The following is a 57,671-nucleotide window of genomic DNA, read 5'->3' as shown; positions in this document are numbered from 1 at the left end:
TTAGCACTCAAAATGAACATTATTCAGTCTAAATATATTGTACAAAACAAAAATAAAGTACACTCCTTAAAGAATGTACTTTATGCTTCTAATTCAGTTATATCAATGGTTTAGTTCATGTTAAGTCAATTGTACATAAACTTTTAGTTTTAGGTTTTTATAGATTTACCGGCCAGCCTATATAGAGACTCACTTAGTCAATCATAAAAGAAAAAACAACCTGGAGTTTTCCAGATTGTTCAAACAATGATTAAGCTACGATAGCTTTTGCAACCTCCTCGGTTGTCATACGTGAGAAATAATGTGTTGTGTCAATAGTTTTAAGTTTTGCCAAGACATCTTCGTACTCGTACGGTACACCAACCAACAAGTCTTCAATATCTGATACATCTCCGATACCAAAGAAATCTCCGTAAATCTTAACAGATTTAATGATTGAATTTTCAACGTTGGCATAGGTTGAGATCTTACCAGCTGGGTAACGAACATTACGTTCTACTGTGTATTCTGGTGACTGTCCATAAGTCCAATCCCATGTATTGAATTGTTTCTCATAAGAATCTTGAATCTTAGCCAATTCGCTTTCAGAAAGGACGTATTCTGTCATTTCTGGGTAGAATTCTTTCATTTTTTCCAAGATTTTATCTGAGAATTCATTTACAGTGATTTTTTTTGGCAATTCGTCGACGATGTTGGTCACACGAGCACGTACAGATTTAACGCCCTTTGATTCGATTTTGTCTTTGCTGACTTTAAGGGCTTGTCCAAGAACCGACATATCAACGTCAAAAAGCAAGCAACCATGGTGCATCATACGACCTTTATAGTAAGCTTGAGCATTTCCACAGAACTTTTTACCATCGATTTCAAGGTCATTACGGCCAGTAAATTCAGCCTTAACTCCCAAATCAGCAAGTGTAGCGATTACAGGTTGAGAGAAAGTCTTAAAGTCAAAAGCACCTTCATCTGCCTTATTAGAGATGATGGTATAGTTCAGGTTATTCAAATCATGATAAACAGCGCCACCACCAGACAAACGGCGAACGACCTTAATACCATGAGCATCTGTATATTCTTTGTTAATCTCTTGAATGGTATTTTGGTGTTTACCAACAATGATAGCTGGACGGTTAATCCAAAGAATGAACAATTCATCTTCATTCACCAATTCACGAAAAGCATAGGCTTCCAAAGCAATATTATAGGCAGGATCGTTTGATGTATTTACGATATATTTCATGAGGTCTCCTCTTGTAATGTGATACTTATATTATAAAGGAAAACGGGGACAAAGTACACGAAGACGCCTTAGGTATATGGATTTTCATGATATAATAGTATAAAATATGTGGGGAGTTTTGACATGATACAAAATCCTAGTAAATTGAGTCTCTTTTTCTCAAGGCTAACTAATAAAATAAATAAAAAGTTCAAAATAGCCTTAGCTCTGCTTCTTTTTGTAACCCTTGGAATTTTTCTCTATAATGCCTACCAAAGAGCTTATAAGCCTTACCTCTATGATAAGGAGAATTACTATTACAAGGCTTATCATTACAGTGTCAAGAAGATAATACCTCAAAGAAAAGTTGTCAAAGATATTGAGATTGAGGTTCTACACTTCGGAAAAGACGATTTTCCAGATGATTTGTCTGCCTATAAAGTCGGCCATTATATTGATAAAGGAATTGATCCCCGAAGACTTTTCTTACATATTACTTTTACAGATAATACCAATATGACTTTACCATTTGGACAGGTGACCTCTACTGAAAACCATTATGAAGAATATCAAAACTATTTCGATCATAAAGTATTTGAAGTCGGTCCAGGCTTTGATAAAGAATGGTTTTCTAATGCGGAGAATTACAGACAAATAATTCAGCGTTTCCCTGGATTACATGATAAAACAATGGATGCCAACTTCGAATTATATCTAAGAGATTTTCTTTTTTTGATAGTCCCTGGGGATACCCTATATCAAACTGGAGCTGTCAAAGAAGGCGTCAGTAAATACCACTTTCAGTTGAAAAATCCTAAATCAGGAAAAATGCAAAGTTATTTTATCTATGGAAATGAAGGCAAAATTCCATTATGGGATTGGCAAACTCCCTTTGTTACTTTTGATAAAGATTTTGCTAACAAAGAAAGAATTCAGGAATTTTTCGATGACTACGAAATTAGAGAGTATGGAAATTATTGGAATGGCATCTACCATATACAATTCCCTCACTTAAATTCATTTAGAGGTGACAGGTACAACTATTATAAAATGGCTTTTTACTCAGATGAATTTACAAATTTTCCACTAAGCCTTGATTTAACAGGTAAGAGCGAGAATTTTAAAATTACCATAACAGATTCATACCTACAAGAAGAATCCAGAACTGCAGAAGATCAAATCCATTATCTAAAATACTCAACATCTAAAACTTATGATTCATCAAATAAAGAAGCCTATATGAATGATATACTGAATTATCACTCATAGGTAACATAACATTATTTATGTAAATACAGCTAATTTATCTATTGGCTGTTTTTTTCATACAAAAAAACAAGACCATTTCTGATCTTGTTTTCCTTCTATGCAACTAGAATATTATTTTGTGTGCCAGATGTCTTTGTCATACTGTTCGATTGTACGGTCAGATGAGAAGAATCCTGCTTCAGCAATGTTGTAAACAACTTTTTTGTTCCATGCATCTTGATCTTCGTAAGCTGCGTATACTTCTTCTTTCTTGTCGATGTATTCAGCCAAGTCAATCAACGTCATGAACCAGTCTTTAGAGATAAGTTCTTTGTGGAGACGTTCCAAGCGTTCTTTATCTCCAACTTTAACGAGGTCTTCGCTTACGATAAAGTCAACAGCTGCTTTGATGTTAGCATCTTTTTCGTAGTAATCACGTGGTACATAACCTTCTTTTTCATAAAGGTCGATGATTGTATCAGAATCTTTACCAAATGTGAAGATGTTTTCTGGTCCTACCAATTCAGCAATCTCAACGTTGGCACCGTCCATTGTACCAAGTGTAAGGGCACCGTTAAGCATGAATTTCATGTTACCTGTACCTGAAGCTTCTTTAGAAGCCAATGAGATTTGTTCTGAGATATCTGTTGCTGGGATGAGGTGTTCAGCAACTGTTACGTTGTAGTTTTCAACCAAGTGAACGTTGAGGTATTTGCTTACTTCTGGATCATTGTTGATGAGTTCAGAAAGTGACAAGATCAAGTGGATGATGTCTTGAGCAATAACGTAGGCAGGAGCTGCTTTACCACCAAAGATGATAGTGATTTTACGTTTTGGAAGGTTTCCTTTTTTGATTTCCAAGTATTTGTGGATGACATACAAAGCGTTCATTTGTTGACGTTTGTATTCGTGGAAACGTTTGATTTGTGTATCAACGATTGAGTTTTCATCAAGCTCAATACCTTTGTTGGCTTTAAGATAACGTTTAAGTGACAACTTGTTATCATATTTGATTTCAGCCAAACGTTTGTGAACTGCTGGATCATCAGCAAAGGCAGCTAATTTTTCCAATTGAGTTGCGTCAGTAAGGTAACCATCACCAATCAATTCTTTGATGTAGTCAGCAAGTTCTTGGTTTGAGAATTCCAACCAACGACGGAATGTAATACCGTTTGTTTTGTTGTTGAAGCGTTCTGGGTAAAGGTCGTAGAATGGTTTCAACTCAGAAGCTTTAAGGATTTCTGTGTGAAGTGCTGCTACACCGTTAACGCTTGTAGAGAAGTGGATGTCCATGTGAGCCATGTGAACACGGTTGTGTTCGTCAATGATTTGAACACGTGGATCTTCGTATTTTTCACGAATGATAGCATCCAATTTCTTGATGATAACAACAAGGTGTGGAACGACTTCTTCAAGGTAGTCAAGAGGCCATTTTTCAAGGGCTTCAGCCAAGATAGTGTGGTTTGTGTAACCAACCATTTTGCTTACGATAGCTACTGCTTCATCAAATTCAAATCCATGTTTTTCTGTCAAAAGACGGATCAATTCTGGAATTACCATTGATGGGTGAGTATCGTTGATTTGTACATAAGCGTAATCTGGAAGGTCGTGAAGGTTAGAACCACGTTCGATAGCTTCGTCAATCAAAAGTTGAGCAGCGTTTGATACCATGAAGTATTGTTGGTAAATACGCAAGAGCTCACCTTTACGAGTTGAGTCGTCTGGGTAAAGGAAAAGTGTCAAGTTCTTTTGGATTTCGTCTTGATCAAAAGTGATTCCTTTTTCAATCAAATCGTAATCCAAACCGTTGATATCGAAGAGGTTAAGGTAGTTCTTAGTTTCTTTCTTGTAACCCAAGATATCCAAGCGGTCCAAACGTGATTTCAATGTGAAGTTTTTGAATGGAACATCATAAGAGATATCAGTTGGTACCAACCATGATTGATCTTCAATCCAGTAGTTTGGTTCTGCATCTTGTTTGTTATCTTTGAAAACTTGTTTGAAAAGACCACAGTGGTAGTTAAGACCAACACCTTCACCGTTGATGCCAAGTGTTGCCATAGAGTCGATGAAACATGAAGCCAAACGACCCAAACCACCGTTACCAAGAGATGGTTCTGGTTCAACGTCTTCAATTTCGCTGATTGATTTACCAGCAGCATCCAATTCAGCTTTAACATCCTTGTAGATGCCCAAGTTGATCAAGTTGTTAGACAAAAGTTTACCGATCAAGAATTCAGCTGAGATATAGTAAACTTTACGTTTGCTATCGTTTTTAGGTTTTGGAGCAGCTGCTTCTTTTACGAATTCCAACAAAAAATAGTAGATTTCTTCGTTTGAAAGGTCCTTAAGATTTTTGTTTTTTGCTTCAACATATTGTGTAAATGTAGCCATTTTAGTTATTACCTCGATTATATCTTTCTGTAATGTCTGTCAAAAATTCTTTCTTGTCGACAGTGATTTCACCTGGAAGCATACGCCATTTCCAGTTTTGACCAACTGTGTTAGGGAAGTTTGTACGGCTATTTTCAGGTTTATCAAGGATATCCTGCATAGTCGCAATAGCTGTGTTGCTTACAGTAGCAAAGAGGGTGCGAAGAAGAGCACGTGTGATTGGTTCACCTTGACGACGGTTGATGTATGCATCAGTATAATCACGTTGCTCTTGCGTCAAGTTGTCGTACCAACCGTTGATTACTTCGTTATCATGTGTACCTGTGTAGGCAACTGAATGTTGTGTGTATACGTGTGGAATGTCAATGCTGTTTCCAGTAGTGTCGTAGAATCCAAATTGAACAATCTTCATTCCAGGGTAACCACAGTCTGCAAGAAGTTTACGTGTCTTATCATCAATGTTACCAAGGTCTTCGGCAATGATTTTAAGATCACCCAATTCTTCTTTAACCACTTTGAAGAGGTCGTAACCAGGTCCAGGAACCCATTCACCATTTTCAGCAGTTTCATCTCCTCCAGGAATTTCCCAGAAGTCAGAGAACCCTTTGAAGTGGTCAATACGCAAGTAATCATAAAGTTTAAATGATTCTTGAATACGGAATACCCACCAAGCATAATTTTCTGCTTTGTGTTTATCCCAAGCATAGATTGGGTTACCCCAAAGTTGACCAGTTGCTGAGAAGTTATCTGGTGGAACTCCGGCAATGTAACGCGGTTTACATTCAGCGTCTAGTTTGAAGAGATGTGGTTGAGTCCAAACTTCAACACTATCAGCTGAAATGTAGATTGGCATGTCACCGATGATTTGAATACCATTTTTGTTAGCATAAGCTTTTAGTTCTGCCCATTGGCTAAAGAAGAGGTATTGTACCACTTGGTGATATGTGATAACATCAGCAAGTTCTTTGCGAAGTTTCTCAAGAGTTGCTTCATCGCGTTTAACTGCTTTTTTATCATCCCAATCTTGAAGTGCTTTGTTATCGAAGTGTTCTTTGATAGCCATGAAATCAGCATAATCAGCTAACCAGTTAGCATTTTTAGATTTGAAGGCTTCAAACTTCTTAGCTTCTTTTTTCTCAGCCAAGATTGCTTTTACAGCTTTTTCAAGGATTGGACGACGTGCTTCGTAAACTTTAGCATAGTCAATAAACTCAGGATCTGACCCAAAGTCAGCATCTTTAACATCAGCTTTAGTTAAAAATTTGTCACGAATAAGGAAATCCAAATCGATAAAGTGTGTATTTCCTGCCACCGCTGAGAATGATTGGTAAGGTGAATCCCCATAACTTGTTGTAGTAAGTGGCAAAATCTGCCAGTAAGTTTGTTTTGTTTCTTTTAAGAAATCAACAAAGTCATAGGCTGCTTGACCGAAAGATCCGATCCCGTAGTCACCTGGAAGTGATGTGATGTGCATCAAAACACCGCTTGCTCGTTTGTTCATAACGTTTACCTCAAATTATTTTTTACACTTATTATTATAATGCAAACGTTTGCATTAGTCAAGAATTTTTAACAAAAAAATAGAAATTTTTTTTATTTTTTCTTGAATAATTGTTCGCAAAACAAACGCTTACAATTTGAGAAAGTGTTTTTAAGCCGAGGCTTCTAGTGAATTCCGGAAAATAGTCATCTTACATAAAATAAAAAAGTAGCCGGCTAATTTACTAACCAACTACTTAGATTCTCCTTAAGATATTATGAATGCGTTAAGACGCTTTCTCTTTCTATAAGTTTAAATGGAATGATGACTTTCTGTGACTTGTTCTTAGTTGACTTAAGGAGTCCCATAAGACTTTGTACACTTTCTTTAGCAAGTTCTTGGATATTAATATCAAAAGTGGTCAAGAACGGATGCATGATTTCTGCAAAAGTAGAATTATTGAAGGAAATGATAGCATAATCTTCAGGTACTCTAATTCCTTGATTGTTTAGCCATTGAATGAGACGAAGGGCAATAAGGTCATCCTTGACAATCAAAGCTGTCGGAGAAAATCTATCTAATTCCTTCTTTAGCTTATCGATTGTTTTAGATGAAAATACAAGTTCAGGTAAGATTTCTAATTCTAGTTCATCTGCTGCTTCTTTATAACCTCGATAACGTTCCTGTCCTACTTGACCAAAAAGGTCATCCGTAATAAAACCTATTTTTTTATGACCATGAGATGATAAATAAGTCACTGCTTCCTTACCTAAGGCCTTATTGTCATTATCGATGTAGGTAACCTTATCTTTTGTATCACCTGCAGCTCCAATGACGACAAAAGGAACTTTTTCTTTTAGGAGATAGGATTTAACAGGATCATTCTTCTCAGAGTAGAGAATAATGAAACCATCAGCTCGTTTTTGGCGATGCATGAGTTCGACTTGTTTAACCAATTCATCCAAACTAGCACCTGTGGCAATACTGACGACCTGAGAATTGCGACTTGCTTCTTCATTGATAGCCGTTAGAATTTCCATATAGAAGGGTTGACTGATATTTTCTCTATTCGCCAAAGGAGGAAGAATCACACCTAAACTATGAGTTAAGCCAGTTGCCAACATCTGAGCTGCAAGATTGGGGACATAACCTAATTCATCCATAGCCGCCCGCACCTTGTTTTTTGTTTCTTCAGAAATGGCTGGATTATCTTTTAAGGTCCTACTAACCGTTGAAGGACTTACTCCTGCTTTTTGGGCAACATCCTTAATTGTAGCCATTATTTTCCTCTCATTCTCATAAATATTTATAGTCGTAAAATACAAGAACAATTATAACCGAAACAATTTAGTTTTGCAATCGTTTGCACAAAGTTAAAAATTTTTTTATAAAATACTTGACAGATTGTGGAAACGGTTGCATAATGTTTATCATAAACTAAATTTCTGGAGGAAATAGAAATGAAAAAATGGCAAAAGGTATTACTTGGTAGTGCTGGATTACTTGTGGCTGGATCACTCTTGGTAGCTTGTGGCTCAAATTCAAGCAAGAGCTCAAGTTCAGATAGCAAGACTTTGAAACTTTGGGTACCAACTGGCGCTAAGAAGTCTTACTCAGATACAGTAGCACAGTTTGAAAAGAAATCTGGTTACAAAGTTGATATGGTTGAAATGGAAGATCCAAATGCTCAAGAAAACTTGACTAAGGATGCTTCTACTGCTGCAGATGTCTTCTCGCTTCCACATGACCAACTCGGTAAATTGGTAGACGCTGGAGCTATCCAAGAAATCCCAGAGCAATACTCAAAAGAAATTGCTGATCAAGATACTGATCAAGCTACTGTAGGTGCTCAATACAAAGGTAAAACTTACGCCTTCCCATACGGTATCGAAACACAAGTTACATACTACAATAAATCTAAACTTAACGAAGAAGATGTTAAATCATATGAAACAATCACTTCTAAAGCTAAATTTGGTAGCAACTTGAAAGAAGTTAATGCTTATGTAACTGGTCCTCTCTTCCTTTCAGTTGGTGACACACTCTTTGGTCCTAACGGTGAAGATGTGAAAGGTACTAACTGGGGTAACGAAGCTGGTGTGAATGTTCTTAAATTCATCGCAGCTCAAAAAGACAATAAGGGATTTGTTAATGTCGATTCAGCTAATATGATGGCTAAATTCGAAGATGGTTCTGTTGATGCTTTCCAATCAGGACCATGGGACTACGCTGCAGCTGCTAAAGCTGTTGGTAAAGACAATCTTGGTGTTGCTGTTTACCCAACAGTTAATATCGGTGGTCAAGACGTTCAACAAAAAGCCTTCATGGGTGTTAAACTTTACGCAGTTAACCAAACACCATCTAAAGGTAACGCAGAACGTATCGCTGCTTCTTACCAATTGGCACAAGCTTTGACAAGCAAAGACAGTCAAAATAACCAATTCACTAATGAAGACCGTCACATCATCCCAGCTAACAAAGAAGTTCAATCTTCTGAAGCTGTTCAAAAGGATGCACTTGCACAAGCTGTAATCACTATGGGTTCATCTGATCAGTACACAACTGTTATGCCTAAACTTAGTCAAATGTCAGTCTTCTGGACTGAAAGTGCTGCTCTTATGAGTGATGCATATAACGGTAAAATCAAGGAAGACCAATTCCTTACTAAATTACAACAATTTGATAAAGATTTGGCAGCAGCTAAATAAGAATCCTAACTATGAGAAGGTAAAGAGGCAGGTCAGGTTCCTAGCCTCTTTATCTATCACTAATTAAACATTTATCTGAGGAGATATCTATGTCACAAACAATCTACGACACAACTCCTATGCGCCAGGTCTTCAAAGAAGGTACATGGGATGTCAAATTATCCTTTCTGGTAATGGGATTGGCAAACTTGGTCAACAAACAGTTCACCAAGGGCTTGCTCTTCCTCTTTTCTGAGATTGCCTTCTTAGTAGCCTTCGTTATCCAAATCATCCCTGCACTTAAAGGGATGATTACCTTGGGGACTCAAGAACAAGGTGAGGCTATTAAAGAAGTTAATGGGGTTAAGCTTACTGTTCAGGTCGCTGGAGATAACTCTATGCTCTTGTTGATTTTTGGACTTGCATCATTAATCTTCTGTGCAGTTTTCGCTTATATTTACTGGTGTAATCTTAAGAGTGCTCGTCATCTCATGGCTCTCAAACAGTCTGGACGTAAAGTTCCCAACTTTGTCGAAGACTTCAAGACCTTGGCTGATGGTCGTTTCCACATGGGACTTATGACTGTACCATTGATTGGAGTTTTGCTCTTCACAATCTTGCCTTTGATCTACATGATCTGTTTGGCCTTTACTAACTTTGACCACAATCACCCAGCACCTAAATCACTCTTTGACTGGGTTGGTTTCTCAAGTTTTGGTGAAGTTTTACAAGGTCGTATGGCTGGTACTTTCTTCCCACTTTTGACATGGACCTTAATTTGGGCAGTTGCTGCAACAGCAACTACTTTCTTCTTCGGTATCGTCCTTGCTCTCCTGCTCAACACTAAAGGACTTAAATTCAAGAAAGTTTGGCGTACACTCTTTGTTATCACTATCGCCGTTCCTCAGTTCGTATCCCTTCTTTTGATGCGTAACTTCCTTAATGACCATGGTCCTTTGAATGGTTTGCTTCAAACCTTGCATCTTACTAATGGACCAATTCCATTCTTGACTGATCCTCTCTGGGCTAAGTTCTCTATTATCTTTGTAAATATGTGGATTGGTATTCCGTTCACAATGTTGGTCGCAACTGGTATCATCATGAACTTGCCAACTGAGCAGATTGAAGCTGCTGAAATTGATGGAGCAAGCAAATTCCAAATCTTCAAGAGCATCACTTTCCCACAAATTCTCTTGATCATGGCACCATCGTTGATTCAACAATTCATCGGTAATATCAATAACTTCAACGTTATCTACTTCCTTACTGGTGGTGGACCTACTAACTCTGAATACTATCAAGCGGGTTCAACTGACCTCTTGGTAACTTGGCTCTACAAACTGACTGTTAGCGCTAAAGACTACAACTTGGCATCTGTTATCGGTATCTTGATTTTCGCCATCTCTGCAACATTCAGTCTCTTGGCCTACACAAGATCATCTTCATTCAAGGAAGGGGCTGCTAAATAATGAAACGTAAGAAAAATCTTTACCTAACTGGTACTTATATTCTATTGACAGTTCTAGCTGTTATCTGGTTGATTCCAATTATTTGGATCTTCCTTACAAGTTTCCGTGGTGAAGGAGCTAATGCGGTGCCTTACTTCTTCCCTAAGACTTACACTTTTAATAACTACATTAAACTGTTTACCAGCGATGCTTATCCATTTGGAAAATGGTTCATCAATACCTTCATCGTTGCCACATGTACATGTATCCTCTCAACTTTGATTACCGTAGGTATGGCCTACTCACTTAGCCGTATTAAATTCAAACACAGAAATGGCTTCTTGAAATTGGCACTTGTACTTAACATGTTCCCTGGATTCATGTCAATGATTGCGGTCTACTACATTTTGAAGGCCCTCAATTTGACACAAACCTTGACATCTTTGGTCTTGGTATATTCTGCTGGGGCAGCTCTTGGTTTCTACATTGCGAAAGGTTTCTTTGATACCATTCCTTACTCATTGGATGAATCAGCAATGATTGATGGCGCAACTCGTCTTCAAATCTTCACTAAGATTACCTTGCCACTTTCTAAACCAATCATCGTCTACACTGCCCTCATGGCCTTCATGGGACCTTGGGTAGACTTCATCTTTGCATCTGTTATCCTCGGTGACGTTAAAGATAAATATACGGTTGCCCTTGGACTCTATCAAATGCTTAACCAAGACGCTATCAATGAATGGTTCCTTCCATTTACCGCAGGTGCTATTATCATCGCCATCCCAATCACCCTTCTCTTTATCTTCATGCAGAAATACTATGTTGAAGGTGTAACCGGCGGATCAGTTAAATAATAAAGGATAAATGATATGACAACTCTTAAACTGGATAAAATTTATAAAAAATACCCAAATGCAACTCACTACTCTGTCGAAGATTTCAGTATCGACATCAAAGACAAGGAATTCATCGTTTTCGTAGGTCCTTCAGGATGTGGTAAATCAACAACTCTCCGTATGGTTGCTGGTCTCGAAGAAATCACAGAAGGTAAACTCTATATAGATGGTGAAGTGGTTAATGACAAATCACCAAAAGATCGTGACATTGCCATGGTATTCCAAAACTACGCACTTTACCCTCACATGACTGTTTATGAAAATATGGCCTTTGGTCTTAAACTTCGTAAATATAAAAAAGATGATATCGACAAACGTGTCCGTGAAGCTGCTGCTAGCCTTGGTTTGACTGAGTTCTTAGATCGTAAGCCTGCAGACCTCTCTGGTGGTCAACGTCAACGTGTAGCTATGGGACGTGCTATCGTTCGTGATGCTAAAGTCTTCCTCATGGACGAACCACTCTCAAACTTGGATGCTAAGCTTCGTGTGACCATGCGTGCTGAAATTGCTAAAATTACTCGCAATATTGGTGCAACTACTATCTACGTTACCCACGACCAAACAGAAGCTATGACTCTTGCTGACCGTATCGTTATCATGAGTTCTACTAAAAACCCTGATGGTTCTGGTACTATCGGTCGTATCGAACAAATTGGTACCCCTCAAGAACTTTATAATGAGCCAGCCAATAAATTTGTTGCTGGATTCATCGGAAGTCCTGCTATGAACTTCTTTAATGTTAAGGTTGATGGTAACCGCATTACTAACTCTGAAGGTTTGGATATTGCAATCTCTGAGGGTCAAGCTAAAATCTTGAAAGAGACAGGGTATCAAGGCAATGAAGTAATCTTTGGTATCCGTCCTGAAGATGTTTCAAGCCGTCCAATTGTTCAAGAAGTTTATCCAGATGCCAATGTAGATGCTGAAGTCGTCGTTTCAGAGCTTCTTGGTGCAGAAACAATGCTCTACCTAAAACTTGGAGAAACTGAGTTTGCTGCCCGTGTTGATGCGCGTGACTTCCATAATCCAGGTGAAAAAGTTAACCTTACTTTCAACGTTGCTAAAGGTCACTTCTTCGACGCTGAAACAGAAAAACGTATCAGTTTGTAAGATAAAAAAATCAGCCCTCTTGAGCTGATTTTTTGTTTGGCATGATTAAACCACATTCTAACTGATACTTCCTATCACTCACTAAACATATCTCTTTCAATCTATGATATAATATCCTTTGGCACCTCGACACCGCCTACGAAGGGAGGTGAGTTTGCCTATGATGGATTTACTATTCAAAACTATCATCGGACCTATTGTGGTCGGTGTTATCCTTCGTCTGATCGACAAGTGGTTAAACAAGGATAGATAGTGCTAAAAAAGACCCCGAGCTTATGTGGAAGTTAGCTTGGGGTCTTTTCTTGCCTATGATATAGACTTACTATTCAATACAAGTGTATTATGTCATAAAAGCTTAGAATTGTCAAGAAACTTGAAGATAACCTTTAGATAGAGATCTTAGTCTTTAGTCTTGTCTTCTTCGTCTTTTTTATCATCAGTCTTATTTACCGCTGCTTTAAATTCTGCTAACATTTTACCGATAGATTGTCCAAGTTCTGGCAAGCGTTTAGGACCAAAGATGAGGAGGGCTCCTAGGACGATAATGATAAGTCCTGGAGCTCCGATATCACGTAGAATTCCCATGAAATCTCCTTTCTATTTATCTTTATATTTTCTTTGTTTACGTTTATAAATGAGCTTACTAAGAGCTACGCTAACTTCATAGAGTAAGATTAAGGGAGCAGTCATGGCCAAGTCACTAATAAAGTCGGCTGGTGTCAGAACGACTGCCAATACCAAGAGAATGAAGTAAGCATAGCGTCTATAGCGTGTCAGAAATACTGGTGTCAATATACCTATAGAGGTTAGGAAACTAACAACTACGGGAAGTTCAAAGAGAACAGCCAAAGGCACTGTCGTATGCAGTAAAAAACTAAGGTAGTTTTGTGCTGTAATTTGTGTATCAAAGAGTCCTTCACCTAGCTTTAAAAGCACTTCTAAGATAGCTGGACTCACAAAATAATAACCAAAGGCCAAACCCAATACAAAACAGACAAAAGTTGCTGGAATATAAGCAAAGATAGCACGCGCTTCATTGTCCCTCAAACCTGGTTTCACAAACTGCCAAATCTGGTAGGTGGTGAAAGGCAAAGTGACCGTAAAAGCCATGAGACTAGCCAAGTTAATGTAAATCCAAAGAATATCGTTAGGCCCTAGAACTAATAAAGGCTTGTCAAATCCTCTGGTTAGATAAGCATAGAGTTGCCCAGCAAACAACAGAGTAATACAAAAAACTAGGAAAAAGCACAACACTACTGCAATGAAACGTCTCCGAAATTCCACCAGATGCTCAACAATAGTCATCTCATCTTTATTTCTTGCCATGCTGTTTCACCGTCACAAAGACAACAATAGCAATAAAGATAAGTTGTGGAATCAAGACTTCCCAGCTTGGATAGATACCAGCCCAATCAATGGTTGGGAAACCACTAATCAAATGATTAGACATCATATTAGTCAACTGAAGGGCATGAAGACTGACACCGAGCATCTTGAAGGCCAAGGCATAAATCAACCAAGTCAAAATAAAGAAAATGCGGTGTGGTTTAATATAGTGACTCGCTTTAGTCATAGCCACAGCAATGATAACAAGAACTGCAATGGCTGAAGCAATACCAATCAAGAAATTAGCTGTCGTGATACGTGGGACAATACCGACATAGAAAAGTATAGTCTCGGCACCCTCACGAAAGACAGCCAAGAAACTGAGTGCAAACATGGACACAAAGCTTCCAGTAGCCGTCACCGTCTTCATCTGGCGGTCCATAAAGTCATTCCACTGTTTGACTGAAGACTTGCGATGGAGCCAAATTCCAATCAGAATCATCATCGCAACTGCAAAGATACCAACGCCACCTTCAATAATTTCACGGTTAGCCCCCGAGGTCACAGCTGGAAAGACAACTTGTAAGATAACAGCTATAACTGCGCTGGCAAGAACACCAGCAATGGCTCCGCCATAAACCCATTTGAGTCCCTTACGCATCTTGGCTGCCTTAAGAGTTGTCACAAGGGCCATAACAATGAGGAGGGCTTCAACCCCTTCACGTAAGAGAATCAACATGGCATCAAAGGCATTATAAGAAGCACTGGTATCAATAGCAGATAGGTCTGTGATCAAGGCTTGCAGTTTGTCCTGATAAGCTTTTTCTTTTCCCTTAACCATGATAACAGGTGTTTCACTTTCCACGCGCGTATAAAGGCTTGGATTAGTTGTGCTTACATCGCCTTCAATGGTTGGCCAGATAGTGATGAACTTCTTCATAGTTGCCGCAGCCGTTTTGTCATCACCTGCTTGGAATTGACCTAGAGCCTTTTCCAAGAGCTTAATACCATCTTTTAGGGTTAAACTTGAGCTTGTGCTATCAAGAGGGACACCCTTGATAAAGTCATCAATCCCACCCTTGAGATCATCATAAGATGACTGGATGCTGGTGAAATCAGTAGGCTCCGTCTCAATGCTACTTCGCAAAAGTGAAATGGCCGTCTCAATCTTGCCGTAGTAGGCAGTACTGTGGTCACGGACAACAGCTTCATTTCGCGTCCAAGCATTATTTAATTCACTGTAAGTTTTGCGTGTTGCAGTCAGGTCTTTGGCCGTAATGGCATCCTGTAAGTTTTTGAAATAAGGCTCTAAGCGTGTTTCAAGTTTTTCCTTTTCGGCATCTAAATCAACAGGATTTTGCTCTTTCTCAAATTTAAGAAGGGCTGACGAAATGGAGGTTAGGTCCTCTTCTGTCACGTCACCTTTAATATCAAGAGCCTTGCTAACTTTTTTACCAGCCTTGGAATCGTGATTTTCTTTTGTTTCGAAATCAGTCTTAATCTCAGCAACCAATTCCTTAGCTTTTGTTTGATCTTTATTTTGAACAGCTGTTGTGGCATCTGTAATTTTGATATAGAGGTCACTATATGATTCAGCAGCTACTGGATAGGTCCAGAATAAGGCTAAAAGCCCAAGTAAAACGAGGAGTTTATTCAAAGAGTGCTTGACCAAGGTAGCCTCCTTTCTCCACGCCAGCAAAGCAAGCAAAGAGCCCACTTCCGATATGGGTGATGTACTCGTTCATCTTGTCTACAGCACCAAGATTAGTCTGAATTTTAACAAAACGGTCTGGATCCTTCTGGTAGGCAATGAAAATCAAACCTGAATCAAACTGGCCAGTTCTCTCATCAATGCCATCTGAATAAGAATATGAACGACGTAAGATAGGAAGGTCTACTTCTTTAGCCAAACGGACATGCGAATCTACAGGAAGTTTAGATAAATCTACTTCATCAAACTCATCTTTCTTACCAAAGGGAGCGCCTGATTCCTTGTAACGACCAAAGGTGTTTTCCTGCTCTTGCAAATTAGTACGATCCCAAGTTTCAAGGTGCATCTGTACCAGACGAAGAGCCATATAAGAACCACCCTTCATCCAATCTTTACTATCAGTCCAGACAACCTTATCGAATTCCTTTTCTGTCGTAACATTGGCAGTACCGTCCTTGAAACCAAAAAGATTTCGAGGCGTTTCCTTGCGGTCTCCGATAGCTGCAAACCCTGATTTGCTCCACTTCATGGTGATTTTATTACGACCTTTACGAATCAGATTGCGGACAGCGTGGAAAGCTACTTGTTCATCGTCCGCACAGGCTTGAATCACGATATCACCACCCGTATACTTGTCCTGCAACTGCTCCTTAGGAAATGGAGGCAAATCGCGGAAGAGCTTAGGACGTTTGGATTCTAAACCAAGTTTTTTAAGAAAATCAGCCGAAACTCCAAAAGTCAGACTCAGGCGATAGGGGTTGAGTCCCACCGTTTCGCCTGTATCCGTAGGAGGCAAGAGGGCATTAGAACCGTCTTTTTTGACTAACTCTCCTTCGACCAATTTACTACTATAATCGGTCCAGTCTTTAAAAAGCTGGATGACTTCTTTTTTATCGGTTGTATGAAGATCTAGCACCACCAAGTAGCAAGCCTTCTGCATAGGAGTCGTAATCCCAGCCTGGTGCTTGCCAAAGAAGCTAATATCTTCATCACCATCATAAGCCTTTTTACTTGAACTATCCTGATTAGCGAAAAAAGCAGATGCACCAGAAAGACCAAGCGCAAGCCCTGCCCCTCCAATACCTGCTTTTTTAAGAAATTCACGACGGTCCATTTTTTGATCTAAAAATTTTTCGTCAGTCATTTTTCTTATTTCCCATCTAGGATAACACCCATTTGTGATAATGGTTCACCAAGTTTAGTTACAGCTTCGGCCAATTCCTTAGTATCTGCCTCACTCAAATCTGTATAAGACTTATAGTTTTTCTCATCAGTCATGTGTTTGTCCAAAAGACCATTCACATTCTTGAATTCAGTTTCCAGAGTCTTAACAAGTTTAGCATCTTTCTTTTGGATCAACGGCTTGAAAAGTTCAAAGATTTTTTCTGCCCCTTCAATATTGGCACGGAAGTCGTAAAGATCAGTGTGTGAGAAGACCTCTTCTTCACCTGTAATCTTTTGAGTGGCTACTTCGTTCAAAAGGTCAACAGCACCCGTCAGCATGATATCTGGAGTAACTTTAACAGTTGCAATTTTAGCTTTGAGTTCCTTAATATCGTTAACCAATTGATCTACATAGGCAGCCGTACCCTCTGTCGTGTTATCTTGCCACATGATACATTCGATACGGTGGAACCCTGACCAACCGTCTTCTGATTTATTTTCGTCCATGTAATCAACCAAACGGTAGTCGATTTTCACGTCAGACTCACCAAAGCTTTCTGCAATCGGTTCTGAACGCTCGTAAGCCATACGAATCAATGGGTATTGTTTCTTAGCTTCTTCAAGATTTCCTGACTTGAGGGTTTCACTGAATCCTTCAGTATCTTTCAAAAGCTGATCAATTTCGCCTTCTACGAAAGTCTTATAATCACTTGTGGCCTGCTTCAATTGCTTTTGCTCACTGGCTGTGAGTTTTGAGCTAGTTGAACTTGAATGACTTGAATTACCAGATTTGGCACAAGCCGTCAATAAAAGTCCTGATGCCAAAAGAACAACACCAAGTTTGCTAAGTTTTTTCATGAATGTCTCCTATTTTCAAGATAGTGTTCGACATTTGTCGTTATATATGTGAATCGTCGTTTTAACATTAATAAAGAACGAACGATGATAAGTCAATAATGATCTCTCGTATGTAAGAGAACATATCTAAACTAACAGAAGAAACCAGCACTGTCAACGGTTTTAGGCTATTTAAGAACTATTCTAAAGAGCAGATAAGAATGATTCTAAATAAGAAAACAACAGGAAATAACCTGTTGCTACTTATTATTTTGTACGACGTTTTCGAAGGAATCCTAGGCTAAGAATGCTTAGAAGACCTGCTAAAAAGAGTCCACGATTTGTCTTTTCACCAGTGGATGGCAGTTGTTTATCAGTCTGACGACTAGCTTCAGTCTTAGCCTTAGCCTGACCATTGTCACGATTAACAAGTTCAGCATCTCCAACAAGGTCCTCTTTACCTGAAGCCTTGACATTTGCTTTAGTTGCCTCAGTATCTTTACCACCAAATGACCCGGTCTTTTCAGAAGGCTGATCTACTGCCTCAGTTGGCGTCTGAGCATTAGTCAAACGAATAATAGTCGCTGTTAGTGGATCCAAGGTCAAGATATGATTGTTGATTGCAACACCTGATAACTCACTAATTCCAGATAAATTGACTTGACTGCCATCTGCCAAAACCAGATAAGATAGGCCATTTGTAATCTTGCTCAAATCAAACTGACGAGCCTTGCTATCAGCATTGACATAGACAAGGTAACGGTCTCCATTCGAAGCAACAGTTTGGTATCCCAATACCAAATCTTCTTGAGCGACATTGTCCTGACCAGGAACTGTCAATAGCGTTAGACGTGCATCTACATCTGCTTTTGATTTGAAATTGAAGGCATCTGTCGACTTACGTAAGGCGATCAAACCTTTGGTAAAGGCGCGAGTTTTCGTATTTTCTGGGAAGGCCTGGCTATCAGTTGCTTTAGTCCAATCAAAATGATTGACGGCATCACTAGAATCATAAGAATCATGGATAAAGTAAGGATAGTCAAATGGATTGCCCTTTTCATCCACTAAGAGATGTGACTTATTCGGCACCTTGTCCTCAGACACAGGATAACGGTAGGCAGGATCACGGAACTGTTTGGTGCGGCCGTATTCCTGACCAGAGTGAATAAATGGTGTTCCCTGAGCAGTCAATACCATGAGGTTTCCTAGACGCAAGCGACGATGAATTTCAGCATTATTCTCAGGCTTGCTTGGATCCTTCTTGATTGATTGGGCGATGATATCAAAAAGGGTCAAATTATCGTGAGCAGCAATATATTGAATCACATCACCTGGAGAATCAGCCTCGAAGTTAGTTGGTTGTGCCTTGATATTGTCAAAGACCTTATTAATATCACGTTTGCCACCTGTGATAAAGGCAGGTGTCCCCTCGTTTGGATAACCTGATTTGAGGGTGTTTCGAATATCGTCTGAAAATACAGCTACGGTATCTGTGTCTTTCATCCAAGACTGATCGGCAGGCTGAACAGGGCTATTTTCATCGCCAGTATAAGTCACCCAGCCCTCACCAAGCATAATAAGGTTTGGATTAAGGGCACGTGCAGCATGGTAAGCTTGCTCGATACTTTCAGCATCATGGTCACCCATCATATCAAAACGGAAACCATCCACCTTGTACTCCTTAGTAAGATAAGCAATCGAATCAACCAAGACACGACGACTCATATAGTGAGTCGTGCCTAGACGACCCCCTCCAAAACTCGAACGAGGAGTACCATCAGCATCCATAAAGTGATAATAATTTGGCTCAAGGTCTTCAAAAATAGCTGTCTTGGCTGTATGATTATAGACTACATCCAAGATAACGCCCATACCGTGGGCATGAATAGCAGCAACTAAATTCTTGAATTCTTCGATACGTTTAGCTGGTTCATTTGGGTTTTCAGAATACATGCCCGTCAAAGAGAAATAGTTTTGTGGATCATAGCCCCAGTTGTAGTTACTATCACTTGATGCATAGGCATCCAAACGCTTCCCATTTTGCATTTCATTGACAAAATAGTAGCTTAATACTGGTAAAAGCTGAATATGAGTAACACCGAGATCCTTAAGATAATCCAAACGCTCTGCAAAGGCTGCGAAAGTCCCAAACTGGTGTTTCAATTCAGCTGAGATAGCCTTATCAGAGGTGAAATCTCGTACATGAGCCTCATAAATGATGGCATCTTCTCGAGATTTAAAGTTTGGAATCTTAGCGTAGTCAAGATCTTTTGGTCCATAATTAGTAGGATCTATAAAGGCAGCCTTGGCAATCTTGTGCTCAGGTCCCTTGCTGGCATCGTCACTATTCCAAGCAGCCAAAGACTTAGCATAAGGATCCAAAACGATTACAGACTGATCACCACGTTTAATGCGGTACTGATAGAAATAACCTGTTAAGTTTTCCAAACCAAGATCAGTCGCAAGCAAGTCAGCTTGCCAAGTCCCTCGAGGTCCTTTGCTTAGGGCATGTTCAGCAAGAACCATGTCTTGATTATTCTTATCATAGACAATGATATCTACTTGATCAGCACTTGGTGACCAAAGTGTCACATGTGCCTTAGTACCATTCTCTTGAAGACGGGCACCCAATTCACCATCGTAACTGTAGAGCGCATCCTTCAATTGCCAACTCTCAGACGTTTTAAAACTATCATTGCCCAAAGTGACCTTGTAAGGCAGATTTTCCGCAGCAAAATCACCTGTTAATGTAGCTTTTTTGAGTTTAGCATCCAACTCAAGCTGTTTAAGAGTTGCACTGTTACCATCCTTGTCTGTCACCTTTAGGTCTTTGAGAATATCCTCAGATGAAACATCTTCTAAATTGGTGAAGCTAAGTTCGATTTGGCTTGGACTAAGCTGCTGAGCTCCAGTCAAACGCACATCCTTAACAAAATAAGGGTTGGTGTAGACTGTCGTATCAGTATCTCGTACGAAAAGCTGACGAGTTTTTTTCAAGTCACTAAATTTATAATCATTTGGTTGAATTTTCACATCATCTCCTGTTTTGCTCTCATCTAAGAGTAAAAATCCGATAGATTTAGCAGCCTCGGTTAGCGGAATGTCTAAATAGGCACCATACTTACCATTTGGTTGGAAATTGACACCATCAGGCCAATTACTTGGAGCATCCTTAACATCACCCCAATACCAGACAGACTTATTACTATAGTCGCCATCCGTACGGAAATAATTGATACGAACGTGATCTTGAGGGATAGGTTGATAACTGTAAACTTGAAAATCTTTGTCAATCCAAGCCTCATTCATTTGAGGGCTAAGAATTTCGACTGCTTTATCACCTGAAAGGTTCGTTCCAGCGGCATTATTAATCAAGAAACTAAGCTTTTTAGGTGTTGAAGACAGCTTTACATCCAAGTAAACACCATAATTATCCTGTTTGGCTTCTGCAAATGAGGTTGCTCCTGTTGGCCAAGCACCTTTCTGAGATGATGGCGTCTCCACATCATCCCAAGTCCAAAGCCCAAGTGATGCCTTATCCTGACTTGGCAACTCTTGGAAATGCAAGCGAATAGTCCCCTCAGCAATAGGTTCCTCAGATGTATTAGTGAGAGCTTGACTATTATTAGTACTTACTGTTTTTGGCGTGTTTTCGCTAGTTTCAGTTAGCTTGGTAGGCTCAGTACGGCTAGTATTTTCTGCTGGAAGAGAAACTGGCTCATTTTCCTTGGACACTGTGGCATTCTCGGCTGTTAGAGGAGCTGTTGGCATTTCAGTTACTAGACCACTGGTGGTAAGACTAGAATCAGCTGATTCTACCTGTGTACTTGAGGCAGGTGTTGACACTACTTCTTCTGCCTTGACTCCATGAGTAGCAGCAAAGCTCAAAAAAACAGCTCCAATGGTTACAGAAGCCAACCCTAACTTGTACTTGCGAAGGCTATAACGAAGAACTTTTTCATCATTAGCTTGAGTATTTCTTTTCATACTAACTCCTTTTGTTAACGTTTTCATGTTTTTTAATATACCATTTAGATTAGATTTATGCAAGCGTTTTCTCTGCGAGATTATTAAAAAGAGAGAACCATCAGATTCCCTCGATTTATTAATTATATATCAGATTAAGCAAAGATTGAGAAGAATGGTGCACCAAGTTTAGTATCCATTACATCTCGACTCTGAACACCGTGAATGTAATCCAAAGAATACCAACCATTGTTATTGGCGTTAGTTAAATTGAATAAATTTGTATTTTAGTATAAGAAAGCTAATATGTAAATTAGTTTCCTTCATATCTATAGAGGACATGACTTGAAGAAGACAACTTGATAAATTCATTTTTTAGCACCATATCACTTATAAATCCATCGAAGTTTATGTTTTGAATAAAAAGCGGTTCAGGCTTATAAACGACGATTACGTGGAGCAAGAGCTGTCTCACCAAGGTTAAATCCGTCTACAGTATTGTCTACATAGTCCACATAAACGTGAGTCGTATAGTTACCAATTAGATTCTTATGATTAACAGTCGATACATTGATTTCAGTATGTGTTCCAGTAGGTGCTGTATTGTACCAAGAAAGGTTTCCTTGGTTACTTTCTGACCATACAGCTACACGAATATTCTTAATCTGACGTCCTTGTGGCGCTTGATCAACTACAACTGTAAAACTACCTGCTTCTGAATTAACATTAGTGATATAGGTTTGCGTTTTAGTCTTAGCATTACGGAATTCAACTGTTGTCGTTGTCCCTCCTACACCAACTTGTGACCCATCATTTAAAATGTAGTACAAATGAATATTGTACAAACCTGTTGAATTTTTGTGGTCAGTAGCTTGAACATTTACCGTATAAGTGCCATTAGCTTGACGTGTGGCTTCATACCAACGAATGTCATCTTGTCCATCTTTTTCAGACCAAATAGGTACTTGAACAGTACGAACACCTTTAGAACTATAGACATCACTGATAATGACATCAAAAGTACCAGTATCATTATTGTTATTAACAACTGAAATAGTACCGACTGGCTTATTATGTTTTACGTCTACAATGGTTTCAGTGACATAATGACGTTGGTTGGCATTATCTACGATGTAAACATCAGCACGGTAATTTCCTAGTGAATTTTTATGCTCACTAGCCTTAATAGTGACACGGTAGCTACCATCAGATTGGCGACTAGCCTTGTGCCAAACGAGATCATCTTGTCCATTAACGAGACTCCATGAAGGAACTAAAACTTCCTTAACCCCATTTGGTGCTACGATATTGCGGATAACAGCATCAAAAGTACCTAAATCAGCATTGTTATTTTCAATAAAGAGGCTTGCACTAGGACGAGTTTGAGAAACTTCTACCACTTTTTCAGTAAGGTAGAAACGTTTGTTAGAGTCATCTACAAGGTAGGCATCGGCACGGTACTTACCAGTTGAATTCTTATGATCCGTTGCTTTGATAGTCACTCGGTAAGAACCATCGGCTTGACGAGTTGCCTTATGCCAGATAAGGTCGTCTTGACCACCAGCTAAACTCCATGAAGGAACAAGAACTTCTTTCAAACCTGTAGGAGCAACAATGTTACGAACAACTGCATCAAAAGTACCTGCTGCAGTATTGTTGTTTTCAATCGTAAGGACACCACTTGGTCGAGCATAATCAACAGCCACTACTTTTTCAGCAATATAATGGCGATTGTTAGAGGTATCCACGATATAAGCATCGGCACGGTAATTTCCTTTAGTGCCCTTATGCTCACTTGCCTTAATGGTTACACGGTAGCTGCCATCAGTTTGCTTAGTCGCCTTATGCCAAATAAGGTCGTCTTGACCATTTTCAAGACTCCATGATGGCACTAAAACTTCTTTAACACCTAGTGGTGCTGAGATATTAGTGATAACGGCGTCAAAAGTTCCAGCCTTATCATTGTTGTTTTCAATAGCAAAACTTGCTTTAGGTTTCAACTGCTCAGGTGTCTTACCAATGAAGACTTGCGTAGTTGTTCCACCAACACCCGTCAATTGACCATCTTTTTGAACATAATAAAGGTGGATATTATAAAGCCCTGTCGAGTTTTTATGAGCTGAAGCCTTAACGTTTACTGTATAAGTTCCATTATTTTGACGGTTAGCCGTATACCAGATAATGTCATCTTGACCATTAATTTCTGACCAAATTGGAACAGAGACTGTTTCAACACCATTTGGTGCTTTGACATTAGAGATGACTACATCAAAGCTACCAACAGTTGGATTATTGTTGACAATAGAAATGGTTCCACTCAAATTGCCTTGAGTTGCATCAACCTCAGCACTAGCATTAGCTGTGAAACGTCCTGTATAATCCACGCTGTGGTCAAAGACATGTTTACTTGGCAAGAGATTAGCCGTAGCTGAAAACTGCCATGCACCAGTTTTGGCATTATAGCGCATGTTTTTGGCGCTTGTTGCTGTAAGAGTTGTTGATGGGTACTGGGCAACCCAGAAATTCTCAATCCCAAATTGAGAGGTTGAGACAGGTCCACGGTAGCCTAGATTGTTCTCATCCAACCAGCTGGCACTTGTGTAGAACATCAAGTTGTTGTAACCATGCTTACGCATTTCATTAACCCATGCTTGAGTATTACGGTTGATATTTGGAAGCATCTTAGAGTCTTCGAAATCATTAACCATAACAGTACTCATTGGAAGGTTTAGTTTTTGTGCAGCTTGGATGTAGAATCGAGCTTCTGCACGTGCTTCTTCCTCAGTTGTGTATCGAGAAAAATGATAGGTTGATACTTGAAGACCAGCAATTTGAGCATTGCGAACTTGTGATGGTGCTTTAGGGTTGTTGTACCAAGTGTCCTCAGTCAACTTGACAACGACACCACCCACACCTTGGCGTGCAAGAGCACGATAGTCATCTACACTGATCTCACCATTATGGCTGCTGACATCGATAAAAGTCTTTGGTTGCACCTTAAGCGTTGGCGAAGGAACATCCGTAGAATTCGTCAATTTAGCAGGTGTTGCTACAGCGCTGTTTGACGTTTCCGAATTCGTCGCACTTGTAGAAGCTGTTGCACTTTCTGAACTAACAACTGAAGATGTTACTGAAGTTGACGCTACAGCAACAGTAGAGTTAGCTACTGAAGTTGATGCCGCAGGTGTTACAGCCTCTGAACTTTCTGGTGCAAGTGACGTAGATACCGCAGGAGCACTAGGTTTTGCCACCTCACTCGTAGCAACGGGTGCTGAAACAGTTGAACTAGGAGTTGCAGGCAAGGCTGCTTCTCCACCAAAAATCTCAGCCGCTGTCGCAGGTTGATACTGATTTCCTTCAGTAACAGAAGGTGTTTGTGTCGCCACTTCATCTGCATGAGCAACCTGAGTTGTCACAGCCAAGAGAACAGCCGCACTAGCATAGTAGATAAAATCTTTCGTTCGCATTTAACTTTCCTTTTGCATTTTTAATACGTCAACCATTTTACCATAGAAAAACTCTAATGGAAAGGTCATTATTAAAAGTTTTCTAAATAAAGCAGAAATATTATAAAATTCTAAACGCTACAAAATTGCGATTTATCTTATTTGAAAACCCTTTAACTACCTATTCGTATTTAACACTAAAAATCCAAAGAAATTTGCAAGATATAGCTAAAGATGAAAATGTGTGACAAAAGAAAAATCCCCGAACATCTGTCCGAGAATTTTATCAACTTTATTTACGTTTTGGTGGGTTATGGATAGCTTCTCCAAGTACGTCAGCAAAGGCTTCATACATGTTTTCAGAGAAGGTTGGGTGACCGTGGATAGATTGCAAGAGTTCATCTACAGTCAATTCATTTTCCATAATTGTTGATGCTTCGTTAATCAATTCAGCTGCGGCTGGACCGATAATATGAACACCAAGGATTTCATGGTACTTCGCATCTGCAACGACTTTAACAAAACCGTGTGCTTCGTTTGAAGCGATGGCACGTCCGTTACCAGCGAAGCTTGATTTACCAACGAGAACATCACCGTATTTCGCACGTGCATCTTCTTCAGTAAGACCACACATTGCAACTTCTGGGTGTGTATAGACAGCTGCTGGTGTGTAGTCAAGGTGAGCCTTACGGACATTGCCACGCATAGCATTTTCAGCTGCAACTTCACCCATACGGTAAGCCGCGTGAGCAAGCATCTTAGTTCCGTTAACATCACCTGGTGCGTAAATTCCTGGGATTGATGTTTCTTGATAAGCATTAACCTTGATACGACCGCGGTCAAGTTCAAGGTTAAGATTTTCAAGACCATCCAACTGAGGAACACGACCGATTGAAAGAAGGGCGCGATCAGCTACAATCTCTTCACCATTATTAAGTTTAAGGGTCAATTGGTTGTTGGCTTCAACAATTTCAGAAACACCAACAGAAGTCATGATCTTCATGCCCTTCTTAGCAAGGATTTTTTGAAGTTCAAGTGATACTTCTTTATCCATAGCAGGGATAATGCGGTCAGCCATCTCAACAACAGTTACTTCTACACCGTATGAAGCATAAACAAGACCAAGTTCGATACCAACGACACCACCACCCATAACAGCAAGTGATTTAGGCAATTCACGCAAGTCAAGGATATCATCTGATGTCATCACAAGTTGTGACTCAATTCCAGGGATATTGATACGTGAAACTTTTGATCCAGTCGCAAGGATAATATTACGTCCCTTGATTGTTTCTGAACCAATAGTAACTGTCTTATCTGGGTTAACTTGACCAAGACCATTGAAAATAGTAACCTTGTTAGCCTTCAAAAGACCTTGAACACCACCCGTAAGTGTCTTAACAACAGAGTTCTTAAAGTCAACAGTCTTATCCATATCGATAGTGTAGTTTGTTGACGCTAGGTTGATACCACGACCTGCAGCAATCTTAAGCCCATCAAGGATTTCTGCATTTTTAAGGTAGGTCTTAGTTGGAATACATCCTTTATTCAAACATGTTCCACCAAATTCAGATTTTTCAATGATAGCAACCTTACCACCAAGTTGTGCCCCACGAATGGCAGAATAGTAACCAGCAGGACCACCACCGACAACAATAATATCGTACTCATTATCAGCAAGTGGTGCTTTTTCTGCAGGAGCTGCTGGAGCAGCTGTGGCAGGAGCTTTAGGAACTTCAAGACCAGCAGATTCTAATTGAGCAGTTGCTTCTGCAACAGGTGCACTGGCTGCATTATCAGCCACAACTTCACCCTCTGCTCCAATATAACCAATAACCTCAGTAACTGGTACAGTTTCACCAGCCTGACGGGTAATCTTCAAAAGAACACCAGAATCTTCTGCTTCAAGTTCCATGTTCGTTTTATCTGACATGATTTCAAGAAGGATATCTCCCTCATTAACCACATCACCCTCTTGTTTCTTCCACTCGATGATTTCGCCTTCCTGCATGTCCACACCAAGCTTAGGCATAATAATCTCAAAAGCCATATTTTATGATACTAAGAACGCTAAAATGCGACAGAATTTTAGGAGTTTTACGTTAGTGTGCTTGCACACAAGTAAAACTATCTAAATTCCGAAGCATTTCGTTCGAGTTCAAATCGACTCAAACGCTTTAACGCCCTCTCCTTTCTATTTTAAAACTTCAGTTTTCAGATATTTTTTTCTTAAATCAACAATTCCATTGGATTTTCAATCAAATGTTTTAAATCAACCATGAATTTAGCACCATTCATACCATCTACAATACGGTGGTCAATAGTCAAGCATAGACCCATGATTGGACGTACGACAACTTCACCATCAACAACAACCGGTGTCTGAATAGTTGCTGAAACACCAAGGATAGCTGAGTTTGGTTGGTTGATGATTGGGTTAAATGATTTGGTTCCAAACATTCCCAAGTTAGTAATAGAGAAGGTTGAACCTGACATTTCTGCAGCCTTCAATTTACCAGCCTGAGCTTTCTTGATGACATCCTTAGAGGCCACCACAAAGTCAGACAAACTCATCTTATCTGCACCATGAACGACCGGTACAATCAAGCCATCATCGAGACCAACGGCAATACCGAGATTAACAAATTTGTGTAATTCGATATTTTGCGCATCATCAATCAAGGATGCATTGAGGTAACGGTGTTCCTCTTTCATAAGGGTACGCACAACTGCCAAACCAATCAAATCAGTGAAGGTCACCTTCATGCCAGTCTTATTCATGATTGGATCAAGGACTTGCTTACGAAGAGCCATAAGGTTAGTCATGTCCACATCGTAGTTAAGGGTAAAGGTTGGCGCAGTTAAGTAAGAGTGCGTCATTCCCTTAGAGATAGCCTTACGCATAGCAGACATTGGGATAACTTCCACACCTTCTGGCAAGACTTTTTCTGGCTTAGCTTCAACCACAGGTGCAGCTGCAGCTTCCTTAACTTGGGCTGGGGCACTGATTGCAAGGACATCTTCCTTGGTAATTTTACCACCAAAGCCTGTTCCAGATACGGTAGCTAAATCAATACCAAGGTCCGCTGCAATCTTACGTGCCAACGGAGTTGCCTTAGGTTGAGCACCCTTAAAGTTCTCAACGTCATCAGCATGAACACGACCTTTTGCTCCAGTTCCTGGAACTTGAGCGAGGTCAATCCCCAACTCACGCGCTACTTTACGTGCTTTAGGTGTTGCACGTACTTTGCCACCTTCGTGTACGACAGGGGCTTGGGCTTGTGCTGCCACTACAGGTGCTTCCACAGTAGCAACTTCTTCAACTTGCGGAGCAGCTTCTGCAGCCGGTGCGCTCGCAGCATTATCAGCCACAACTTCACCCTCTGCTCCAATATAACCGATAACTTCAGTAACTGGTACTGTTTCACCAGCTTGACGGGTAATCTTCAAAAGAACACCAGAATCTTCTGCTTCAAGTTCCATGTTCGTTTTATCTGACATGATTTCAAGAAGGATATCCCCCTCATTAACCACATCACCCTCTTGTTTCTTCCACTCGATGATTTCGCCTTCCTGCATGTCCACACCAAGCTTTGGCATAATAATCTCAAAAGCCATATTTTATGATACTAAGAACGCTAAAATGCGACAGAGTTTTAGGAGTTTTACATTTAGTGTGCTTGCACACAAATAAAACTATCTAAATTCCGAAGCATTTCGTTTGAGTTCAAATCAACTCAAACGCTTTAACGCCCCCTCCTTTCTACTTTAAATTATATTTTCCGATACTCTCACAGTTAAATCAAGAAACACATTTTACTAGCGAGACATATCACTTAACCGTCGCTAGAAAGTTAGTTTCCTTTATTGGCCATCTTGATAATAGCAGCCTTAATCTTTTCAACATCTGGAAGAACCGCTTGTTCCAAGACACGCGCATAAGGTACAGGCACATCTTCACTTGCTAAACGTACAATTGGGTGGTCAAGGTAATCAAATGCTTCACTTTCAGTAACCATAGCAGCAATCTCACCGATGAACCCACCAGTCTTATATGCATCATTGACCAGCATCAGTTTACCAGTCTTCTTAACTGACTCGAAAATCAATTCCTTATCAAGTGGGATAAGCGTACGTGGGTCAACGACCTCAACGTTAATACCTTGTTCAGCCACTTCTTCAGCAGCCTTAAGAACACGTTCCAACATACGACCATATGTGACAATAGTAAGGTCAGTCCCTTCACGCTTGATTTCACCTTTTCCAAGTGGAATGTAGAAATCAGGATCTTGAGTCACTTCCTCTTTCTTACCGTAAAGTGCTTTTGGTTCCATGAAGATAACAATGTTATTGTCTTGAATAGCAGATTTCAAAAGACCTTTTGCATCGTTAGCATTACCTGGAGCAACCACTTTAATCCCTGGAATGTGAGTCAACCATGACTCAAGAGATTGTGAGTGCTGTGCCGCAGAACCAATCCCTGAACCAGATGCCACACGGAAGGTTACAGGAGTCTTCAAACCACCACCAAACATGTAGTTGTTTTTTGCACCATTATTAACGATAGCATCAAGGGCAATCGTGATGAAGTCCATGAAAGTCAAGTCAACGATTGGACGAAGACCTGTGATGGCAGATCCAACAGCTGCACCAGCGATAGCTGCCTCTGAAATTGGTGTATCTTTAACACGTTTTTCACCAAATTCTGCCAACATCCCAACTGATGTACCGAAGTCACCACCATAGATACCAACATCTTCACCCATAAGGAAGATGTTTTCGTCTTTACGCATCTCCTCGCTCATAGCAAGGTTTACTGCCTCACGCAAGGCCATCAATTTTGTTTCACTCATACTTGTATTCCTCAACCTTTCTCTTTAGTCTACCCATACATCTTCAAAGGCAACTGAAAGTTCTGGATCTGGGCTATTTTGGGCGAACTCATAAGCTGCATCAACCTCTGCCTTAACTTGGCTTTGGATAGCATCTAACTCTTCAGCGCTTGCGATATTTTCAGAAACGAGATAGTCACGGTATTTAATAATTGGGTCGTTATTGTTCTTCCACTCGTCAACTTCTTCCTTAGTACGGTAAACACCCGCATCGGCAGTTGAGTGACCGAACCAACGGTAAGATTCTACCTCAACAATAGCAGGACCGTTGCCACCACGGACATGCTCAACAGCCTTGCCCATTGTTTCATAGACTGCCAAAACATCGTTACCATCTTCACAGTAGAAACCAGGAATACCATAAGCTTCCGCACGTGTATAAAGGTGAGGTGTGTTTGTAGCTTTATGAATATCCATTGAGATACCATAACGGTTATTGATGATAAAGAAGATAACCGGCAATTTCCAAGTAGCTGCCATATTGACTGACTCATGGAATGAGCCTTCATTAGTTGCACCATCTCCTGAAAAGGCCACAACAATATTTCCTGTTTCTTTGTATTGCTGAGTGAGAGCTGCACCTACGGCAAGAGCATAACCACCACCAACAATACCGTTAGTTCCGTAGTTACCTTTTTCAAAGTCAGCCAAGTGCATAGAACCACCACGGCCCTTAGAAACACCTGTCGCCTTACCTGCAAGCTCCGCCATCATTTTATTCAAATCCATGTCTTGGGCAATAGATTGTCCGTGACCACGGTGATTTGAAAAGAAGATATCGTCATAGCTCAAGTGTTGAACAGCCCCAACGTTGGCTGCTTCCTCACCAACTGAAAAGTGAGTCATTCCTTGAACAAAACCACGACGAACCAATTTATTAATACGTGAATCAAATTCACGAATACGTTCCATTTTAGTGAACATCTCAAGATGTGTCTCTTTAGAAAGTTTTACCATATCGATCTCCTCTATCGAAATTTTTCTATACATCTAGGATAGGTTAAAAAAACTTAATGGGCAAGAAATATGCTTGAAAAATGAAAAGCCTTACATCCTTATCACTTATAGGCAATTCGTATGCTCTTTTTGTTTGCGATATGGTATAATAGCATGATTATATAGATTTTACCCGAATAGGAGAATATTTGATATTGAGTGATGTCATAATTCACGGGCTTACGGCATGTATAGCTTTTATTTTACAAATTATTATCTTCAAGGTGACCACGCAAAGGCCTCTTAGGTACTGGATTATTATTTTAGCTGGTATAGCAATTTTTGCCTCTAGTTATTTGGGCATTTTGTATCCAAAATCCGGTTTTATTGCACTTGTACTCTTTCTAGCTGCCAAATCCTACAAAAATCTAAGACATACCATTTTGGAGACTTTCTTCATACCTTTCACCTTTGCCTTAACGGTAAGATTGGTCATTTTCCTGATTATTCCAATTTTTTTCCCTGCAGTCTTGGATTACTATTTTGCTGGTCCCTTTATTCTCTTTCTTGCTTTTTTACTTTGGTTTGCACAAAGTGCCCTTCTTCAGGTGGACTACTCTCGAATGATGCAAATTGATAAAGCAAGACCATGGTACAGGTCAACGTCTGTCGCTCTTTGTAGCTTAGCCTTTATTTACTTTGCTTCTGAACTCGTTTCAACAGACATTCACTTTACCATTGCCTTTCTTATCATTACGGCTCTGATTCTATCTAAGCAGGTTAATCTCTATAGAAAAGACCTCAATGCTCAAACACAAGCAGCCCAAGAGGAACATTCTCACCTTCTTCAAAAATCAAGTCAGAACATCAATACCTGGTACCAGAAAAAGACTAGCCAAGAGCTCTTCATCAAAGACGAAGCTGAAAACCTCTACGATATCATCCGTTTTCAACAAAATGAGGAAGCTCAGGAGTTAATTGACTACTTGCTGACACCGAATCCGCTAGATAAGAAGATTGATCATTTTTATCGAGACAAACTAGAAAATATTAAACTGCCAGATTTACAGGTACTCTTTGAAGCTAAATTTCTAAAGGCAAAAGAACTGGATGTTTGGGTTAGTATGGAGGTCCCAGAACCTATTACCGTCTATCCTATTTATCCTTTAGACTGGGTATATGTCCTATCAACTATCTTGGATCATGTCATTGACCAAGCACAAGATAGTGAACAGAAATACCTTAGCTATGCTTATTTTAAGGATGAGGATAGTCAACACTTTGTCGTTGAAAGTTCAAGCACTAAAGAAGATTCAGCTATTACATCTGATTTCTCTGATCCTGAACTAAAACGCGTCAATACTATTCTATCTACTTATCCAAACGTTAACATTGTTTCAAATACACGTGCTGGGATTTATCGCTTACAAATTGAAATTGACATGACTAAAGGAGGTTACAATGATTACTAATATTATCAATCCTCTCTTACAGGCCATTAGTTTCATTTCTATTTGGTACCTCTACCAGACTATGTCTAAGATTAAGCCACTACGAGGACACCTTTTACTTCTATTTTTGTCCTATTTAGCTGCAGCGTCCTATTTTAGTCTCGTAAAAATCGTTGTGGACCCGCTTTTCTTCCTTGTTGCCGATTTGGCCCTTGTCAAAGAGCGTTCTTTCTATCATCGATTGCTTTACGCTTTTTATCCAACTATCCTTTTTGATATGGCAACACGACTACTTTCAATTGTCATTATCCCTCACGTCTTACATATCAAAGGTGATGTTACCCTCAACACTAACTTACATATCTTGACCTACATCTTAGCACCATTAATCATTTACCTAATGCTTAAAATCTTCGCTGTAGACCTAAATCAGATGAGTAGTCTTGACGAAGCTTGGGCTAGACGTAACTGGTTGCGAAGCACTGCCTTCCTAGCTGTCTATTATGTCTTCTTTACTGTTATCCATGGTCTTAACAGTATTCTTCCAACAGCAAATGACCCTAAAAATTTATTTGAAATAGTTTTCAAGGTCAGTCCTAATAGTTCTGTTATCTTAGTTCTCTATATTGCCCTACTACTATGGGATTTTTACAATTGGAACCAGGCTGTCCACCAACAATCTATCGATAGACTGAACAAAGAACGTCATAAATTGTTGGGTACTATGACTAACTATAGCAAATCCTTTATCCAGATTATTATGCAAAAGCAAACGTCTTTCGACTTATTCAAGAAAAATCTCAAGGACGTTTCTCTTGCCTTGGAAAATGAAGATACTGCCAAAGCTACTAGTCTACTTGAGATTTATAAAACGGACAATGCTAGCATTGGTAATCCAGAGACTCAAGAAAACTTGGATAGGCTTAGCAATCCAATAATATCTAGTTTCCTCTCTAACCGCATTTTAGAAATGCGAGCTGCTCATATTGATATTGCTATAAACATCAGTCCTCAGTTTGGTGAGATTCCTTTATCTGACCTCGATTTATATCAACTGCTCCAAGCTTCGGAAAGAGCGATATTTAAACTACTTCGTCCTGATGTCAAGGTCAATAGTAGTTACCTTCAACTAGATTACTCACAACTCCTTGTTGTTGAATTACCAGTTTTGGCTGATAAGGTTAGCAAAGATAAAGAACTGAATGATTTAGTAAAGAGTTTGCCAAATGTTGACTATCGTATCGGTTTACATGCAGGTTATCTGACTCAAATTATTGAAATCTTTGAACCTGGTTATTAAGATCATATTTAAAAAGAGCCAGTGGCTCTTTTTTTGTTACTTTATATCTCTTCTCACTAAAAATTCCTAACAGTTTAGAATGAAAGGAATTATTCGCCAAACAAAAAGACACCCAAGATCATATAGACTGAGTGTCTCTATTGATAGTAAACTCCAACTAGCGTAGCTTAGAAGGCGCCACCACCGCCTCCTCCGCCACCACCAGAGAAGCCACCGCCTCCAAAGCCGCCACTACCACTATTTGAATTGATAGAAAAGCTACTTACGGTATCTGAGGCAGAAACATAAGATTCTAGATAATTGACATTATTCAGCATAATAAATGGTGTCGCAGAATAAGTAAACTCATCTAGAGATGGATTACTGAGGTGAATGTTGTATCGTTTTAGCACATCACTAACTTTTTTCGCCTGTCCATAGAGTGTCGCATAAACCAAGATACGATTCCATAGGATAACAGATTCTAATTCTGACTCTTTAAAGCTAGGAATACTCTGAATCATATTTTTAAAGCTATGCCACTGGTAATAGGTTGAAATTTGAGTTGCATCAAGACATCTCTGACGACGTCTTTTCACCAAGAACCAGAATAAAACGGTAAGTCCTGCTATAGGTAGGAGACCAAGAATATAGTAAAAACCTAGTCCTGATCCAAAGGCAGCAAATAAGAACAAAGTTGAAAGTATACAAAGCATCATTGAAAGTGCCAAAGCTGCTACTCCCAATATGTTAAATGTCTTTTCTTTCGCACTAAAATCTCTATAAATTTTAGGAAGTCCTAGCGCAAACTCCTCTTTTTCAACGCCTTTGGCTACTTGATAGCCGTCATTAGAGAATTGATATTTGACACGTTTTCCCTGAGAACGAATAGTTTCTCGCTCATAGCTTGTTCTAGCACTCTTGAATTGTTTTTCTAGAGCATCTTTATCAAGATAATAGCGCGAGAACATTTCACTATCTCTAATTTCCATGCGACCATCAAACAACATATCTAAGAATGCCCCTTCAAACGAAGAGAGACCTTCCTTTTCAATACGTGTCAGAATATTACTATCACCTTCTCGCCTAAAAGTGAGATAACCTCTATCAATCAAATCGAGGATGGTAGCTTGCACCATATATTTGAACTTCAAAGGACCCGTTTCTTCTTTTAGCCCCGTTTTATCGAAAGACTGATTATAAACATTCTTAGCTAAGATCAAAGGTGCTAAATCTTGAGGGGCTTCATAAAGACGTGCATCTCGAGGGAAAGAAGGTGTCCTCGTACTATAAAGAACAATAAGGTAACAGAAAATACCAATAAGAACAAAGCTTAAAATTACAAGTGGCACAATGACATAAAAAATGCGTCGGTAGTTTTCTTTAGACTTTTTGATATCTCTTTCTTTTTTAAAAAACTCTGCCTCATTTGTCTTATGTAATAAATAAGCCTGATTATTTTCCCGTAAAGTACTGGTCATCGGCCAGTAGGCATGTAATTCCAATTTACCTGATGATGGTAAATTGTCTACATGAACCTGATAACCTGTAGCAGTACGTTTAACCTGTGGGTCTTTTCCAAAATAGCCAGTGTGGGCGTAAAGCTCTCCTTGACTTGCATCTAGACCATCAACTGTGAAATCAACCTGTCCAAATCCTTTATCCCAATCAGAGATTGGAAACCAATTTAAAACTGCAATATCTGAATATAGATTCAACAACTGTTGGATTTGCCAAGTAACTTTGAGGACAACCCTATCACCATCTGAACCTGAATTATAAACTTTGAGTTTAACACCATCATAAGAGTCTGTTTTTTCAACTGTAATATCTGTTTTTTCTTTCCCATTTACGGTTGCTGAAACCTTGGGATCATCCATAATAGAATAACCACCAATTTTCCCCAAGGTTACATACTGACCTTTATAGTCACTATCAAAATCATAAGTCACTTCCTGAGTAAACGTCGCATTACCATCATCATGTATAGAAAGGTGACCAACATAGGAAGGTAGACTATACTCTACCTCATCCTCGTCAGCTTGAACGTGTTGCAAAGAAAGTGGCAGAAAACAGGCTAACAAAACAGTTAAAGCAAGGTATTTAACAAGACCTTTCAGTATCTTTTTCATCATTTTGCTCCTTTAAGGACTAAAAAAGCAGGTGCAACACCAAGTGTCTCGATGTGCCCTGCTCTGATCTGCTATTTAGGCTTGATAAACAATCTCACCGTCACAGATAGTGTATTTAACACTGCCCGTAAGTTCTTCGCCTACAAATGGTGAATTGGCTGCTTTAGACTTAAAGTCTGCTGTGACCTGACGTTTTTCCTTGTCTGCAAAAATCACAAGGTCAGCGGGTCCATTTTCAGCCAAATAACCAGCATCGAAGCCATAAAGATCAGATGGGTTGCTAGTCATTACTTTCAAGAGTTCCGTCAAGCTTAAGTGTCCTGCTTCAACCAAGTAGGTCAATCCAAGAGATAGAGAGGTTTCAAGACCAGTCATTCCTGATGGTGCTTTAGTCACATCATCGACATTCTTTTCATCGGCATGGTGTGGCGCGTGGTCTGTGGCAATGACTGAGATGACTCCAGATTTCAACCCTTCGATGACGGCCTGACGGTCAGATTCCAAACGAAGTGGTGGGTTCATCTTGGCATTAGCACCTTTTGAGAGCAAGAGGTCTTCTGTCTTAGAGAAATGTTGTGGTGCCACTTCGGCTGTAACTTGTGCTCCAAGTTTTTGAGCAAATTCAACCACTTTTACAGATTCAGCTTTTGACAAGTGTTGAATATGAACATGGGCTTGTGTATCATAAGAAATCATGACATCACGCGCAATCATACTGTACTCAGCTACACCTGTTGCCCCACAAATATGGAATTCTTTTTTAGCAATATTTTCATTGAAACCGAGAATACCATTTAAATCAGGATCCTCCTCGTGAAGGCTGATAAAGGTATTATTCTCCTTAGCTAGCTCCATGGCTTTTTTGACAATACCAGCATTGGTCAATGGAATACCATCATCTGAGAATCCGACAGCACCGGCTTCAAGCAAACCCTTGAAATCAGTGATGTTTTCACCATCAAAATTCTTAGTAATAGTCGCAACAGACTTAACATGGATATTTTCCTTAGCTGCCGAAGTCAAGACCTCCTCCAAGGTTTCCTTATCTGAAATCGTTGGATTAGTGTTAGCCATCATTACAACTGTTGTAAAACCACCCGCAGCCGCTGCCAAGGCACCAGTATGAATGTCTTCCTTATGAGTTTGACCTGGCTCACGGAAGTGAACATGGATATCCACCAAGCCAGGAGCAACCACAAGACCAGTCGCATCAATGACTTGAGCATCTCCAGCTTCGATATTTTCAGCAATCTTAACGACTTTTTTACCATCAACAAGAACATCAGCTTGCGTATCCAAACCAGACTTAGGGTCTACAACACGACCATTTTTAATCAGTAACATAATCTTCCAACTTTCTATTTTACTTCAACCAATCAATTGGGGATTGGCCTTGGGATACAAGGTAGGCATTGGCTTTTGAAAATGGCTTGCTGCCAAAAAAACCACGATAGGCCGACAAGGGACTCGGATGGGCACTCTCAATAATGGCATGTTTAGAATTAGTCACTAGCGCCTTCTTCTTACGAGCATAGCCACCCCAAAGTATAAAGACAACAGGAGTATCCTTTTGATTGAGAACCTTAATCACAGCATCTGTAAAAGGTTCCCAAACCTGACCAGCATGCCCATTTGCTTGACCTGCTGGAACTGTTAGACAGGCATTAAGCAAAAGCACCCCCTGCTCTGCCCACGACGTTAAATCATGAAAGGATCTAGGACCTAAATCTTCCTCTAATTCCTTGAGAATATTTTTCAAAGACGGGGGAGCTGGAAGGCTATCAGGTACCGAGAAGGAAAGTCCCTGTGCTTGATGAGGCCCATGATAAGGGTCCTGACCAAGGATTACCACCCGCACTTCTTCAAACGGAGTCTCCAACAAGGCATTAAAAACCTTGTCACGCGGCGGATAAACCGTCCCCTGGCTATAAACCTGGTCCATAAACTGATTTATCTTTGAAAAATAATGGTCAGGCAGCTCCTCTTTCAGAAGCTTGTGCCATGTCGAATGTTCCATAAAAACCTCTTTTTAGACTGTTTTACACCCTAAATTATACCATAATTTGTAGGGAATATTCGGAAAATACTGAAAAAGCACCATGATTACGAAGCATTTCCTATCAAGTTTTAAAAATACATTACTCCACAAGTTTAAAGGGCTTACAACCTTTAACTCGTTATAGTTTTATGCTATAATTTAAACTTGTATTTTAACAGAAAAGGTAACCCTATGACTACGTATGAAAATTTAAGAGCAGCCAGACGAGGTCCCATTGTCAGCATCGCTGCCTACCTTCTTCTTACCATTGCAAAACTTCTAGCTGGACACTTTTTAAATTCTAGCTCTTTGATTGCCGATGGTTTCAATAACTTGTCAGATATTTTAGGGAACGTGGCCCTACTCATTGGATTGCACCTAGCTAGTCAACCAGCTGATGCAGATCATAGGTTTGGTCATTGGAAGATTGAAGACTTATCAAGCCTAGTCACTTCCTTTATCATGTTCGTGGTAGGTTTCCAGGTCCTCATTCAAACAGTCCGAAAGATTTTTCTAAGAGAGGAAACAGTGGTTGATCCACTTGGTGCCACTGTTGGTATCCTATCTGCTATGGTCATGTGTGGCGTTTACTTTTACAATAAAAGACTTGCTAAAAAGCTGAAATCCAGTGCTCTGATTGCTGCGGCCAAGGACAATCTCTCCGATGCTGTAACTTCTATTGGTACCTCAGTCGCTATCGTTGCAGCATCCTTCAACCTGACGATTATCGACTATATTACTGCCATTATCATTACCTTCTTCATTCTAAAGACAGCCTATGATATTTTCATGGAAGCAACCTTTAGTTTGTCAGACGGTTTCGATGAGAGAAACCTCAAGGCCTATGAAAAAGCCATTCTTGAGATTCCAAAAGTCACTAAGGTTAAAAAGCAACGTGGCCGTTCCTATGGTAGCAACGTCTATCTTGATATGGTGGTTGAAATGAATCCTGACCTCTCTGTTTACGAGAGTCATGCCATTACTGAACAAATTGAAGAGGTTCTCAGCAAGCGTTTCTCTGTCTATGACACTGATGTCCATGTAGAACCAGCTGCTATTCCCGAAGATGAAATTTATGGCAATGTCCTTCACAAACTCTCTCGCAATGAAAAGATTATTCTGTCAAAAATTCCTGACTATGAAAATCTCTTAGCACCAGATTTCTACTTAATCGATGAAAATGGTCACCACTACAATCGTGAAGAAGTCATTGCCAATCACCAACCACTTCTCAATAATTTTGACAGCTTCAAGATGACATCTGTTAGTCAAAAAACGAAATTAATTAGTTATGAGTTGGGAGGAAATTTCCACACTAGTATCTGGCGTCGAAATGAAACCTGGTTCATGATTTACCACCAAGTCACAAGGATAAAAGATGAAAAGTAACGAGCAAGCAAGCTCGTTTTTTTCTGCTTTCAAATAGATTTTGTGTAACATTCAATCGATTCTAAAAATTACATTAAAATGCCGAATGTTAGGAAAACTCTAACTTTTATATGTTATAATGAAGGTGTTTGTCACTACTGAATTTAGGGTTTTGACAGGCAAATGTTATTAATAGATAGAAATAGGTTCTGCCAGATACAGAACCCCATAGATATTAAAGGAGACACATTGTGAAAAAGAAAATTGTTGCCGTCCTTTTAGCAGCTTGTCTAGCCCTAGCACCGAGTTTGTCTAGTGCAGACGAATTGATGGATATCACACGCGCTGCTGGTTATACTGAAGCCACTGAGGCCTATCGCCCCAAATCAACCCTCTTAATTGATGGCAATACCGGAGATGTCCTCTGGGAAGAAAATGCTGACGAGGTGCGTGACCCTGCTTCTATGTCTAAGGCCATGACACTTTATTTGGTCTTTGAAGCTATGTCTAAAGGAGAGATTTCTGAAGATACTGTTATCACAGCTACTCCAACCGACCAAGCTATTGCCGATATTTACGAAATTTCCAACAACAAGATTGTTGCGGGTGTTGATTATACCGTTTCAGAACTCATCACTATGACGGCGGTTCCATCCTCTAACGTTACAACCGTGATGCTGGCCAACTACTTGACCAATAATGATCCTGATAAATGGCTAGACATGATGAATGAAAAGTCTAAAGAGCTAGGGATGACCAATACCAAATGGTTCAACGCTTCTGGTGCCGTTGCTGTTGCCTTCAAAGGTTACTACAGTCCTCAACGTTATGATAACAACCAAACCAACCAAACAACTGCGCGTGATTTGGCTATCATGACCTATAACTTCATCAAGAAATACCCAGAAATTCTCAAGTACACTAGCAAACCTGTTGTCACAGTTAAAAAGGGAACACCTTACGAGGAAACCTTCGAAACTTATAACTACTCTATTCCAGGAGCTAAATACGGAATTGATGGGGTTGATGGGTTGAAGACAGGATCAAGCCCAGAAGGTGCCTTCAACTATATTGATACTATCAAGCGTGGTGATCAACGTATGATTGCTGTCATCATGGGTTCTGGTGATTGGTCTGACCAAACAGGTGAAGAAATCCGTCATACCTTTGGTAATGCCCTCGTTGAGAAAATGTATAAAGACTTCTCTTACAAGAAAGTTCTTAGCAAGGGTGAACAAGAAATCGACGGTAAAAAGTACACTGTCGAAAAAGATGTCTACGCCACAGTCAAAAAAGGCAAAGACCCTAAAATCTCTGTTAAAGATGATCACATTGTCATTGATAATGGTCTGAAGACAGTATCACCTAATATCAAGGCTACTTCTGTTAAGGCTACAAAAGTTAAGGGATGGTTCGATTTTGGAAGTAACCAAAAAGATAAAAAGGCTACTAAAGCAACGAATAATGGCCAACTCCCAGTTTATTTCTGGTTGATATGCCTTATCCCAGTTGGTCTCCTCTACTTGATTTACCTTAATGAAAAAGGACGTCGTCAAAGAGTCAAAGAACGTCGACAAGCAAGACAAATCAATAAATAAAAGAAAGCGTGTCCATGACACGTTTTTTTATACTCTATTCAAGGAAGTCCCCCAAGAATACTGATAAAACCACCCAAAACTATGCGATAATAGTCAAGTATGACTTTTTTTACAAACAAATAACAAAAATAGATTAAAGGATGCTTTTTGAAAGAGCATAAAAACGTTGTTACTAAGGAGATTATTTTGAAAAAGAAATTGTTAGGACTCTTCCTGGTAGCTAGTCTGGCTTTAGCTCCCAGTCTGTCGTCCGCTGACCAACTGGTAGATATTGCACAAAAAGCGGGCTACAAGGAAGCCACCGAGACCTATCGACCTAAATCATCACTTTTGATTGATGCCAATACTGGTGATATCCTTTGGCAAGATAACATTGATGAAGTACGTGACCCCGCTTCCATGAGTAAGGCCATGTCTCTCTACTTGGTTTTTGATGCTTTGTCAAAGGGAGAAATCAAAGAAGACACCGTGATTACAGCCAAACCAACCGATGAGGCTATTGCTAATATCTACGAAATCTCAAACAACAAGATTGTTTCTGGAGTTAAATACACGGTTTCAGAACTTATCACTATGACAGCTGTTCCCTCTTCAAATGCGGCGACAGTCATGCTTGCCAACTATCTCAGTGATAATGACCCTGACAAGTGGATTGATCGTATGAACGAGAAGTCTAAAGAGCTCGGCATGACAAATACCAAATGGTACAATGCCTCTGGAGCTGGTGCGGCATCTTACAAAGGCTACTACACGCCTAAACGTTATGACAATAACCACTCTAACCAGACGACAGCCCGTGATTTGTCTATCATGGCCTATAACCTTATCAAACATCACCCTGAAATCCTTAAATACACTAGCCAACAGACAGTAACTGTCAAAAAAGGAACACCGTACGAGGAAACCTTTGAAAATTACAACTACTCCTTGCCTGGTGCTGATTATGGCCTCAAAGGAGTCGATGGCTTAAAAACAGGCTCAAGTCCTCGAGGAGATTACAACTACATCTCTACATGTAAGCGTGGTAATCAGCGTGTCATTTCAGTTATCTTAGGCGTTGGAAATTGGGAAGATGAAAGTAGCGAAAAAATCCGCCATGCCTTCGGTAACTCCCTTATTGAGAAAATGTTTAAAGACTATTCCTACAAGAAAGTACTAAGTAAGGGCAAACAAAAGATTGATGGTAAAAAATACGATGTCCAAAAAGATGTTTATGCCACAGTCAAAAAAGGACAAGAACCTAAGATTAGTGTTAAAGATGATTATGTCCTTGTTGATAATGGCTTAAAAACAGTGTCACCTAAAATTAAAGCAAGTACTGTCAAGGCGAATAAAACTGGCTTCTTTCTCTTTTCAGGAGGTCAAAAAGAGAAACAAACGAACAGTAAGCATAACTTTATCAAACATTTTGCCTTGTTCTGCTTCCTCCTATTACCACTTTACGTAATCTACTTGATTTTTATCAATGAGAAAAAGCGTCGTCAAAAAGTCAAAGAACGCCGTCAAGCTCGACAAATGAATAACTAAAAGAACGTGCTCAACCGAGCACGTTTTTAGTTGTCTCCAAGAAATGTTTTGAGATTAGACATATCATTACGCATTTGATCCAATCCTTCTTGATAAATGGCTTCAAACTTTTCAGGATCCTTCTCCAAACGACTAACTTCAAGTGCGTGTTCTGGACGGATAGCATAAAGATTTCCAGTTTTTTCCAAAGCCTCTATCTTTTCAATACTCTTATTGTAGTGGATGTGGCGATTCGAAGCCACTTGGACAAATTCAGGATACTTGCGGTAAAAGAGCTTGTAGATTCGCTTACTCGTTTTAGATGGCTGTTTACGGTAGCCTTTAGGACGTGTCAAAACTACAATGAGTTTGTCAAAACCCAAATTTTCCATAAAATCAATAGGGAGACTATCAGACAGACCACCATCCATGTAGCGTTTACTCTTGTACTCGACAATTTCAGAAACCAGAGGTAGGGCGGAACTTGCACGAAGGGCTTCCATTTGCTCAAAGACATGGTCAATCTTGATATAGTCTGGTTTTCCGGTCTCAATATCTGTAGTGACCACATAGAAGGGAACACCTGAATCAGCAAAGGCCTCCTGATCAAAAACATCCAACTCCATGGGAACCTTATAATAGGAGAATTCCTTATTAACGAAGTTACCTGTTGTCAGCCATGACCAGAAACTCATATAACGACGGTCTCCCATAAAACGCTTGTTGTAGCGAAGGGCTCTTTGGGGCTGGTTAGAAAGGTAATTAACACCAAAAAGTGCTCCAGCCGATACCGAAACAACGCCATCCACCTTAATTCCAGCTTCTAAAAAGGCATCTAATACACCAGCCGTATATAAGCCACGCATCCCCCCGCCTTCGAGGACTAAGCCAACTTTCATTCTAAAATCTCCTTTATGATTGGTTCCGCAAGGACTTGATAACCTTGTGGACTCAAGTGCAAACCATCCGTTGTATAGTTGTCATTTAACTGTCCCATGTTATCAGTAAGGTAATCAAAAAGATCGACATAGGTCACACCGGGGAGGACAGCTAATTGTTGATTTAGCTCACGTACAGTCGTATTATTTCGAATCTTAACCTTAGAAGCATACTGTGATTCTTCACTAACTGGAAAGACACTCAGCAAATAGACCTCAGTAAAGAGGGATTCCTGACGAACTGTCATGATAATATCGGAAATACGAGTGACAATATCTCGAATAGGGTAACCTCTTCCGATGTCGTTAATGCCAATCAAGAGCACCAATTTACTTGGTTCCAAATCTAAGACCTGCTCTTTAAGGTGTTCTAAAAGCCAAACCGAGTCTGTTCCTGCAATCCCACGGTTAACAAGGGGAAACTCTCGACCCAAATATTTTTTCAATGCAAAAAACTCCGTGATGGAGTCCCCTGCAAAAACGATTTGGCTTTTGTCTAACTTTTGATTTTCATTCACAAATTTGGCTAAACGCTCTTCTTGATAAGCCACAAGCTCAGGCCTAGTTGTTTCAATCATACTTTATCCTTTTTTCTTAAATATTATACGCACTACTGTGATTAAAGCTAGAAAAGTTCCAAGTCCAAGAAATAGCCAGGCAAGATTTTCAAAACCTGATTTATTAGCCAAAAGGGCACCGGAAAGTAGAAATCCCAATGACAATAAGGCTAAAACCAGATTATTTAATACTTTCTCAAAAACTTTAATTCGACCCGAAAAGTTAATAAAATCATGGTTCACCACAATTCGTCCGTTTAAAATTTGCTCCAAGAGCTGATGCAGACGACGTGGAATGTTCTTCCCATTGCGAATCAGATAAAAGAGTTCAATCAGGATACTCTCTTTATTCAGGGCCTGCTTAAGCATATCAGGTCCCATATTTTCTAGGAAGTAATCCTTGGCCAGGGTCATAAGATCCATATTTGGCGCTAACTCTCGGAAAATCCCCTCAATTTGAAGCGAAGCCTTCTCCAAAATGGTAATTTGAGAAGAGGCTTTAAGATGATTTTTCTGGAAAATAGCCATCAAATCCTGCAGCAAATCTGTTATAGAGAGACTTCCCAAGTCAATACCAGAATAACGACCTAACATTTGCTCTACATCTTGACTTAGAACTGCACGATTAAAACCATTATCAAATTGTGTAACGGACAAGATGGCCTTGGTCATACCATCAACATCTTGTGCGGTAAAACTGTACAGGATGTCATTTAAGGACGCACGCATCCCCACTTCCAACTCCCCCATAATTCCAAAATCAATGAAATAAATCTTGCCATCACGTACCAACAGATTTCCAGGATGGGGGTCACCATGAAAATAGCCATCTTTGAAGACTTGCTTGATAAATGACAGCATAAGTTTCTTGCCCACATCTTCTAAGTCATAGCCAGCCTCAATCAGTTGGCTGTAGTGATTAAGCGGAATCCCATTGATATACTCTTCAACTATGAGGTGAGGTGTCGTGAAGGTATCATAGACCTCGGGGACACCTAGACAAGCAACAGCCCTGTTATTGGCCTTAAAGCACTTCATGGCCTCTGCTTCATTCCTGAAATCTAGTTCCTTAATTAAGGTTTCACGCAGATTTTCCAAAACCTCCTGAACATCGACCATGGGGATAAAATGCTTTGGTATGTGCCGTGCAAGCTTAATGAGAAGCTGAATATCTTCCTTAACGACCTCATCAATACCAGGTCTCTGGATTTTTACAATCACTTCCTGACCAAACAATAATCTAGCTCTATGGGTCTGAGCGACAGAACCAGAAGCTAAGGGCTCTTCCGAAAAATCAAGGAAACTGTCAGAAAGCTCATTAGGTAATTCTCGCCTAATGGCAGTCATGACTTCCTCTTTATTCAAGGGAGGAACCGAGCTCTGGAGCTTTGATAATTCTTTGATATAGTTTTCTGGCAAAAGGTCAGAGCGCGTGGATAAGATTTGACCAATTTTAACAAAACTAGGTCCTAATTGCTCAAAGGCTTGGCGTAGCTTGACAGGTGTTGTCTGTTGGTCTTGAGGAAGATGCTTTTCACGATAAGAAAGGAGACCAACTGACGAGAAAACCTTCAACACATGTCTCAATCGTTTACTAGCCATTTTAGACTCCTTACATTTTATTTATTTTGACTGAGCAAAGCGTCAAGTTTTTCTTCAAGACGTTTCACATCATCCTTAGTCGCATACTCAACTGAAGATTTCTTAGCATCAAGCTTCGCTAAAAATTCTTGAGCTTCTTCCTTACTTTGACGTTTGAGCTCTTGTTCCAGTTCCTTACCTTCTTCAACAGTCAAACGCCCCTTTTCAACCAACTCTTTGACAAAGCTATCGGCCTTATCAACTGTCATAGCAGTCAACCCGATTCCAGCTAAGAGAACTTTTTTCAAATCATTCATTATCGTTACCTCCATCTAAGTAGGAAAAGCAAAGAGATAGACTCGCTACTTCTTCGGAAAATATAAGAACGCTTTCACACTTTTATTCTACCACTTTTTCAGAAAATATGTGGAATAACATAAACAAAGTTATTGTGTATTGAAATACTTTATTTTTACTCATAGAAACAGAAACCCAGATATATCAATGTTGTACTTTAATACTAAAAAGAATCTCAAATATTTTTGAGATTCTTAGCCATATTCTATTTGTAAAGGGCTTCACCATTACTTTCGATAACAGACTTATACCAAACAAATGATTTTTTCTTATAACGAGCCAAGCTACCACTACCATCATCATTGCGATCAACGTAGATGAAACCATAACGTTTACTGAGTTCAGCCGTTGAAGCTGATACCAAATCAATTGGCCCCCATGTCGTATAGCCCCAAAGTTCTACACCATCTTGAAGGGCTTCGCCAACTTGAATCAAGTGTTTTTGAAGGTAATCAATACGATAATCATCTTCAACTGTTGGACCATCTGGGCCATCAACAAGAACATCCTTGGCACCTAAACCATTTTCGACGATAAACAATGGCAACTGATATCGATCATAGAAGTCATTCAAAACTAGTCGAAGACCGATTGGATCAATAGCCCAACCCCATTCAGATTTTTCAAGGTAGGGATTTTCGACACCACCTAAGATGTTGCCTTTTCCAACCTTATAGTCTTGCGGATTGTGTGCTGTTGCCACAGACATATAATATGAGAATGAAATAAAATCAACGGTATTCTTTAAGATTTCTTCATCACCTGGAGCAAATTGTATTTCAATACCATTCTCTTTGAAATAGCGTTTAATATAGTTTGGATATTTCCCACGCGCATGGATATCTGAGAAGAGATAGTTTTGATTTTCAAACTCGTGAACAGCCAACTGATCCAAGGGATTAGCTGTCATTCCATAAGCTGGCATGGCAAGAACCATACAACCAATCTTAAAGTCAGGGTTGATTTCATGACCAATCTTGGTTGCTGAAGCTGACGCGACTAACTCATGGTGGACTGCCTGATAGAGATCCTGTTTAGAGAGCTCTTCCATAGGGGTCGCAATACCACCTGACATGAATGGTGCATGTAAAACAGAGTTCACTTCATTAAAGGTCAACCAATATTTGACCTTATCTTTATAGCGTGTGAAGACTGTACGGACATAGTTTTCATAAAAACCAATCAATTTACGATTTGTCCATCCATTGTATTCACGTGCTAAGTTTAGAGGTGTTTCATAGTGAGACAAGGTTACAAGTGGTTCAATGCCATACTTAGCCAATTCATCAAAGACTTTATCATAGAAAGCAAGCCCAGCTTCATTTGGCTCAGCATCATCACCATTTGGAAAAATACGAGACCAAGCGATTGACATACGAAAGACCTTGAAGCCCATCTCTGCAAAAAGAGCGATATCCTCTTTATAACGGTGATAGAAATCGATACCTTCTAACTTTAAATTATCTGGTGTTGGTTGATCAGTAATCAATGGATTTAAAGCCCCGGGTTCAAAAGGAACACCGCCTTTTGGAGTCACATCTTGCACAGACAAGCCTTTGCCGTCTAGGTTATAGGCTCCTTCAAATTGGTTGGCAGCTGTTGCACCACCCCAGATAAATTCTTTTGGAAATGTGTAAGTCATCTTTTATCTCCTCGTCTTGTTTAATATACTAATAGTATAACACTTAGAAAACGATTACACTTATACTATCTTATTGATATCTGATACTATAGTACGAAAAAAACAGACCCAAGTCTGTTTTAATTAATCATTATTTTCAATAGTATTTGCTGCTTTGGCCTCTTCTCGCCTAACAACATTATCTTTAACAATCTGATAAAGGGTAGCGGCTACTGGCACAGAAACCAACATGCCCAAGATACCACCCAAGGCAGAACCTATGGTGATAGCGAAGATAACCCAAATACCAGGAAGTCCGGTAGAGCCACCAACCACATAAGGATAGATGAGATTTCCTTCAAACTGCTGCAAAATAACCACGTAGGCAATAAACAAAAGTGCCAAGGTCACAGAGTGCGTCATAATCAAGATGGTACCAATCGTCACACCGATATAGGCCCCCACAACTGGAATCATAGCTGAAAAACCAATCAGGATAGAGATAGTCGCAGCGTATGGAAAATCAAAGATACGCATCCCAATATAACACAAGGTTCCCAAGATACAAGCCTCAATCGACTGATAAACAAAGAAATTGCGGAAGCGATTATTGAGAATAGCAACCACATAGTGGAAAGTCTTACCATAACGTCCTAAATAGACATCTACCAAACGATTGACCTGATTCCCAAGTTTCTCCTTCCCAGCCAAGACATAGCAAGAAAAGACGATACTGATAAAGAGATTAATCAAGGTTGATGGTAGACTTGTTAACGAAGTCAAGAAGCCGGTCAAACCATTCATGATTTGTTGAAGCAACTGAGCACTGTAGCTATTGATTAGCTCTCTAACCTGTGTCACACCACCAAGATCTTGAATAATTTTTTGCAAGGACTTGTTTTTAAGCAACCAATTAATCAAATTATTAATAGCTGAACGGTCTTGACTAATCAAGGTATTGATACTGTCAATCAAATCGGGAAGAACAGTGAAGACGACCCAAGTAAAGACCAGACCAATGGTTGCCAATGCAGAGAGCAGAGCAATGGGACGCTTGATTTTAGTGATAAAACCAAATGGAATAAACTTGACCAGTAGCTTCTCATAAAAAGACATCAAGATATTGACCACAAAGGCAATCCCTGCTCCAACCAGGAAGGGCTGACTGGCAACGTAAATTGTGTTACAAATTGAAACAACTGTTTCCCAGTATGTATAGATCAAGAAACAGCTGAAAAAGAGGACAGCCAACCAAATGAACTGATTTTTTGTAAATTTCATAGGAACTCCAAAATTTAAAATACCCTTCCATTATACACTAAGAAAGGGTTTCTTACAATCTTTGATCATAGAAAGCCGCTAAAATTCCACCAACTCTTGATCAGCTATTGGATCTATCAGCTTGACAAAGTGAAAGCTCGATCCATCGTAATCAAAAACTAAGATGGCACAATTGCCTGGACAAGACTGAAAGGCCCGCTCTGGCTCAACGGCATGAAGAAAAGTCATCAAGGCTCCAGCGTGACTAACAGCTAAAATAGATTGGTCAGGATGCTTATCTACTATCTCCTTAGCACTCGCAACAACACGCGCAACGAACTGATCCTGACTTTCCCCACCAAACTGGGCATAGTGGTCACCAAAATGCCCCACAACAGGTGTCTTGGGATGAAGATACTCTGGCTGACCTTCAAAAATACCAAAATGCATTTCTTTTAGCCCCTTAACACGTTGATAATCAGTACGCCCAGTCGCCAATTCAATGGTATCAGAAGCTCTTTCAGTTGTCGTACAATAATACTGATCAAAAGTCATATCATGTTTTTCAAAATAAGCACGGACCTGACGAGCTTGGTCCCGACCTTTTTCGGTCAATGGAGAATCACACCAACCTTGAATCCGATTGAGTGTGTTAAAAAGTGTCTGTCCATGTCGCATTAAATAGAGTCGTGTCATTCTTCGCCTCCAAAGATATACTCTTCTTCTACAGGATTATATACTGAAACCAGTTCAAATTGCCCTTGATCATAGGTAAAATGTAAGATGCAACAATTTTTAAGACCACGAATATCTGGGGCGGGATTTAAAACACGTCTACAAAACTGCAAAATAGATGGTCCATGACTAACTAGCAAGGACTTAGAACCATCGGCCACACTCTCCATGATGGCCCTAATAGTTAACTCCATACGATCCCGAACCTGGGTCGTACTCTCGCCACCAAATTGAACAAAGTAATCACCAAAGCCTTGTCCATCAGGTAAGGTTTTAGGAGTAAGATACTCTGGCTGGCCCTCAAAAGCTCCAAAATCCTGTCCCTTAAGACCTTTAAGTCTTTCATAGTCTGTTCGTCCAGTCACAATTTCTAGGGTATCACTAGCTCTCTCAGAGGTTGAAGTAAAGACATGATCAAAAATTGGCTCCTGCTTGGCTAGATACTGACCAGCCTTTTTAGCCTGTTCGATCCCGACTTCCGTTAAAGGGGCATCGCAGACCCCCTGAAGCCTATGCTGAACATTAAACCGTGTTTGTCCATGCCTCATTAAATAAAATTCTTTCATAATGTTACCTCTAAACCAGAAATCGGATCAATCACCTGAAGAAGCTCCAATTGACCTTGGTTATAATCATAAACACAAACATTACAATTTCCAAAGCCCACTCCTTCAGGAAAGGCCAAGTCCATGAAAATGATTAATCCCCATAAAGCTGCTCCATGACTGACAAATAGGAGATTCTCAGCACCATCTTTTGTGTGTTCTTCTGCTTTCTCTAAGACAGTCTTTAAGACCCTCTGACCGACCTCGCGAATATCTTCACCTCCGTATGGAACCAAGAGATCTTCAAAGGAGCGTGAACCTGGTCGATGTTTGGGGAGGAGGTGCTCTGGTTGAGCTTCAAAAGATCCAAAGTTCATTTCTTTAATTCCCTTGAGTTGGATTACCAAATAGTCAGGCGCCACAATCTTGGCCGTATCAGTCGCTCTCTCTTGCGTAGAGGAGTAGACAGCATCAAAAGAAATACCTTTCTTTGCAAAGTACTCCTTCACTTGTTCTGCCTGCCAAATCCCATTTTCAGTCAAGGGAGAGTCACACCAGCCCTGAACACGCTTTTGTGTATTAAATAGTGTCTCACCATGTCTCATTAAATATAACTTCATTACTCTACCACCCTATCTTTAAACCAATCCTAAATAATCTTCCAAGACAGTCAATACTCCTTGGTCTTTATGATGGGGAGCAATCTGATCAGCCACTTGTAAAATAGCTGGACTGGCATTTTCCATCGCATAAGAGCGGCCAGCCATTTGCAAGAGCTCAAGATCATTGTCTCCATCACCGAAAGCCATGACATTATTTTCAGACAAGTCCCAGTGGTTAAGAAGCTGCTTGAGTCCCCAAGCCTTGTGCATGCCTTTTTGAATGAAGTCAATAGCACCAAAACCACTTGGAACAGCAACTAGATTGCCATCAAAATCACGATTAAAAGCCTGTGACACACGATTAGCCTCTTCAGGACTCAGCAACATGGTAATCTTGATGAAATCATCATCTAAATCCTCCAGCCCATTCAAACGTTGAATGGATGCTTCCATGGCGGCTTGCTCTTCTTCTGTTATCATCTCAGCAAAATTGACCCTAGACCCTTTTAACATATAGGAGCCTTTAGCACCATTAAATATAGTTGACCTATCCAACAAATCATAATTAAAATAGCTTAGCAAGTTTTCAACATCATTTGATGCCATGAACTCCTGACACAGAAGCTTGCCATAGCTAACCACCTGACCACCATTTTCGGCTACAAAATGCAGGCGGTCAAAAGTCTCCGCAAACATCGGTTTAAGGCGACTCATACTATTACCTGAGGCAACAACAAAGTGCATATCACGCGCAGTGATGGCATCCAAAATCTGACTAAAACGCTCCTTATCATAGCTCCCTTTATCGTCTAAAAATGTTCCATCCATATCTGATGCAATCACCTTAATGGTCATAAAGCACCTCCTTGACTAACTTATCCCTATTATAACCCTTTTGGAAAACGCTTACCAGTACCATACTAGGAAAAACTGATACTATTCTTGGATATTTAATGGTCTTAGGATTGTTTTGTAAGCCTAGATTGTTTATAATTATAGTATGAAATTGAAGAATATTTTAAGAATACTATTTTCTCTTCTAATGATAGGTGCCATAGTTGGTGGACTGCTCTACCTCACCATCTATTTCAACAATCGAGATATTAAGAAGCTTTCCATGCCATCAAATAAGGATGGATTGAACTTTACCATAAAGAATAAAGAGCTCTTAGATCAGTCTGTCTTACTTGAAAAAGGCAATATTAAAAATGTAGACATGCAGATTCTCTCCTTCAAGAAGGACGGAAAATATGTCCTACAAAAAGGAAGAACCGAAGATAATAATCCTGAACTCACAGAGCAAAGTATTAAGTACGAAGCTAAGCGACGAGAAGCTCTTGCTCTTATTAACTCTGGTTTTTGGTCTTACGAAGGGTTAGATCGTCCTTTCACTCAAAAGGAAATCGAATTGGGCAAAACAGGCCTTCTATATGGAGATGATCAAAATAATATCACTGCCGGAACCTATCCAAATATCGACACAGCTAAAATGTTTACCCACATGGGAAGCAACGGTTGGGATACAGGTGCCTTTGGTATTCTCATTAAGGATAAAAAAGTAGATAAGACCTGGGAAAAAGGTGACCCTGACCAACCAAATGCTCGTTCCATTTACGTAGAGACCTATGATGGTATTATCCGTATTATCCAAACCTATGGCCACAACTCCCTTAATAAGGGCTTGAATCACGAAGACGTCTATAAGCTTTTAAAAAATATAGGCTACTCGAATATTCGTCTTGCCTTCCTACTAGATGGTGGTGGAACGACTCGTATGTACACGCGATCTGATAATGGTAAGGAAAAGGTTGCTGGTGCCTTTGTCGACAATAGAACCTATATTGAGTACCTCTACCTCACCAAGCGTGATACTAATGCTGCTGATCCAAATATATGGCGTGATCCAGAGCTCGTAAAAGCAGGTAAATCCAAGTCAATCACTTATGACGACTATATTGAAGCAATCTATTCAAATGGAAAAGTTCCAGGAACCCAATACCAGTTTGAAGTCTCCAAATAATGCAAAAAATCCTCACAAGCATGAGGATTTTTTTTCTTATTTTAAATTGTTCAATGCAGTAAGTAGGTAGTGACCATCACGAATACCTTTACCGACACGCTTGGTATTTTCAACCAAATCTTGGTAATCAGTATCTGAAAGATTGTCAATTGTCGCCTTCAATTCATGAAGTGACTCTACTGCAATTCCACAGCCGTTCTCAAGCACAAAATGAGATAAGGCTGACTGTTTCCAAACGACAAGTGGGAATCCTGAGGCCAAGTAAAGTGACGCCTTGTGAGAGTTGTTATAGCGAAGGTACTCGCCGAAAACACCACTACATGTCTCAGCACTGTCGCCATCCCAGACAAGCCCAAAACCACCCTCAAGGGCCGCAGGAAGCTCATCAGGTAGGAAGGAACCAAAGTAGTTCTCATTCTCAAGAGCTCTGCTTTCGTCGAAGCCGACACCATAAAGGTTATAAGCAGGTTCTTCAGGAAGAGAGTAAAGATAACCAGCTTTTTCTTGTGCCAAGTTACCAGCTACAATAATTGGCTGATTCTTTGTAAGACCCGTCTTCTCTTGGAAATTTGGAATCAAATAGTCAAAAATACCAAGACTGACAATCTTATCTTCTGCAACCCCTTTATCCACTAAAACAGATTTCATAATTGGATTGTGGGCAATGATACCATCAGCTACACCAAGAAGACCTGATTCTTGAATTTGAACCCGAATCTTATGTTTCAAAGGTACTGTATCCAAATTGGCATAGCGTAAAACTTCCAAATCGTGGATAATAAAATGAACTTTTACGCCTTTTTTCTGTGCTTTCTTTACATGATGTGTTGTGAAAAAACTATGATGAAGCATTGGGAACTGGATAAGTAACTCATCACCTTGCTTTAGTTGATTCAAGGCCTGTCCAAAAGCCTTCGATTTATGAAGTTGTGCTTTAAGTGTACTCATCTCGTACCAATTATCAACTGAAAGAACCAAGGCTTGATAACCTTCTCTCTTTACAATTTCTTCAACATCATTACGTGCCTTATTACCGGCATTTTTAACATTGTTATCGTGTAAAAATTCTTCTTTTAAATAGTATTTCATCTCTTATTTCTCATTTTTCAAAAGCTGATTTTTCAGGATAGCGTTCTTGTAAGATTTCCTTAAAACGAATGATATTCTCCTCTTTAAAGTCAACTTCATCATTCACACAAAGCAATTTTTTATGTTTATCTTTAAAGATACTCTCTAACCTATCTATTTGATGTAAATTTATCGTTTCACCAAAATTCTTTGATATAGGATAAAACTGATTACTTTCAATATGCCAATACTGACAGATATATTGATTAACGTCTACTTCGTAGTTTCTAATTTTATTTCGTGACGTTCTATCTAAGGTTTCTCCCTCAATTTGCCATAAATTCGCCAAGGTGCTTTTTTTCATTGGTGTAGCTAAATGGTTGTTCACATAGCCAGTCGGCCCCCATGGCAAAAGTAGCAAGTTTTTCAAAACTAAATGCCCATAGCGGTAGTTAAAAAATTTCCAAGGCGAGGACTTTAGGGCCTTCTTATTAGGAAAATGACGATAAATTAACTCAACATTTTTGTAATATGTATTTGTATAAGCTGACCAAGGAACCAAAGCATCATATACAGCAAAAAGCTTAGGTTGACCATTTTTATAAAAATCCGAAGGTTGACTATCCCTAATCAAGTACACATCATCATTGAAATAGAGATAGTTTTCCGACAAGCCTTCGATACGATGGAGATTAAGCTCAATTGCTGCTGAATTATAGGTAGGTAGATACTCTTCAGGCATAAATTCCTTATGAGTAATCCATCTGAGTTTTGGATGCTCCAAGTTCAACCAGTCAGGTTTTTGTCCGTTGGTAACTAAGTAAACATTATTCACCCAAGGGGCATGTTTTTCAATCATTCGGAACCAGTAATTAAAAATTCCAAATTCACGGTATCTTAAATCTCCATCAACTAATTCATTAGAAACTGAGATTTGGCCTGTTACTTCTTGTTTCTCACGGATAAACTCCGGGTCACTGCCATCTACCCAGAGGACAACGATATCAATTTTTTCTTCTGTCATTTACTAAATTCTTTCTCTACGACTTCCAAGGCACGCTCAATCACCACGTGCATGTCGTAGTATTTATAATCTGCAAGACGTCCACAGAAGATAACCTTGTCATTTTTCTCAGCTTCTTCTTGGTACTTAGCAAACATGGCATTGTTCTTTTCATCATTGATTGGGTAATATGGTTCATCTCCACGTTTCCAATCAGCTGGGTATTCACGTGTAATAACTGTCTTAGGTTGTGTACCATACTCAAAGTGCTTATGCTCAATGATACGAGTATAAGGAATCTTACGCTCTGTGTAGTTGACCACGGCATTTCCTTGATGATTTTCTTCATCCAAGACTTCGTGTTCAAAACGAAGACTGCGATACTCCAACTCACCATGTTTATAATCAAAGTACTGGTCAATCATTCCTGTAAAGACAACTTTTTCAGCTGAAGCTTCAAGCTCTTCACGATTGGCAAAGAAGTCAACTCCAAGCTCTACTTCTACATCTCCAAGCATATTTTCAATGATGACATTGTAACCACCGATCGGAATTCCTTGGTAACGGTCATTAAAGTAGTTGTTATCAAAAGTCAAACGAACCGGAAGACGTTTGATGATAAATGGTGGAAGGTCTGTGGCAGAACGTCCCCATTGTTTTTCAGTGTATCCCTTGATCAACTTTTCGTAGATATCTGGACCAATCAACTTGATAGCTTGTTCTTCCAAGTTTTTAGGCTCAACATCTTTCATATCAGCCGTTTGCTCAGCAATCTTGTCCTTAACTTCTTGAGGAGTCTTAGTGCCCCACATAGCATAAAATGTATTCATGTTAAATGGAAGGTTGTAAAGACTGCCCTTGTAGTTAGCAATTGGTGAGTTGATATAGTTATTAAACTCAGCAAATTGGTTGACATAATCCCAAACTTTTTTATTTGAGGTATGGAAAATGTGGGCACCATACTTGTGAACGTTGATACCTTCAACATCTTCACAGTAGATATTGCCACCGATGTGATCACGCTTGTCAATCACTTTTACTTTTTTGCCACGTTTTGTAGCTTCATGTGCGAAGATTGCCCCAGACAAACCAGCACCAACGATAAGATAATCGTACATATTTTTCTCCTTAGTTTTTCATTAACTGTTGCTTCAAGTCTTTCATATCAACGACACGTAAGACAATAATCAAGACGATATAAGTGATAGCACCGACAAGACCATCTACTGCTACATTTAGCATTGGTTTCAATTGCACAAACATCTTAAAGACAAAGAGTCCAAGGTACATGACAACTGACGCTAAGATAATTTTTGACATGGCTGGAAGGATTGACACATCTTTGATGAATCTCCTTGAAAAATTCAATTGAATAACCCATACCAAAGCCTCTGTTAAAACTGATACAATTGAGGCCCCGACAAAGCCAAATGGAGGAATTAACAAAAGATTAAGTCCAACACTGACAACAGCCGGAATAGTCGTAGAGAGCATAAACTCACGATGTTTATTGTGTGGAATCAAAATCTGGATTCCCATAATATTTGTCCAACCGATAAAGAACATCCTAAAGACCATAATAGCAATGGCAAGATAAGCCTCTTGGAAATCTTTCCCTAGGAAGAAACTCACAAAGTCCTTATTAACAATCAAGAGACCTGCTATAATCGGGAAAATCACAAGATTATAAATCAAGAAAGACAACTCATGCATCTTGTTAACGGCCTTATGGTCTCCGCTAGATAAAAGACCAGATACCCTAGGAAGCATTACACTACCTAAAGACGTCACTAGTGTTAAGAGGATATTGATAATCTTCAATGCCTGATCATAAATACCGACGTCATTGGTAGATGACAAGGCACCCAACATCGTACGATCCAAAGTCACGTATAGTGAAATGGCAACCTGAGGGAGAAACAGCAAAATAACAGGTTTAAGATGTTTCTTAGCATAGGATAAATCAAATTGCGGTTCTCCAATGTAAGGTCTCGCTGGTAACCACATACTTAATTGCCCAAGCAATTCAAAGAAGGTCAATAGGAAAACATAGAGATACAAATCACCAGGTGTTTTCACAAATAGGAAGATAGAAATAACTCCTAAGACCTTTACCGTTGTATTCCTTGCGGTAATACGACGAAAATCCTCCAAACCTTGGAATAACCAAGAAATATCCATTCCTTTCGATATCAAGCTTAATCCTAAGATATAAGCCACCATATTTTGCATACCAGGAAAGAACAAACATAATGATGTATACAAGAAAAGAGACAAAATAGTCGCAATCAATTGGAGGGTATAAATACCCCAGAAATTTTTACGAATATCCTTTCGATGTCCTGAAATCTCTTTAGTACCATAGTTAGCAACACCTAAAGTCGCTAAAAGAATAAAGTAGGTCACAATCGAATTAAAGTAACCATAAGTACCTAAATCCTTAGAACTAAAAATCCTAGTAACATAAGGTGTCGTAATGATTGGTAAAACAATGACCAGTAATTGATAGGAAAGATTGTAGGCGTAATTTTTTAAAACTTTCATATGTATATGACTCTGTCTAGACTTTCTTGATGATATACCTCTGTTTCAATTACAAAAAATCTTTATCAGTCTTCATCACAAAGAGTCGACTAATCAATAAGATAAGAGGTGAGTAACGAAGAACAAGCATTTGCGGATCAAACATGCCATGAATAATCATAACACCTAAGCAAGCAAGGACAATATCTTTTCGATTAGTCACAAAATAATTCATGACACGTGTTAAAGCAAATAACATAAATGCACTAACAGCCAATCCATCAATTACGAGTAACTGCACAAACGAGCTATCAATAAAGTTATAGTTGCTTGAATAATTACCGAAGATGTCCATGGTTGTAAATGAAATTGGTCGACCTAATAAGGAAACTCCGAAGTTTCGGAATCCTTGAACACTAAGTCTTAGACGATTATGTGTAAATTGGTCAACAAGATGGAATAAATCACCAGTTGAATAGAAACAGAAATAGAGGGTTATAGCCAATGCTATAATAAAACCATATTTGGCAAGATTTGCTGTTATAACATTACTATCTATGAAATCAAATTTAAAGACCTTAAGACTAATTAAAGCATAAGTCAAAATCAAGAGACTTAGATAAAGTGGACTTGAGGTTGAGGTCTGTTGGTACATATAAAACGTAGCAAATAGTAGAGCTAACAACTCTATATAAGTAACCTTCTTCCCTCTAAACATAAGATAGC

The 57,671-nt window shown here is 39.5% G+C and carries 45 protein-coding genes and 1 pseudogene (1 of these 46 only partly in view); 12 read left to right on the top strand and 34 right to left on the bottom strand.

What is annotated here, in order from left to right:
• Window positions 1-250: 250 nt before the first annotated feature.
• On the bottom strand, window positions 251-1,240 hold the full coding sequence (gene lplA, locus O3670_RS01330) for a lipoate--protein ligase (protein WP_138261557.1): 990 nt from the start codon (window positions 1,238-1,240) through the stop codon (window positions 251-253).
• 123 nt (window positions 1,241-1,363) lie between these two features.
• Between lplA and O3670_RS01325 the strand changes: the two genes are divergently transcribed.
• Window positions 1,364-2,488 (top strand): hypothetical protein, encoded by a 1,125-nt coding sequence (locus O3670_RS01325; protein ID WP_371595708.1) that lies wholly within the window; start codon window positions 1,364-1,366, stop codon window positions 2,486-2,488.
• Between the two features lie 111 nt (window positions 2,489-2,599).
• On the opposite strand, the gene glgP is transcribed toward O3670_RS01325, so the two are convergent.
• From glgP to O3670_RS01310, 3 genes are all read right to left on the bottom strand, one after another.
• Entirely contained in the window at window positions 2,600-4,861 is a 2,262-nt protein-coding gene (gene glgP, locus O3670_RS01320; protein WP_371595707.1) for a glycogen/starch/alpha-glucan family phosphorylase, read from the bottom strand.
• A 1-nt stretch (window position 4,862) separates the two neighbouring features.
• On the bottom strand, window positions 4,863-6,362 hold the full coding sequence (malQ, locus tag O3670_RS01315) for a 4-alpha-glucanotransferase (RefSeq protein ID WP_371595706.1): 1,500 nt from the start codon (window positions 6,360-6,362) through the stop codon (window positions 4,863-4,865).
• Between the two features lie 254 nt (window positions 6,363-6,616).
• Window positions 6,617-7,621: a LacI family DNA-binding transcriptional regulator gene (locus O3670_RS01310; protein WP_002885097.1), complete on the bottom strand. Its 1,005-nt coding sequence runs from the start codon at window positions 7,619-7,621 to the stop codon at window positions 6,617-6,619.
• 180 nt (window positions 7,622-7,801) lie between these two features.
• Here O3670_RS01310 and O3670_RS01305 point away from each other — a divergent pair, with 180 nt between their 5' ends.
• The 5 genes from O3670_RS01305 to O3670_RS01285 all read left to right on the top strand — a co-directional run bounded on the left by O3670_RS01305 (window position 7,802) and on the right by O3670_RS01285 (window position 12,738).
• A complete protein-coding gene (locus O3670_RS01305; protein ID WP_371595705.1) occupies window positions 7,802-9,049 on the top strand; it encodes an extracellular solute-binding protein in 1,248 nt (415 codons plus the stop codon).
• Between the two features lie 89 nt (window positions 9,050-9,138).
• The gene (locus tag O3670_RS01300) at window positions 9,139-10,497 is read left to right on the top strand and encodes a carbohydrate ABC transporter permease (protein WP_070656251.1); all 1,359 of its coding nucleotides are present in this window, start codon (window positions 9,139-9,141) and stop codon (window positions 10,495-10,497) included.
• Window positions 10,497-11,333 (top strand): sugar ABC transporter permease, encoded by an 837-nt coding sequence (locus O3670_RS01295; protein ID WP_004182537.1) that lies wholly within the window; start codon window positions 10,497-10,499, stop codon window positions 11,331-11,333. The genes O3670_RS01300 and O3670_RS01295 overlap by 1 nt, the downstream gene beginning before the upstream one ends.
• Before the next feature lie 15 nt (window positions 11,334-11,348).
• Window positions 11,349-12,485: an ABC transporter ATP-binding protein gene (locus tag O3670_RS01290; RefSeq protein ID WP_014634479.1), complete on the top strand. Its 1,137-nt coding sequence runs from the start codon at window positions 11,349-11,351 to the stop codon at window positions 12,483-12,485.
• Between the two features lie 160 nt (window positions 12,486-12,645).
• Complete coding sequence (locus O3670_RS01285) at window positions 12,646-12,738, top strand: type I toxin-antitoxin system Fst family toxin (RefSeq protein WP_004182539.1); 93 nt, start codon at window positions 12,646-12,648, stop codon at window positions 12,736-12,738.
• Window positions 12,739-12,884: 146 nt separating this feature from the next.
• Here the strand turns inward: O3670_RS01285 and O3670_RS01280 are convergent, their stop codons facing one another.
• The 12 genes and pseudogenes from O3670_RS01280 to O3670_RS01230 all read right to left on the bottom strand — a co-directional run bounded on the left by O3670_RS01280 (window position 12,885) and on the right by O3670_RS01230 (window position 30,784).
• Window positions 12,885-13,070 (bottom strand): twin-arginine translocase TatA/TatE family subunit, encoded by a 186-nt coding sequence (locus O3670_RS01280; RefSeq protein ID WP_021144181.1) that lies wholly within the window; start codon window positions 13,068-13,070, stop codon window positions 12,885-12,887.
• Between the two features lie 12 nt (window positions 13,071-13,082).
• Window positions 13,083-13,811 (bottom strand): twin-arginine translocase subunit TatC, encoded by a 729-nt coding sequence (gene tatC, locus O3670_RS01275; protein ID WP_245084791.1) that lies wholly within the window; start codon window positions 13,809-13,811, stop codon window positions 13,083-13,085.
• Window positions 13,798-15,483 (bottom strand): FTR1 family iron permease, encoded by a 1,686-nt coding sequence (locus O3670_RS01270; RefSeq protein ID WP_201061532.1) that lies wholly within the window; start codon window positions 15,481-15,483, stop codon window positions 13,798-13,800. The genes tatC and O3670_RS01270 overlap by 14 nt, the downstream gene beginning before the upstream one ends.
• Window positions 15,461-16,666 (bottom strand): iron uptake transporter deferrochelatase/peroxidase subunit, encoded by a 1,206-nt coding sequence (gene efeB, locus O3670_RS01265; protein ID WP_037600625.1) that lies wholly within the window; start codon window positions 16,664-16,666, stop codon window positions 15,461-15,463. Before efeB ends, O3670_RS01270 begins: the two co-directional genes overlap by 23 nt.
• A 5-nt stretch (window positions 16,667-16,671) precedes the next feature.
• Window positions 16,672-17,544: an iron uptake system protein EfeO gene (gene efeO, locus O3670_RS01260; protein WP_049546001.1), complete on the bottom strand. Its 873-nt coding sequence runs from the start codon at window positions 17,542-17,544 to the stop codon at window positions 16,672-16,674.
• Window positions 17,545-17,790: 246 nt separating this feature from the next.
• Window positions 17,791-21,510 (bottom strand): pullulanase, encoded by a 3,720-nt coding sequence (locus O3670_RS01255; protein WP_371595704.1) that lies wholly within the window; start codon window positions 21,508-21,510, stop codon window positions 17,791-17,793.
• A 134-nt stretch (window positions 21,511-21,644) separates the two neighbouring features.
• A pseudogene (locus O3670_RS10960) lies at window positions 21,645-21,752 on the bottom strand (M protein); the annotation flags it as partial.
• Between the two features lie 174 nt (window positions 21,753-21,926).
• Entirely contained in the window at window positions 21,927-24,956 is a 3,030-nt protein-coding gene (locus tag O3670_RS01250; protein WP_371595703.1) for a GBS Bsp-like repeat-containing protein, read from the bottom strand.
• 271 nt (window positions 24,957-25,227) lie between these two features.
• Window positions 25,228-26,985, bottom strand: coding sequence for a dihydrolipoyl dehydrogenase (lpdA, locus tag O3670_RS01245; protein WP_371595702.1), 1,758 nt, complete (start codon window positions 26,983-26,985; stop codon window positions 25,228-25,230).
• Between the two features lie 179 nt (window positions 26,986-27,164).
• Entirely contained in the window at window positions 27,165-28,553 is a 1,389-nt protein-coding gene (locus tag O3670_RS01240) for a dihydrolipoamide acetyltransferase (RefSeq protein WP_368386440.1), read from the bottom strand.
• Between the two features lie 236 nt (window positions 28,554-28,789).
• On the bottom strand, window positions 28,790-29,788 hold the full coding sequence (locus tag O3670_RS01235; protein ID WP_013990622.1) for an alpha-ketoacid dehydrogenase subunit beta: 999 nt from the start codon (window positions 29,786-29,788) through the stop codon (window positions 28,790-28,792).
• Between the two features lie 24 nt (window positions 29,789-29,812).
• Window positions 29,813-30,784, bottom strand: coding sequence for a thiamine pyrophosphate-dependent dehydrogenase E1 component subunit alpha (locus tag O3670_RS01230; RefSeq protein WP_021144192.1), 972 nt, complete (start codon window positions 30,782-30,784; stop codon window positions 29,813-29,815).
• Window positions 30,785-31,047: 263 nt separating this feature from the next.
• Between O3670_RS01230 and O3670_RS01225 the strand changes: the two genes are divergently transcribed.
• Window positions 31,048-32,235 carry a hypothetical protein gene (locus O3670_RS01225; protein WP_371595701.1) on the top strand — a complete coding sequence of 396 codons (1,188 nt, stop codon included), beginning with the start codon at window positions 31,048-31,050 and terminating at the stop codon, window positions 32,233-32,235.
• Window positions 32,225-33,514, top strand: coding sequence for a hypothetical protein (locus O3670_RS01220; protein ID WP_371595700.1), 1,290 nt, complete (start codon window positions 32,225-32,227; stop codon window positions 33,512-33,514). Before O3670_RS01225 ends, O3670_RS01220 begins: the two co-directional genes overlap by 11 nt.
• Before the next feature lie 167 nt (window positions 33,515-33,681).
• Here the strand turns inward: O3670_RS01220 and O3670_RS01215 are convergent, their stop codons facing one another.
• The 3 genes from O3670_RS01215 to O3670_RS01205 form a co-directional block, all read right to left on the bottom strand.
• A complete protein-coding gene (locus tag O3670_RS01215; protein WP_037597779.1) occupies window positions 33,682-35,625 on the bottom strand; it encodes a DUF2207 domain-containing protein in 1,944 nt (647 codons plus the stop codon).
• Between the two features lie 75 nt (window positions 35,626-35,700).
• Window positions 35,701-36,969: a dihydroorotase gene (locus tag O3670_RS01210; RefSeq protein ID WP_060972902.1), complete on the bottom strand. Its 1,269-nt coding sequence runs from the start codon at window positions 36,967-36,969 to the stop codon at window positions 35,701-35,703.
• Between the two features lie 19 nt (window positions 36,970-36,988).
• Entirely contained in the window at window positions 36,989-37,642 is a 654-nt protein-coding gene (locus O3670_RS01205) for a uracil-DNA glycosylase (protein WP_049545851.1), read from the bottom strand.
• A gap of 213 nt (window positions 37,643-37,855) precedes the next feature.
• On the opposite strand from O3670_RS01205, the gene O3670_RS01200 reads away from it, so the two are divergent.
• The 3 genes from O3670_RS01200 (at window position 37,856) to O3670_RS01190 (ending at window position 42,156) form a co-directional block, all read left to right on the top strand.
• On the top strand, window positions 37,856-39,052 hold the full coding sequence (locus tag O3670_RS01200) for a cation diffusion facilitator family transporter (RefSeq protein WP_371595699.1): 1,197 nt from the start codon (window positions 37,856-37,858) through the stop codon (window positions 39,050-39,052).
• 230 nt (window positions 39,053-39,282) lie between these two features.
• Window positions 39,283-40,629, top strand: coding sequence for a D-alanyl-D-alanine carboxypeptidase (locus tag O3670_RS01195; RefSeq protein WP_175057589.1), 1,347 nt, complete (start codon window positions 39,283-39,285; stop codon window positions 40,627-40,629).
• Between the two features lie 186 nt (window positions 40,630-40,815).
• Entirely contained in the window at window positions 40,816-42,156 is a 1,341-nt protein-coding gene (locus O3670_RS01190; RefSeq protein ID WP_371595698.1) for a D-alanyl-D-alanine carboxypeptidase family protein, read from the top strand.
• A 26-nt stretch (window positions 42,157-42,182) separates the two neighbouring features.
• On the opposite strand, the gene O3670_RS01185 is transcribed toward O3670_RS01190, so the two are convergent.
• The 10 genes from O3670_RS01185 to O3670_RS01140 all read right to left on the bottom strand — a co-directional run bounded on the left by O3670_RS01185 (window position 42,183) and on the right by O3670_RS01140 (window position 51,186).
• On the bottom strand, window positions 42,183-43,034 hold the full coding sequence (locus O3670_RS01185) for a patatin-like phospholipase family protein (RefSeq protein ID WP_201061512.1): 852 nt from the start codon (window positions 43,032-43,034) through the stop codon (window positions 42,183-42,185).
• Window positions 43,031-43,651 carry an SGNH/GDSL hydrolase family protein gene (locus O3670_RS01180; RefSeq protein WP_080612034.1) on the bottom strand — a complete coding sequence of 207 codons (621 nt, stop codon included), beginning with the start codon at window positions 43,649-43,651 and terminating at the stop codon, window positions 43,031-43,033. Before O3670_RS01180 ends, O3670_RS01185 begins: the two co-directional genes overlap by 4 nt.
• Before the next feature lie 3 nt (window positions 43,652-43,654).
• A complete protein-coding gene (locus tag O3670_RS01175) occupies window positions 43,655-45,232 on the bottom strand; it encodes an ABC1 kinase family protein (protein WP_371595697.1) in 1,578 nt (525 codons plus the stop codon).
• Between the two features lie 17 nt (window positions 45,233-45,249).
• Window positions 45,250-45,528 carry a phasin family protein gene (locus O3670_RS01170; protein ID WP_013990645.1) on the bottom strand — a complete coding sequence of 93 codons (279 nt, stop codon included), beginning with the start codon at window positions 45,526-45,528 and terminating at the stop codon, window positions 45,250-45,252.
• Between the two features lie 245 nt (window positions 45,529-45,773).
• Window positions 45,774-47,210, bottom strand: coding sequence for a glycoside hydrolase family 1 protein (locus O3670_RS01165; RefSeq protein ID WP_195917958.1), 1,437 nt, complete (start codon window positions 47,208-47,210; stop codon window positions 45,774-45,776).
• Window positions 47,211-47,333: 123 nt separating this feature from the next.
• Window positions 47,334-48,470 (bottom strand): AI-2E family transporter, encoded by a 1,137-nt coding sequence (locus O3670_RS01160; protein ID WP_129852219.1) that lies wholly within the window; start codon window positions 48,468-48,470, stop codon window positions 47,334-47,336.
• Window positions 48,471-48,548: 78 nt separating this feature from the next.
• Complete coding sequence (locus tag O3670_RS01155) at window positions 48,549-49,145, bottom strand: histidine phosphatase family protein (protein WP_038675968.1); 597 nt, start codon at window positions 49,143-49,145, stop codon at window positions 48,549-48,551.
• The gene (locus tag O3670_RS01150; RefSeq protein ID WP_038675967.1) at window positions 49,142-49,750 is read right to left on the bottom strand and encodes a histidine phosphatase family protein; all 609 of its coding nucleotides are present in this window, start codon (window positions 49,748-49,750) and stop codon (window positions 49,142-49,144) included. The genes O3670_RS01155 and O3670_RS01150 overlap by 4 nt, the downstream gene beginning before the upstream one ends.
• The gene (locus O3670_RS01145; protein ID WP_080612038.1) at window positions 49,747-50,349 is read right to left on the bottom strand and encodes a histidine phosphatase family protein; all 603 of its coding nucleotides are present in this window, start codon (window positions 50,347-50,349) and stop codon (window positions 49,747-49,749) included. Before O3670_RS01145 ends, O3670_RS01150 begins: the two co-directional genes overlap by 4 nt.
• 18 nt (window positions 50,350-50,367) lie before the next feature.
• Window positions 50,368-51,186 carry a Cof-type HAD-IIB family hydrolase gene (locus O3670_RS01140; RefSeq protein ID WP_195950581.1) on the bottom strand — a complete coding sequence of 273 codons (819 nt, stop codon included), beginning with the start codon at window positions 51,184-51,186 and terminating at the stop codon, window positions 50,368-50,370.
• 145 nt (window positions 51,187-51,331) lie between these two features.
• Here O3670_RS01140 and O3670_RS01135 point away from each other — a divergent pair, with 145 nt between their 5' ends.
• Window positions 51,332-52,351 (top strand): phosphodiester glycosidase family protein, encoded by a 1,020-nt coding sequence (locus O3670_RS01135; RefSeq protein ID WP_173018474.1) that lies wholly within the window; start codon window positions 51,332-51,334, stop codon window positions 52,349-52,351.
• A 36-nt stretch (window positions 52,352-52,387) separates the two neighbouring features.
• Here O3670_RS01135 and O3670_RS01130 read toward each other — a convergent pair whose 3' ends face one another.
• The 5 genes in view from O3670_RS01130 to O3670_RS01110 are tightly spaced (at most 49 nt apart) and all read right to left on the bottom strand, a layout consistent with a single transcriptional unit that may run on beyond the window.
• Entirely contained in the window at window positions 52,388-53,440 is a 1,053-nt protein-coding gene (locus O3670_RS01130; protein ID WP_070577195.1) for a glycosyltransferase, read from the bottom strand.
• Window positions 53,441-53,450: 10 nt separating this feature from the next.
• Window positions 53,451-54,443, bottom strand: coding sequence for a stealth family protein (locus O3670_RS01125; protein WP_070577194.1), 993 nt, complete (start codon window positions 54,441-54,443; stop codon window positions 53,451-53,453).
• Complete coding sequence (gene glf / locus O3670_RS01120) at window positions 54,440-55,540, bottom strand: UDP-galactopyranose mutase (RefSeq protein ID WP_371595696.1); 1,101 nt, start codon at window positions 55,538-55,540, stop codon at window positions 54,440-54,442. Before glf ends, O3670_RS01125 begins: the two co-directional genes overlap by 4 nt.
• 10 nt (window positions 55,541-55,550) lie before the next feature.
• A complete protein-coding gene (locus O3670_RS01115; RefSeq protein ID WP_371595695.1) occupies window positions 55,551-56,966 on the bottom strand; it encodes a flippase in 1,416 nt (471 codons plus the stop codon).
• Window positions 56,967-57,015: 49 nt separating this feature from the next.
• Window positions 57,016-57,671: the 3' portion of a polymerase gene (locus O3670_RS01110; RefSeq protein WP_070577192.1), read on the bottom strand. Its footprint extends 511 nt past the window's final position; 656 of the gene's 1,167 nt are visible here — the last part of the coding sequence; the start codon falls outside the window, past its right edge — the gene reads right to left on this strand; it ends in the stop codon at window positions 57,016-57,018.

This window comes from Streptococcus sp. 27098_8_74 (assembly GCF_041431705.1).
Taxonomy (GTDB): Bacteria; Bacillota; Bacilli; order Lactobacillales; family Streptococcaceae; genus Streptococcus; species Streptococcus salivarius_E.
Note: the sequence above shows the minus strand (reverse complement) of the source record. Positions and strands in the feature narration are given on the sequence as shown.

Coding starts and splice junctions, on each gene's coding strand:
- O3670_RS01235 (WP_013990622.1), bottom strand. CDS start 29,788: ATGAGTGAAACAAAATTGATGGCCTTGCGTGAGGCAGTAAACCTTGCT.
- O3670_RS01255 (WP_371595704.1), bottom strand. CDS start 21,510: ATGAAAAGAAATACTCAAGCTAATGATGAAAAAGTTCTTCGTTATAGC.
- O3670_RS01125 (WP_070577194.1), bottom strand. CDS start 54,443: ATGACAGAAGAAAAAATTGATATCGTTGTCCTCTGGGTAGATGGCAGT.
- glgP (WP_371595707.1), bottom strand. CDS start 4,861: ATGGCTACATTTACACAATATGTTGAAGCAAAAAACAAAAATCTTAAG.
- O3670_RS01290 (WP_014634479.1), top strand. CDS start 11,349: ATGACAACTCTTAAACTGGATAAAATTTATAAAAAATACCCAAATGCA.
- tatC (WP_245084791.1), bottom strand. CDS start 13,811: ATGGCAAGAAATAAAGATGAGATGACTATTGTTGAGCATCTGGTGGAA.
- O3670_RS01230 (WP_021144192.1), bottom strand. CDS start 30,784: ATGGTAAAACTTTCTAAAGAGACACATCTTGAGATGTTCACTAAAATG.
- O3670_RS01165 (WP_195917958.1), bottom strand. CDS start 47,210: ATGACTTACACATTTCCAAAAGAATTTATCTGGGGTGGTGCAACAGCT.
- O3670_RS01285 (WP_004182539.1), top strand. CDS start 12,646: ATGATGGATTTACTATTCAAAACTATCATCGGACCTATTGTGGTCGGT.
- O3670_RS01140 (WP_195950581.1), bottom strand. CDS start 51,186: ATGACCATTAAGGTGATTGCATCAGATATGGATGGAACATTTTTAGAC.
- O3670_RS01175 (WP_371595697.1), bottom strand. CDS start 45,232: ATGGCTAGTAAACGATTGAGACATGTGTTGAAGGTTTTCTCGTCAGTT.
- lpdA (WP_371595702.1), bottom strand. CDS start 26,985: ATGGCTTTTGAGATTATTATGCCTAAGCTTGGTGTGGACATGCAGGAA.
- O3670_RS01220 (WP_371595700.1), top strand. CDS start 32,225: ATGATTACTAATATTATCAATCCTCTCTTACAGGCCATTAGTTTCATT.
- O3670_RS01185 (WP_201061512.1), bottom strand. CDS start 43,034: ATGAAAGTTGGCTTAGTCCTCGAAGGCGGGGGGATGCGTGGCTTATAT.
- O3670_RS01180 (WP_080612034.1), bottom strand. CDS start 43,651: ATGATTGAAACAACTAGGCCTGAGCTTGTGGCTTATCAAGAAGAGCGT.
- efeO (WP_049546001.1), bottom strand. CDS start 17,544: ATGAAAAAACTTAGCAAACTTGGTGTTGTTCTTTTGGCATCAGGACTT.
- glf (WP_371595696.1), bottom strand. CDS start 55,540: ATGTACGATTATCTTATCGTTGGTGCTGGTTTGTCTGGGGCAATCTTC.
- O3670_RS01130 (WP_070577195.1), bottom strand. CDS start 53,440: ATGAAATACTATTTAAAAGAAGAATTTTTACACGATAACAATGTTAAA.
- O3670_RS01280 (WP_021144181.1), bottom strand. CDS start 13,070: ATGGGAATTCTACGTGATATCGGAGCTCCAGGACTTATCATTATCGTC.
- O3670_RS01205 (WP_049545851.1), bottom strand. CDS start 37,642: ATGGAACATTCGACATGGCACAAGCTTCTGAAAGAGGAGCTGCCTGAC.
- malQ (WP_371595706.1), bottom strand. CDS start 6,362: ATGAACAAACGAGCAAGCGGTGTTTTGATGCACATCACATCACTTCCA.
- O3670_RS01215 (WP_037597779.1), bottom strand. CDS start 35,625: ATGAAAAAGATACTGAAAGGTCTTGTTAAATACCTTGCTTTAACTGTT.
- O3670_RS01135 (WP_173018474.1), top strand. CDS start 51,332: ATGAAATTGAAGAATATTTTAAGAATACTATTTTCTCTTCTAATGATA.
- O3670_RS01325 (WP_371595708.1), top strand. CDS start 1,364: ATGATACAAAATCCTAGTAAATTGAGTCTCTTTTTCTCAAGGCTAACT.
- efeB (WP_037600625.1), bottom strand. CDS start 16,666: ATGACTGACGAAAAATTTTTAGATCAAAAAATGGACCGTCGTGAATTT.
- O3670_RS01115 (WP_371595695.1), bottom strand. CDS start 56,966: ATGAAAGTTTTAAAAAATTACGCCTACAATCTTTCCTATCAATTACTG.
- O3670_RS01300 (WP_070656251.1), top strand. CDS start 9,139: ATGTCACAAACAATCTACGACACAACTCCTATGCGCCAGGTCTTCAAA.
- O3670_RS01145 (WP_080612038.1), bottom strand. CDS start 50,349: ATGAAGTTATATTTAATGAGACATGGTGAGACACTATTTAATACACAA.
- O3670_RS01240 (WP_368386440.1), bottom strand. CDS start 28,553: ATGGCTTTTGAGATTATTATGCCAAAGCTTGGTGTGGACATGCAGGAA.
- O3670_RS01200 (WP_371595699.1), top strand. CDS start 37,856: ATGACTACGTATGAAAATTTAAGAGCAGCCAGACGAGGTCCCATTGTC.
- O3670_RS01160 (WP_129852219.1), bottom strand. CDS start 48,470: ATGAAATTTACAAAAAATCAGTTCATTTGGTTGGCTGTCCTCTTTTTC.
- O3670_RS01310 (WP_002885097.1), bottom strand. CDS start 7,621: ATGGCTACAATTAAGGATGTTGCCCAAAAAGCAGGAGTAAGTCCTTCA.
- O3670_RS01305 (WP_371595705.1), top strand. CDS start 7,802: ATGAAAAAATGGCAAAAGGTATTACTTGGTAGTGCTGGATTACTTGTG.
- O3670_RS01210 (WP_060972902.1), bottom strand. CDS start 36,969: ATGTTACTGATTAAAAATGGTCGTGTTGTAGACCCTAAGTCTGGTTTG.
- O3670_RS01170 (WP_013990645.1), bottom strand. CDS start 45,528: ATGAATGATTTGAAAAAAGTTCTCTTAGCTGGAATCGGGTTGACTGCT.
- O3670_RS01155 (WP_038675968.1), bottom strand. CDS start 49,145: ATGACACGACTCTATTTAATGCGACATGGACAGACACTTTTTAACACA.
- O3670_RS01295 (WP_004182537.1), top strand. CDS start 10,497: ATGAAACGTAAGAAAAATCTTTACCTAACTGGTACTTATATTCTATTG.
- O3670_RS01250 (WP_371595703.1), bottom strand. CDS start 24,956: ATGCGAACGAAAGATTTTATCTACTATGCTAGTGCGGCTGTTCTCTTG.
- O3670_RS01150 (WP_038675967.1), bottom strand. CDS start 49,750: ATGAAAGAATTTTATTTAATGAGGCATGGACAAACACGGTTTAATGTT.
- lplA (WP_138261557.1), bottom strand. CDS start 1,240: ATGAAATATATCGTAAATACATCAAACGATCCTGCCTATAATATTGCT.